At 62.8% G+C, this 57,014-nt stretch carries 51 protein-coding genes (1 of these 51 running past the window's edge); 11 read left to right on the plus strand and 40 right to left on the minus strand.

What is annotated here, in order from left to right:
- Positions 1-142: 142 nt before the first annotated feature.
- Genes J1G34_RS12505 through ureE form a run of 4 tightly spaced genes read right to left on the minus strand, consistent with a single transcriptional unit; the run spans position 143 to position 2,543 of the window.
- A complete protein-coding gene (locus J1G34_RS12505) occupies positions 143-715 on the minus strand; it encodes a HupE/UreJ family protein (protein WP_065883363.1) in 573 nt (190 codons plus the stop codon).
- 20 nt (positions 716-735) lie between these two features.
- Positions 736-1,350 carry an urease accessory protein UreG gene (gene ureG, locus J1G34_RS12510; protein ID WP_222994130.1) on the minus strand — a complete coding sequence of 205 codons (615 nt, stop codon included), beginning with the start codon at positions 1,348-1,350 and terminating at the stop codon, positions 736-738.
- Positions 1,351-1,371: 21 nt separating this feature from the next.
- A complete protein-coding gene (locus tag J1G34_RS12515; protein WP_122464167.1) occupies positions 1,372-2,046 on the minus strand; it encodes an urease accessory protein UreF in 675 nt (224 codons plus the stop codon).
- Complete coding sequence (ureE, locus tag J1G34_RS12520) at positions 2,043-2,543, minus strand: urease accessory protein UreE (RefSeq protein WP_065896742.1); 501 nt, start codon at positions 2,541-2,543, stop codon at positions 2,043-2,045. The genes J1G34_RS12515 and ureE overlap by 4 nt, the downstream gene beginning before the upstream one ends.
- Positions 2,544-2,892: 349 nt before the next feature.
- Between ureE and J1G34_RS12525 the strand changes: the two genes are divergently transcribed.
- Positions 2,893-3,390 carry a C40 family peptidase gene (locus tag J1G34_RS12525; RefSeq protein ID WP_122464169.1) on the plus strand — a complete coding sequence of 166 codons (498 nt, stop codon included), beginning with the start codon at positions 2,893-2,895 and terminating at the stop codon, positions 3,388-3,390.
- A gap of 5 nt (positions 3,391-3,395) precedes the next feature.
- On the opposite strand, the gene J1G34_RS12530 is transcribed toward J1G34_RS12525, so the two are convergent.
- Both J1G34_RS12530 and J1G34_RS12535 read right to left on the minus strand, forming a co-directional pair.
- Positions 3,396-4,028, minus strand: coding sequence for a TetR family transcriptional regulator (locus tag J1G34_RS12530; protein ID WP_065883368.1), 633 nt, complete (start codon positions 4,026-4,028; stop codon positions 3,396-3,398).
- A gap of 150 nt (positions 4,029-4,178) precedes the next feature.
- On the minus strand, positions 4,179-4,550 hold the full coding sequence (locus tag J1G34_RS12535; protein ID WP_065883373.1) for a hypothetical protein: 372 nt from the start codon (positions 4,548-4,550) through the stop codon (positions 4,179-4,181).
- A gap of 358 nt (positions 4,551-4,908) precedes the next feature.
- On the opposite strand from J1G34_RS12535, the gene J1G34_RS12540 reads away from it, so the two are divergent.
- On the plus strand, positions 4,909-6,975 hold the full coding sequence (locus tag J1G34_RS12540) for an AsmA family protein (protein ID WP_122561030.1): 2,067 nt from the start codon (positions 4,909-4,911) through the stop codon (positions 6,973-6,975).
- 131 nt (positions 6,976-7,106) lie between these two features.
- On the opposite strand, the gene J1G34_RS12545 is transcribed toward J1G34_RS12540, so the two are convergent.
- Entirely contained in the window at positions 7,107-7,637 is a 531-nt protein-coding gene (locus J1G34_RS12545) for a ferritin-like domain-containing protein (protein ID WP_065883376.1), read from the minus strand.
- Between the two features lie 97 nt (positions 7,638-7,734).
- Positions 7,735-8,625, minus strand: a complete 891-nt coding sequence (locus tag J1G34_RS12550; protein WP_130138400.1) for a DMT family transporter — start codon at positions 8,623-8,625, stop codon at positions 7,735-7,737.
- A 138-nt stretch (positions 8,626-8,763) separates the two neighbouring features.
- Here J1G34_RS12550 and J1G34_RS12555 point away from each other — a divergent pair, with 138 nt between their 5' ends.
- Positions 8,764-9,063, plus strand: coding sequence for a PsiF family protein (locus tag J1G34_RS12555; RefSeq protein ID WP_065883380.1), 300 nt, complete (start codon positions 8,764-8,766; stop codon positions 9,061-9,063).
- A 177-nt stretch (positions 9,064-9,240) separates the two neighbouring features.
- A complete protein-coding gene (locus J1G34_RS12560) occupies positions 9,241-10,254 on the plus strand; it encodes an AI-2E family transporter (protein WP_065883382.1) in 1,014 nt (337 codons plus the stop codon).
- Positions 10,255-10,378: 124 nt separating this feature from the next.
- Here the strand turns inward: J1G34_RS12560 and J1G34_RS12565 are convergent, their stop codons facing one another.
- Complete coding sequence (locus J1G34_RS12565) at positions 10,379-11,647, minus strand: Hsp70 family protein (protein ID WP_065883383.1); 1,269 nt, start codon at positions 11,645-11,647, stop codon at positions 10,379-10,381.
- Between the two features lie 238 nt (positions 11,648-11,885).
- On the opposite strand from J1G34_RS12565, the gene J1G34_RS12570 reads away from it, so the two are divergent.
- On the plus strand, positions 11,886-12,824 hold the full coding sequence (locus J1G34_RS12570) for a DnaJ C-terminal domain-containing protein (RefSeq protein ID WP_065894546.1): 939 nt from the start codon (positions 11,886-11,888) through the stop codon (positions 12,822-12,824).
- Positions 12,825-12,903: 79 nt separating this feature from the next.
- Entirely contained in the window at positions 12,904-18,945 is a 6,042-nt protein-coding gene (locus tag J1G34_RS12575; protein WP_222994131.1) for an NEL-type E3 ubiquitin ligase domain-containing protein, read from the plus strand.
- Positions 18,946-19,011: 66 nt separating this feature from the next.
- Here the strand turns inward: J1G34_RS12575 and ureC are convergent, their stop codons facing one another.
- The 24 genes from ureC to J1G34_RS12695 form a co-directional block, all read right to left on the minus strand.
- Complete coding sequence (gene ureC / locus J1G34_RS12580) at positions 19,012-20,712, minus strand: urease subunit alpha (protein ID WP_065896747.1); 1,701 nt, start codon at positions 20,710-20,712, stop codon at positions 19,012-19,014.
- A 118-nt stretch (positions 20,713-20,830) separates the two neighbouring features.
- Positions 20,831-21,136 (minus strand): urease subunit beta, encoded by a 306-nt coding sequence (locus J1G34_RS12585; RefSeq protein WP_065883391.1) that lies wholly within the window; start codon positions 21,134-21,136, stop codon positions 20,831-20,833.
- Positions 21,133-21,666 carry a GNAT family N-acetyltransferase gene (locus J1G34_RS12590; RefSeq protein ID WP_065883393.1) on the minus strand — a complete coding sequence of 178 codons (534 nt, stop codon included), beginning with the start codon at positions 21,664-21,666 and terminating at the stop codon, positions 21,133-21,135. Before J1G34_RS12590 ends, J1G34_RS12585 begins: the two co-directional genes overlap by 4 nt.
- Before the next feature lie 5 nt (positions 21,667-21,671).
- Positions 21,672-22,184, minus strand: coding sequence for a GNAT family N-acetyltransferase (locus J1G34_RS12595; RefSeq protein ID WP_222994132.1), 513 nt, complete (start codon positions 22,182-22,184; stop codon positions 21,672-21,674).
- A gap of 9 nt (positions 22,185-22,193) precedes the next feature.
- Positions 22,194-22,496, minus strand: coding sequence for an urease subunit gamma (ureA, locus tag J1G34_RS12600; RefSeq protein ID WP_003171437.1), 303 nt, complete (start codon positions 22,494-22,496; stop codon positions 22,194-22,196).
- A 158-nt stretch (positions 22,497-22,654) separates the two neighbouring features.
- Positions 22,655-23,494 (minus strand): urease accessory protein UreD, encoded by an 840-nt coding sequence (locus tag J1G34_RS12605; protein WP_065883396.1) that lies wholly within the window; start codon positions 23,492-23,494, stop codon positions 22,655-22,657.
- A gap of 31 nt (positions 23,495-23,525) precedes the next feature.
- Entirely contained in the window at positions 23,526-24,224 is a 699-nt protein-coding gene (urtE, locus tag J1G34_RS12610) for an urea ABC transporter ATP-binding subunit UrtE (protein WP_065894560.1), read from the minus strand.
- Positions 24,225-24,357: 133 nt separating this feature from the next.
- Positions 24,358-25,191: an urea ABC transporter ATP-binding protein UrtD gene (gene urtD / locus J1G34_RS12615; protein ID WP_163032567.1), complete on the minus strand. Its 834-nt coding sequence runs from the start codon at positions 25,189-25,191 to the stop codon at positions 24,358-24,360.
- On the minus strand, positions 25,188-26,255 hold the full coding sequence (gene urtC, locus J1G34_RS12620) for an urea ABC transporter permease subunit UrtC (RefSeq protein WP_065936039.1): 1,068 nt from the start codon (positions 26,253-26,255) through the stop codon (positions 25,188-25,190). The genes urtD and urtC overlap by 4 nt, the downstream gene beginning before the upstream one ends.
- A complete protein-coding gene (gene urtB / locus J1G34_RS12625) occupies positions 26,255-27,757 on the minus strand; it encodes an urea ABC transporter permease subunit UrtB (protein WP_065894563.1) in 1,503 nt (500 codons plus the stop codon). Before urtB ends, urtC begins: the two co-directional genes overlap by 1 nt.
- A gap of 138 nt (positions 27,758-27,895) precedes the next feature.
- Positions 27,896-29,161 carry an urea ABC transporter substrate-binding protein gene (gene urtA / locus J1G34_RS12630; RefSeq protein ID WP_065894564.1) on the minus strand — a complete coding sequence of 422 codons (1,266 nt, stop codon included), beginning with the start codon at positions 29,159-29,161 and terminating at the stop codon, positions 27,896-27,898.
- A gap of 183 nt (positions 29,162-29,344) precedes the next feature.
- On the minus strand, positions 29,345-30,355 hold the full coding sequence (locus J1G34_RS12635) for a FecCD family ABC transporter permease (RefSeq protein ID WP_222994133.1): 1,011 nt from the start codon (positions 30,353-30,355) through the stop codon (positions 29,345-29,347).
- Positions 30,352-31,299 carry an ABC transporter substrate-binding protein gene (locus J1G34_RS12640; RefSeq protein ID WP_065894567.1) on the minus strand — a complete coding sequence of 316 codons (948 nt, stop codon included), beginning with the start codon at positions 31,297-31,299 and terminating at the stop codon, positions 30,352-30,354. The genes J1G34_RS12635 and J1G34_RS12640 overlap by 4 nt, the downstream gene beginning before the upstream one ends.
- Positions 31,296-32,084 carry an ABC transporter ATP-binding protein gene (locus J1G34_RS12645; RefSeq protein ID WP_065894568.1) on the minus strand — a complete coding sequence of 263 codons (789 nt, stop codon included), beginning with the start codon at positions 32,082-32,084 and terminating at the stop codon, positions 31,296-31,298. The genes J1G34_RS12640 and J1G34_RS12645 overlap by 4 nt, the downstream gene beginning before the upstream one ends.
- Positions 32,084-34,192: a TonB-dependent receptor gene (locus tag J1G34_RS12650; protein ID WP_222994134.1), complete on the minus strand. Its 2,109-nt coding sequence runs from the start codon at positions 34,190-34,192 to the stop codon at positions 32,084-32,086. The genes J1G34_RS12645 and J1G34_RS12650 overlap by 1 nt, the downstream gene beginning before the upstream one ends.
- 158 nt (positions 34,193-34,350) lie before the next feature.
- Positions 34,351-35,730, minus strand: coding sequence for a PepSY-associated TM helix domain-containing protein (locus tag J1G34_RS12655; protein ID WP_222994135.1), 1,380 nt, complete (start codon positions 35,728-35,730; stop codon positions 34,351-34,353).
- 140 nt (positions 35,731-35,870) lie between these two features.
- Positions 35,871-37,931 carry a TonB-dependent copper receptor gene (locus tag J1G34_RS12660; protein ID WP_222994136.1) on the minus strand — a complete coding sequence of 687 codons (2,061 nt, stop codon included), beginning with the start codon at positions 37,929-37,931 and terminating at the stop codon, positions 35,871-35,873.
- Positions 37,932-38,024: 93 nt separating this feature from the next.
- Complete coding sequence (locus tag J1G34_RS12665; RefSeq protein WP_065895733.1) at positions 38,025-38,414, minus strand: DUF2946 domain-containing protein; 390 nt, start codon at positions 38,412-38,414, stop codon at positions 38,025-38,027.
- Positions 38,415-38,424: 10 nt separating this feature from the next.
- Positions 38,425-38,907: a copper chaperone PCu(A)C gene (locus J1G34_RS12670; RefSeq protein WP_065895732.1), complete on the minus strand. Its 483-nt coding sequence runs from the start codon at positions 38,905-38,907 to the stop codon at positions 38,425-38,427.
- A 47-nt stretch (positions 38,908-38,954) separates the two neighbouring features.
- Positions 38,955-39,347: a DUF2946 domain-containing protein gene (locus J1G34_RS12675; RefSeq protein ID WP_065894578.1), complete on the minus strand. Its 393-nt coding sequence runs from the start codon at positions 39,345-39,347 to the stop codon at positions 38,955-38,957.
- A 282-nt stretch (positions 39,348-39,629) separates the two neighbouring features.
- Positions 39,630-39,953 (minus strand): helix-turn-helix domain-containing transcriptional regulator, encoded by a 324-nt coding sequence (locus tag J1G34_RS12680; RefSeq protein ID WP_065883425.1) that lies wholly within the window; start codon positions 39,951-39,953, stop codon positions 39,630-39,632.
- Positions 39,954-39,958: 5 nt separating this feature from the next.
- A complete protein-coding gene (locus tag J1G34_RS12685) occupies positions 39,959-40,291 on the minus strand; it encodes a type II toxin-antitoxin system RelE/ParE family toxin (RefSeq protein WP_065936086.1) in 333 nt (110 codons plus the stop codon).
- A 56-nt stretch (positions 40,292-40,347) separates the two neighbouring features.
- Positions 40,348-41,073 (minus strand): cobalt-precorrin-6A reductase, encoded by a 726-nt coding sequence (locus J1G34_RS12690; RefSeq protein ID WP_065894582.1) that lies wholly within the window; start codon positions 41,071-41,073, stop codon positions 40,348-40,350.
- Positions 41,070-42,275, minus strand: coding sequence for a bifunctional cobalt-precorrin-7 (C(5))-methyltransferase/cobalt-precorrin-6B (C(15))-methyltransferase (locus tag J1G34_RS12695; protein ID WP_065894584.1), 1,206 nt, complete (start codon positions 42,273-42,275; stop codon positions 41,070-41,072). The genes J1G34_RS12690 and J1G34_RS12695 overlap by 4 nt, the downstream gene beginning before the upstream one ends.
- A gap of 38 nt (positions 42,276-42,313) precedes the next feature.
- Here J1G34_RS12695 and cobG point away from each other — a divergent pair, with 38 nt between their 5' ends.
- From cobG to J1G34_RS12720, 5 genes are all read left to right on the plus strand, one after another.
- A complete protein-coding gene (gene cobG, locus J1G34_RS12700; RefSeq protein WP_222994137.1) occupies positions 42,314-43,660 on the plus strand; it encodes a precorrin-3B synthase in 1,347 nt (448 codons plus the stop codon).
- Positions 43,653-44,279, plus strand: a complete 627-nt coding sequence (locus tag J1G34_RS12705; protein ID WP_065894588.1) for a precorrin-8X methylmutase — start codon at positions 43,653-43,655, stop codon at positions 44,277-44,279. Before cobG ends, J1G34_RS12705 begins: the two co-directional genes overlap by 8 nt.
- Entirely contained in the window at positions 44,279-45,010 is a 732-nt protein-coding gene (locus tag J1G34_RS12710) for a precorrin-2 C(20)-methyltransferase (protein ID WP_065883437.1), read from the plus strand. The genes J1G34_RS12705 and J1G34_RS12710 overlap by 1 nt, the downstream gene beginning before the upstream one ends.
- On the plus strand, positions 45,010-46,647 hold the full coding sequence (gene cobJ, locus J1G34_RS12715; protein ID WP_222994138.1) for a precorrin-3B C(17)-methyltransferase: 1,638 nt from the start codon (positions 45,010-45,012) through the stop codon (positions 46,645-46,647). Before J1G34_RS12710 ends, cobJ begins: the two co-directional genes overlap by 1 nt.
- Before the next feature lie 238 nt (positions 46,648-46,885).
- A complete protein-coding gene (locus J1G34_RS12720) occupies positions 46,886-47,665 on the plus strand; it encodes a hypothetical protein (protein WP_065894591.1) in 780 nt (259 codons plus the stop codon).
- On the opposite strand, the gene J1G34_RS12725 is transcribed toward J1G34_RS12720, so the two are convergent.
- The 7 genes from J1G34_RS12725 to J1G34_RS12755 form a co-directional block, all read right to left on the minus strand.
- On the minus strand, positions 47,662-48,258 hold the full coding sequence (locus J1G34_RS12725) for a MarC family protein (protein ID WP_065883442.1): 597 nt from the start codon (positions 48,256-48,258) through the stop codon (positions 47,662-47,664). The two genes, J1G34_RS12720 and J1G34_RS12725, sit on opposite strands and share 4 nt — an antisense overlap.
- Positions 48,259-48,435: 177 nt before the next feature.
- Entirely contained in the window at positions 48,436-51,207 is a 2,772-nt protein-coding gene (locus J1G34_RS12730; protein WP_065894592.1) for a hybrid sensor histidine kinase/response regulator, read from the minus strand.
- Positions 51,208-51,308: 101 nt separating this feature from the next.
- A complete protein-coding gene (gene purD, locus J1G34_RS12735; RefSeq protein ID WP_065883445.1) occupies positions 51,309-52,601 on the minus strand; it encodes a phosphoribosylamine--glycine ligase in 1,293 nt (430 codons plus the stop codon).
- A 134-nt stretch (positions 52,602-52,735) separates the two neighbouring features.
- On the minus strand, positions 52,736-54,343 hold the full coding sequence (gene purH / locus J1G34_RS12740) for a bifunctional phosphoribosylaminoimidazolecarboxamide formyltransferase/IMP cyclohydrolase (RefSeq protein WP_222994139.1): 1,608 nt from the start codon (positions 54,341-54,343) through the stop codon (positions 52,736-52,738).
- 81 nt (positions 54,344-54,424) lie between these two features.
- Entirely contained in the window at positions 54,425-54,745 is a 321-nt protein-coding gene (fis, locus tag J1G34_RS12745; protein ID WP_007250933.1) for a DNA-binding transcriptional regulator Fis, read from the minus strand.
- Entirely contained in the window at positions 54,742-55,755 is a 1,014-nt protein-coding gene (gene dusB / locus J1G34_RS12750) for a tRNA dihydrouridine synthase DusB (protein WP_065883448.1), read from the minus strand. The genes fis and dusB overlap by 4 nt, the downstream gene beginning before the upstream one ends.
- Before the next feature lie 185 nt (positions 55,756-55,940).
- Positions 55,941-57,014, minus strand: the 3' portion of a protein-coding gene (locus J1G34_RS12755) for a DUF3426 domain-containing protein (protein ID WP_065936090.1). It continues 174 nt past the right edge of the window; only the last 1,074 of its 1,248 coding nucleotides appear in the window; its start codon lies beyond the right edge, outside the window; the stop codon is at positions 55,941-55,943.

The raw sequence follows: 57,014 nt of genomic DNA on the forward strand, positions 1-57,014 counted from the left end.
GCGTTCGGCCAGCGTGGTTTAACGGGGCGCCTGAGATCAAGATCAAAAGCAGATCAAGAGCGACTCGCTTCGCATCGTGGTTACGGTTGAGCGCTACAGAGTTGTGTAGATGCCCCGATGAGGCCTTCAGCAGCGCTGAAGATCAGCCCGCCAACAACCAAACCCCGGTCGCCGCCGAAGCCGCCCCCGCCACCCGCACCAACGGTGCCGCCGCCGCAGGCAGGAAACGCACCACCGCGTAACCCGCCGCATGCAACGCAGCCGTCGCGCCGACAAACCCTGCCGCGTACGCCCAGGGGCTGGACATGTCCGGCAGCTCCAGGCCATGGGCCACGCCATGGAACAACGCAAACAACGCCGTTGCCCCCACCGCCACCCACAGCGGTGGCCGCACTGCCAGCGCTACCGCCAGGCCCAGCGCCAGCACCGATGCGGCGATCCCGCTTTCCAGCGCCGGCAGTTGCAGGCCTTCAAAACCGAGCATGCCACCGATCAACATGGTGCCGACGAAGGCACACGGCAGCGCCCAGCGTGCGTTGCCTTTTTGCTGCGCCGCCCACAGGCCGACCGCAACCATGGCCAGCAGGTGGTCGAGCCCGCCCAATGGGTGGCTGATACCGGCGACCAGGCCATTGTCGCCGTGGCCCGGGTGAGCGAAGGCGAGGGCGGGGGCCAGCAGCAGCGCGGCGGTGGCGAACAGTTTCTTGAGGTTCATAAACAGGCTCCGTAGGGGAATCAGGCAGCGGTCAGCAGGCCTTGAAGTTCGATAAAGGCGACGATTTCATCCAGGCCGACGCCGGTTTTCTGATTGCTGAACACAAAAGGTTTGCCATTGCGCATGCGTTGGGTGTCGCTGTTCATCAATTCCAGCGAGGCACCCACCAGCGGCGCGAGGTCGATCTTGTTGATCACCAGCAGGTCGGATTTGCAAATACCGGGCCCGCCCTTGCGCGGCAGCTTGTCGCCGGCGGACACATCGATCACGTAGATGGTGAGGTCCGACAGTTCGGGGCTGAACGTCGCCGACAGGTTGTCGCCGCCGGACTCCACCAGAATCAAGTCCAGGCCTGGAAACCGGCGGTTGAGCTGGTCCACCGCCTCCAGGTTGATCGAGGCATCTTCGCGGATCGCCGTGTGCGGGCAGCCGCCGGTTTCCACGCCGATGATGCGTTCCGGCGCCAGGGCCTGGTTGCGCACCAAAAAATCAGCGTCTTCGCGGGTGTAGATGTCGTTGGTAACCACCGCCAGGTTGTAGCGGTCGCGCAGCGCCAGGCACAGGGCCAGGGTCAGGGCGGTCTTGCCGGAGCCGACCGGGCCGCCGATGCCGACGCGCAGGGGTTGTGTGTTCATGGTGGGTTCTCCAAAAAAGCCTCAGGAACGGAACAGGCGGCTGTACTGGCGCTCGTGGGCCATGCACGCCAAAGACAGGCCAAACGCGGCGCTGCCAAGGTGATCGGGTTCTACGCGGCCAGCCTGGTGCTGGGCCTGCTGCAACAGCGGCAGCAGTTCGCTGGTCAGGCGCTGCGCGGCTTGCTGGCCCAGGGGCAGGGTTTTCATCAGCACCGCCAACTGGTTTTCCAGCCAGCTCCAGAGCCAGGCGGCGAGGGCGTCGTCGGGGCGGATGGCCCAGGCCCGTGCGGCCAGGGCCCAGCCAAGGGCCAGATGGGGTTCAGGCTGTTGGTCAAGGAAATCACGGGCGTCGGCGTCCAACTCGGGCAAGCCACTGAGCAGTTGTTGCAGCGAGTAACCCATCTGCCGGCTCTCCTGATACAGCTCGCGGGTTTCACGGCTGGCGCGGTGTTCTTCACACAACTGCGCCAGGCGCGGCCAGGCCTGCTCCGCGGCGGCGCGGCAGTGGGCGAGCAGCAACGGCGCTTCAAAACGCGCGAGGTTGAGCAGCAATTGGTCGCTGATCCAGCGTCGCGCGCTGGCCGCATCGTTGACGCGGCCGTTCTCCACCGCCATTTCCAGGCCCTGGGAGTAGCTGTAGCCGCCAATCGGCAATTGCGGACTGGCCAGGCGCAACAGCGCCCAGGCCGGGTTCATGGACGCACGCCGAACTGATGCAGTTTGGGCGCGTAATTGAAGTCTTCGTCACCATGGCGCGAGTGATGATGACCACCGCCATAGGCGCCGTGCTCGGGTTGGAAAGGCGCCTCGATGGGGTGCGCATCGGCGCCCAGCTGTTCCAGCATGGCCTTGAGCACATAGTCATCGAGCAGGCGCAGCCAGCCATCGCCGACCTGCAGGGCGACATGGCGATTGCCCAGGTGATAGGCCGCGCGGGTCAGTTCAAAGGCGTTGCGGCAGGTGACATGCAGCAGTTGTTCAGGGCGCGCGCAGACACGTACGACGCGTCCGTCCTCGGCTTGCAGGAATTCGCCATCGTGCAGCGGCGGCTGCCCACGCTCCAAAAACAAGCCGACGTCTTCACCGTCGGCACTGAAACAGCGCAGGCGGCTTTTGCTGCGGGCTTCGAAGTTCAGCAGCAGCTCGGCGGCCCAGAGGGCCTGGGGGGCGATTCGGCGGTGGATCACCAGCATCGGAGGGTTTCCAGCTATTAACGATAAAGGGGCTATAAAGGTGGTAGAGCAAGGGCCTTGCCAACCCTGCAGGCGCGTAGGAAATCCCTGTCAGCAGGGTGCGAGCGCTACACGGCAGGGCATTGGCAAAGGGTGAGCGTGTTGCAATTTGGTGCGCTTGAGCGGCGCTCGGCACCGGGAAGGGGCATTTTGCGTGGAGTAAGCCGATGAATTGCATGAAATGTCTTTCATACAGTTCTTCATCGGGCTTTAAGGAATAATCCTACAAGAGCCAGAGAATCGGCCTTCGTGAGCTTACGTGGTGGTTCTTTAAGATTCGCGCCGTGTTTAATCCGTCGCGATGTTCATCATGTTCAAGTCACTTATCTGTTCCGTCATTGTCGGTCTGTCTTGTCTTATTTCCTCAGCCTCGGCCACTCTTCAACAGCCGCCGACGTTTGTTTCCGCCCATGCACCGTCTTCGGTCGAAAACGTGATCGACCGCGCCCATCAACTGCTCGGTACACCCTACAAGTGGGGCGGTACGTCCACCGAGCAAGGGTTCGATTGCAGCAGTTTCCTGGTCTATCTGTTCAAGACCCAAGCCAATATCCAGCTGCCGCGCACCACGGCTGCGATGCACCGCTCAACGGCCGCGACCATCAAGCGCACGGCGTTGAAGCCGGGCGACGCGGTCTTTTTCAAAGGCAATGGGCAGGGGCGGGTCAGTCACGTCGGGCTGTATATCGGCGATGGCAAATTTATCCATTCACCGCGTACCGGCAAGAACGTGCGTATCGATTCGTTGAGCAATAGCTACTGGAACAGGAACTACACCACCGCCAAGCGCTTTCACAAGGCCGGCTGATCGTATTACTCAGTGCTGCCCAGGCCTTGCCAATGCTTGAGGCCGATAAAGATAAAGCGCAATTGCTGGGTGATCTTCGCCTGGGGCGTGAGGTGGGCAGGCAGGGCCTGGGCGGGAGGGTCGATGATGTCGGGCAGGGTGGCGAATACACTTTTGACGATCAGGTCGGCCATCACGTGCAAGCCGTCGGCGTCCAGGTGCTGCAGCTTGGGCATCAGCGTAAGGTCGGCTGCCAGGTCGCGGGTGATGTCTTCGCGCAGCGCGCCGATGGCTTGGCGCACGGCCAGGCAACCGCCGTATTGTTCGCGGGCCAGGAACAGGAATTGGGAACGGTTGGCCGAGACCACATCGAGAAAGATCCGCACGGACGCATCGATGATCCCGCCCATGACGAATTCGTTGTGGCGCACCAGGCGAATCGTGGCGCGGAATGTCTGGCCGACTTCACTGACCAACGCGAGCCCAAGCTGGTCCATGTCGGCAAAATGACGATAGAAGCCGGTGGGCACGATGCCCGCTGTCTTGGCCACTTCGCGCAGGCTCAGGCTGCCAAACCCACGGCCACACTCCATCAGATGGCGGGCAGCGTCCATCAAGGCGAGGCGAGTCTGTTGCTTCTGTTCGGCGCGGGGCAGCATGAGCGGATGGGCTTTGTCGGCGAGTACAACGACGCACTCTAGCAAAAGCGCTTTGCCGGCGTCGAACTTGACGGGGGCAGACGTGACGCGGTCTATAGAAAAGCAAAAGCCCGATCGGCAGATCGGGCTTTTTTCTGGGCCACCACGGGCTCAGCTCTGTGCTTGATGCAGTTCTTGCAGACGGTCGGCACCACCTTCAGCGATACCTTGGGTATAGGCACGGTCATTGGCTTGTTCAGCGCCGCCTTCTACCAGACCTTTTTCCTGCAGGCGGTCGTTGCCACCTTCAGTCAGGCCTTCGGTGTAGGCACGTTTGTTGGCCTGCTCCGAACCGTTTTCAGCGACAGCGCCTTTGGCGTAGTCACGGTTTTCATCTTCCTGCGAACCGCTGCGGGCCAGGGTCTGGCTCGACTGCACGGCCTGGGACTGGTTCTGTGGGGTGGCCTGTTCGGCGGCTGGCAGGGCAAAGGCACTGGAAGCCAGGACGGATAACAGGACGGTAGCAAGTACTTGGCGTTTCATGATGGTTGCTCCTCGGGAGGGCGATAAAGTGGGTACAGGGCTAATGCTACTCTTGATAAGTCGATATAAAAGTTCATAAACACAATGGTAATAATCAACAGAATTGATTGTTCTCACGGGAGGCTCTAGCTCGCGCCTCTCAAGCACGCGGTTTTGCACCGGAGTGGGTATTTTCGACACGCACCTGGGTAACAATGGTGCGTGGTTGATGAGCGGAAACGGTCTGATCGATCAGGAAAATCGCTTTTTTCGGCTAAATCGGCCGTTGCGTTAAACCCCCAGGCACTTTGCCAGTCGTAGTCCTATAAGCTGTTTCAAAGGCTGTTGCCCAGCCAGTCGTAATCAGGAGTTTTGTGCAATGACGCGCACTCGAAAAATCGTCGCCTGGTGCTGCGCCAGCTTCGTTCTGTTAATTGCCATCGCGGTATTGGTCCTGGTGTTTTTTGACTGGAACCGCATCAAACCGCCCCTTAATGCCAAGGTCTCCGAAGAGTTGCACCGCCCGTTCGCCATCAACGGCAACCTGGCGGTGGTGTGGCAGCGTGAGCCCGACGAGGGCGGCTGGCGGGCCTGGGTGCCCTGGCCCCACGTGATTGCCGAAGACCTGAGCCTGGGCAATCCCGATTGGTCCAAGCAACCGCAGATGGTCACGCTCAAGAAAGTCGAATTGCGTATTTCACCCTTGGCATTGCTGGCACAACGCGTGGTGATCCCGCGTATCGACCTCACCGAGCCGAGCGCCGACCTGCAGCGCCTGGCGGACGGCCGCGCCAACTGGACCTTCAAGTTCGACCCCAAGGACCCCGACGCCGAGCCTTCCAGCTGGGTGGTGGATATCGGCGCCATCGGCTTCGACAAAGGCCACGTCACCCTCGACGACCAGACCCTCAAGACCCGGCTCGATGTGATCATCGACCCGCTGGGCAAGCCGATCCCCTTCGGTGCAATCGTCGGCGATGCGGATGCCAAAAAAGCCCTGGAAAAAGGCTCGTCCCCCCAGGACTACGCGTTCGGCCTCAAGGTCAAAGGCCAGTATCACGGCCAGGCGCTCGCCGGCACCGGCAAGATCGGCGGCCTGCTCGCCCTGCAGGACGCGGCCAAGCCGTTCCCGCTGCAGGCCCAGGTCAAGATCGGCGACACCAGCATCGCCCTGGCCGGCACCCTGACCGACCCGCTGAACCTCGGTGCCCTGGACCTGCGCCTGAAGCTCGCCGGTGCCAGCCTGGGCAACCTCTACCCGCTGACCGGCGTGACGTTGCCCGATTCGCCGGCCTATTCAACCGACGGTCATCTGATCGCCAAGCTGCATGAAGCCAGCGGTGCGTCGTTCCGCTATGAAAACTTCAACGGCAAGATCGGCAACAGCGATATCCACGGCGACCTGGCCTACGTGGCCAGCCAGCCACGGCCCAAGCTCAGCGGCGCGCTGGTGTCCAATCAACTGCTGATGGACGACCTGGCGCCCTTGATCGGCGCCGACTCCAACGCCAAGCAGAAAGCCCGTGGCGGTGAAAGCAAGCAACCGGCAACCAAGGTGTTGCCGGTTGAAGAGTTCCGCACCGAGCGCTGGCGCGACATGGATGCCGACGTGGAATTCACCGGCAAACGCATCGTGCACAGCGCCGAGCTGCCGTTCACCGACCTCTATACGCACCTGGTGCTCAACGATGGTGAGCTGAGCCTTGAACCCCTGCGCTTCGGCGTGGCCGGCGGCAAGCTCGATGCGCAGATCCGCTTGAACGGCCGCACCACGCCAATGGAAGGCCGGGCGAAACTCACGGCGCGTAACTTCAAGCTCAAGCAGTTGTTCCCAAGCTTTGAGCCGATGAAAACCAGCTTCGGCGAACTCAACGGCGACGCCGATATTGCCGGGCGCGGCAACTCCGTGGCAGCGCTGCTGGGCACCTCCAACGGTGACCTGAAGATGCTGATCAACGACGGTGCGATCAGCCGTAGCCTGATGGAAATCGCTGGCCTCAACGTCGGCAACTACGTGGTGGGACGCCTGTTTGGCGACAAGGAAGTGAAGATCAACTGCGCTGCGGCGGACTTCGGCATCAAGACTGGCCTGGCGACGACCCGCTTGTTTGTGTTCGATACCGAGAACGCGATCATCTACGTCGATGGCACGGCGAATATGGCGACCGAGCAGTTGGACCTGACCATCACGCCGGAGTCCAAGGGCTTCCGCCTGTTTTCCCTGCGCTCACCGTTGTATGTGAACGGGCCGTTCATCAAGCCCAATGCCGGCGTCAAAGCTATCCCCCTGGCACTGCGTGGCGCGGGCATGGTCGCCCTGGGTGTGATCGCCGGCCCCGCGGCCGGATTGCTCGCCCTGGTCGCCCCAAGCGGCGGCGAGCCGAATGCGTGCGCACCGTTGCTGCAACAGATGAGAGAAGGCAAGGCGCCCAAGACTGTGAAATAACTGACTGCACCCGAAACCAAATGTGGGAGGGGGCTTGCCCCCGATAGCGGTTTATCAGCCGGAACATCGTTGGCTGAACCACTGCTATCGGGAGCAAGCCCCCTCCCACATGGGTAGTGCTGTGCGGCTGATTACAGGCCTTCTAGAATATCCGCCATGTCGTCGGCGTGTTCTTCCTCCTGGGCCAGGATGTCTTCGAAGATGCGACGGGTGGTCGGGTCTTTATCACCGATGTACTGAATGATTTCACGGTAGCTGTCTACCGCGATCCGCTCGGCCACCAGGTCTTCGTAGACCATTTCTTTCAGCGAGTTGCCCGCCACGTATTGCGCGTGGGAGTTCTTCGACAGCAGGTCGGGGTTGAATTCCGGCTCGCCGCCCAGCTGCACGATGCGCTCGGCAAGTTTATCGGCGTGTTCGGCTTCCTGGGTGGCGTGCTCCAGGAATTCATCGGCGGCGACGCTGGCTTTCAGGCCGCTGGCCATGAAGTAGTGACGCTTGTAGCGCAATACGCAGACCAGTTCGGTGGCCAGCGATGCGTTGAGCAGGCGGATAATTTCTTCGCGGTCGGCGTCATAGCCTTCGGTCACGGCACCGTTTTCGACGTTCTGGCGGGCGCGGCTGCGCAGGGTCGCAACGTCAGTCAAGTGTGCTTCAGTCATCTCAATCTCCTGGGGCTAATCCGGTTTTACGCCACGCTCTGCCGGCGTGATCGCTCCCAGTTGTGAGTCGCGAGAGAGGCGAAAAGTTTTATCGGATTTAACAGGATGTGTCACGACGAGGTCTGACCGGCGTGGTCCAGCGCTCCGACAGGACCACCCCACCCAAAGTCAGCAACCCTCCCACCAGGTGATAAAGCGCCAGCGCCTCCTTCAGCACCGCCGCCGCGATCAAAGCAGTAATCAGTGGAAGCAGGTTGAAAAACAACGTGGTACGGCTTGGCCCCAGGGTTTTGACCGAGTGCATCCACGCCAGCGGCGCCAGCATCGAAGCCAGCAGGCACGCATACAGCACCAGCGGGATATTCGCCCAGCCCAGGCCCGCCTTGGCGGAGAACAGGAACAGCGGTAACAGCACCACCACCGCCACCAGCACTTGCAGATACAACAGCACCAACGGCGGCAGGCGCAGTTGCCATTTTTTCAGCAAGGTGCTGTAGACCGCGTAGGCCAGGGTGGCGACCAGCATCATGGCGTCACCGAGGTTGATCCCGTGTTGCAGCAACGCGCCCAGGCTGCCGGATGACACCACCACCACAACCCCCGCGAACGACAGCACCGCGCCGGTCAGCGCGCCGAAGGTCAGGCGCTGGCCGAGGCTGATAATGGCGGCGGTCAGGGCCATCAGCGGCATCAGCGAGAGGATGATGCCCATGTTGGTGGCACTGGTCAGCGTGGCTGCGTAATAGGCCAGGCTTTGATACACGGCCATGCCCAGCACGCCGAGCATGAAAATCTTGCCCAGGTTCGGGCGGATCAGCGGCCAGTTGGCAATCACCGGCTTGAACATGAACGGAGTGAACAGCAGCGCCGCGAACAGCCAGCGATAAAAGCCGATTTCAGCCGGGAAAATCGAACCCACCGCCAGTTTGTTGACCACGGTGTTGCCGGCCCAGATAAGGATGGCCAGCAGGGGATACGCGTATTGCATCGAAAGCAAACCCAATGTGTTGAAGAGGTGGAAGCGATACCGTCGGACGACTATTCGCCGCCGGTGAAGTTGTAACAGGTTTTGACTACACTGCGTTGTAGGCCGTGCCCTTCGGTACGGTAACAGGGAGAAAACTCCATGAAGATGCTGCGTATTCCGCTGTTGATGATGGGCCTGCTGCTGTGTTCCCAGGGTTTTGCCGCCACCGCCCAGCAAAACAAAATGACCACCTGTAACGCCGAGGCCACCACCAAGACCCTCAAGGGCGATGAGCGCAAGGCTTTCATGAAGACCTGCCTGTCGGCCCCGGCGGCCAATGATGCCAAGACCCTGACCCCGCAGCAGCAAAAGATGAAAGACTGCAATGCGTCGGCGAAAACCCAAGCGTTGACCGGCGATGCGCGTAAAACATTCATGAGCACCTGCCTGAAGAAGTAATAGCCCCAGGCCATAGAAGGCTGCGACACTCGCACGCAGTCCCTTTGTAGGCGCGAGCTTGCTCGCGAAAAACGTGAACGATCAAACGGGCACCCTGACTAAACGCGGTGCCCTTTCGTTTTTCGCGAGCAAGCTCGCTCCTACAACATCCTTTAACGCCGTTCGTTTTGAGGCTGTATGCCAACGTTTTCTCAGCGTCATGTGTTGTTGCTGGCCAGCTACATCATCATTTTCGGCGGACTGCTGCTGGTGCTGCCGCTCAAATTGCTGCCCAGCCTGCTGGCCGGCCTGTTGGTCTATGAATTGGTCAACATGCTCACCCCCCAACTGCAACGGCTGATCGAAGGGCGGCGTGCGCGCTGGCTGGCGGTGGCCCTGCTCGGCACCTTGATCGTCAGCGTACTCGCGCTGATCTTCGCCGGCGCCATCAGCTTTCTGCTCCATGAAGCGGAAAACCCCGGCGCTTCGCTCGACAAATTCATGGGTGTGGTAGACCGCGCGCGCGGCCAGTTGCCGCCGTTTTTGGACGCCTACCTGCCCGCCAGCGCCGCCGAGTTTCGCGTGGCCATCGGCCAATGGCTGAGCAAGCACCTGAGCGAACTGCAACTGGTGGGCAAGGACGCCGCGCACATGTTCGTCACTTTGCTGATCGGCATGGTGCTGGGCGCGATCATCGCCCTGCAACGCGTGCCTGACCTGACCAAGCGCAAACCCCTGGCTGCGGCGTTGTTCGACCGCCTGCACCTGCTGGTCCAGGCGTTTCGCAATATCGTCTTCGCCCAGATCAAGATCGCCGCGCTCAATACCGCCTTCACCGCCGTGTTCCTCGCCGTGGTCCTGCCGCTGTGCGGCATCCACCTGCCGCTGACCAAAACCCTGATCGTACTGACCTTCCTGCTCGGCCTGCTGCCGGTGATCGGCAACCTGATGTCCAACACACTGATCACCATAGTCGCGTTGTCGTTGTCGATCTGGGTGGCGGTGGCGGCGCTGGGGTACCTGATCGTGATCCACAAGGTCGAGTACTTTCTCAACGCGCGGATTGTCGGCGGGCAGATCAGTGCCAAGTCGTGGGAATTGCTATTGGCGATGCTGGTGTTTGAGGCAGCGTTCGGCCTGCCGGGGGTGGTGGCGGGGCCGATTTACTATGCGTATCTCAAGAGTGAGTTGAAGCTCGGCGGGATGGTTTAAGGCTTGTGTTGCCTGGGCTGACGCTATCGGGGGCAAGCCCCCTCCCACATTTGAAGGTGTTCACACATCAAACTGTGGGAGGGGGCTTGCCCCCGATAGGCGCGCCGCGGTTTTGAGCTGGAAATCAGCTGCCGTAGCGCTTACTCGCCTCAATCGCCAAACCACTCCCAATACTGCCAAAGATATTACCTTCCACGTGCCGCGCATTCGGCAGCATCGCCGCAATGCTGTGGCGCAGCGCCGGGATGCCGCTGGAGCCACCGGTAAAGAACACCGTGTCCACCTGGGCCACGCTCACCGAGGCGTCATTGAGCAACTGCGTGACGCTGCCGCGCACGCGTTCGAGCAGGTTGTCGATGGATGACTCGAACAGCGCGCGGCTCAGGTCCACGCTCAGGCCCGCTTCGATACGGTCCAGTGGCACATGGCGGCTGTCGTCCTGGGTCAGCTGGATCTTGGTCTCTTCCACTTCCATGGCCAGCCAGTGCCCGGCGCGCTGTTCGATCAATTTGAACAGGCGGTCGATGCCGCCGGTGTCTTCGATGTCATAGCGCATGCTGCCCAGGGCCAGCTGGGATTTTTGCGAGTACACCGAGTTGATGGTGTGCCAGGTGGCCAGGTTCATGTGGTGGCTGGTGGGCATGTAGGCGCCGCTCTTCATGCGGCTGCCATAGCCGAACAGCGGCATCATGCCGGCCAGCGAGAGCTGTTTGTCGAAGTCGGTGCCGCCGATGTGCACGCCGCCGGTGGCCAGGATGTCGCTCTGGCGGTTGTCGTTGTGGCGACGATCCGGCGACAGGCGTACCAGGGAGAAGTCGGAGGTACCGCCGCCGATGTCGACAATCAGCACCAGCTCTTCTTTCTCGATGGTCGACTCGTAGTCGAACGCCGCCGCAATCGGTTCGTACTGGAACGAGATGTCCTTGAAACCGATCGCGCGCGCCACGTCGACCAGGGTGTTTTCCGCCTCCTGGTCGGCCATCGGGTCGTCATCGACGAAGAACACCGGACGGCCCAGCACCACTTCTTCGAACTCACGACCGGCGTTGGCTTCGGCGCGGCTCTTGAGCTGGCCGATAAACAGTGCCAGCAGGTCGGTGAACGGCATTGCGGTGCCGAGCACGCTGGTGTCGTGCTTGATCAGCTTAGAACCCAGCAGGCTCTTGAGCGAGCGCATCAGGCGGCCTTCGTAGTTCTCCAGGTATTCGTGCAACGCCAAGCGACCGTACACCGGACGACGCTCTTCAAAGTTGAAGAAGACCACCGACGGCAGGGTGATTTTGTCGTCCTCCAGCGCGATGAGCGTCTCCTCGCCGGGGCGTATCCAGCCGACGGTGGAGTTGGACGTGCCAAAGTCGATGCCGCAGGCACGGGCTGGAGATTCGTTTTTCATGTCTATCGGGTTCCGGTTGTAAAACGGCCGCGCAGTGTATGCCAGTCGACGCCGGATGCGTAGGCCGACCATCTGTTAAATACTGCTTGAAAGCGCGACATTTGCCCCCACATCTGGTGCATACGGCATGTGCCGAATGACACTGCGACGCACCCAAGGCCGCAAGACTCAACACGTGCAAACCAGCGCACCTTTTGGCCAGGCTGTGCGATCTCGATTTAAGGATGGTGAACCGTCGATGGATTTCAAAGATTACTACAAGATTCTGGGGGTCGAGCCAAGCGCCGATGACAAGGAAATCAAGGCCGCCTATCGCAAGCTCGCCCGCAAGTACCACCCGGACGTGAGCAAGGAGAAGGACGCCGAAGCCAAGTTCAAGGACGCGTCCGAAGCCTATGAAGCGCTCAAGAGCGCCGACAAGCGCGCCGAGTACGACGAACTGCGCAAATATGGCCAGCATGGCCAGCCGTTCCAGGGCCCGCCCGGTTGGCAGAGCCGTGGCGGCTTTGGCGGTGGCGCCGGCACTGAAGATTTCTCGGATTTCTTCAGCTCGATCTTCGGCTCGCGAGGCGACGCGTTTGGCGGCGGCCAGCGTCGGCCTGCCGGGCGCAAGGGCCAGGATGTGGAGATGCAGCTGTCGATCTCCCTTGAGGAAACCCTGTCCACCGAATCCAAGCAGATCAGCTTCCAGGTGCCGCAATACGATGCGTCCGGTCGGCACGTCAGCAACACGGTCAAGAGCCTGAACGTGAAGATCCCCGCCGGCGTGGCCGACGGCGAGCGTATCCGCCTCAAGGGGCAGGGGGCGCCGGGCATTGGCGGTGGGGCCAATGGCGATCTGTACCTGATTATCAAGTTCGCCGCCCATGCCCGGTTCGAGGTGGATGGCGAAAACCTGATCATCAACTTGCCGCTGGCGCCGTGGGAATTGGCCCTGGGCGCTGAAGTGGCGGTGCCGACCCTGACCGGCAGGATCAACCTCAAGGTGCCCGCCGGTAGCCAGAATGGCCAGCGCATGCGCGCCAAGGGCCACGGTCTGTTGAACAAGGCCGGGCAGCGCGGCTATCTGTTCGTGCAGCTCAAGGCGGTGATGCCTAAAACCAGCGATGAAGAGGTCAAGGCGCTGTGGCAGGCGTTGGCGGAAAAAGCCGCATTCAACCCACGCGAGCACTTCTGAACCGGTTAACTATGTAGGCTTTTCAACACGTGTCGTTCGATAGGCTGGGGGCTTTGCTCTCAACCAAGGACGACCCGCCATGCCGGATTCTCTGCCTCCCCCTTCCAGTGCCGAAGGGACCTTCAACGTCGACCTGCGCGGCGTTCACTACGACTTCCTCAAAGGCCGCGTGCCCGCCTGGTTCAACCAATCGGCTGCGCAGCGCCAGCAAGAACTCGCTGACCACGAAATGGAGCTGCCCAGCTGGTACTTGAGTGCCACGGCGCAGTCCAGAAGCGAGCTGGCGGCCAGCCATATTCGTTACCGCGACGCCTTGAACCGGGTCGAGAACACCCTGGGCACGATCAAGGACGTACTGGATTTCGCCGAGCAGCCGCTCAAAGATGCGATCAAGCAGCAATTCAACCTGGATCTGGATGTGCGCCAGGTGTACTTCGTGCGCAAGTACGCGCTTAAAGGCCGCGATGACTTTTATGGCTTTCTGGTCTTCGACCAGCAGAACGATGGGTCCCTGAGCTACGAGTACCGGGGTGTTTCCCTGCTCGAGGCGGCCCTGGCCAATTTCGAGGCCGACGAGGAACAACCGCTGCCGTGCAACGACTGCCAGCTCATTACCACGTGGAGTGGCTATGACGGCGAGGTGTTGTCCACCTTCCACGCCGTAAACGCCCAGGCGGTCAGCCTTGCGCCCCATGCGTTTGCCAGGCTCTGCCGCACCCTTGATCTGGGTGAGCAGTATCAGCAGCACCTCAAGGCGATTGTGCAGCCCGAGGACGGTGCCGAGCGTGACGCGCTGGAGAAGCAATTAGAGGAATATCACCGTCAGTCATTGGCCCTGGGCAGCGAAATCGCCCGGCGCCAATACATCGGCAGCCTCACCAATGGCCGCACGGGGTGGGGCATCAGCGACACGGCTTATCGCATGCTCCAGCAGGTGGTGGCCGATCCCGCCAGCGCCACGCTCGACGGCAAGCCGGTGGCGTTTGCGGCGTTGCAGGTGTTCGGCTGTACGCTGGTGGGCCCTGTGCTGATTGGCCCGAACCGCCTGGACAGCGAGCGGGTCGAGCGTCTGGTGGTGTATATCCCCAACGACCCCCAGCAGCCCGTCAAGGAATACGGCTCCAGCGCCGACTTTATGGTCGATCTGCGCACGCGCTTGCACAGTGCGTCCTATCGGCGGTTTTTCAGCAGTTTTGTGCCACAGCGTGCGCAAGGGGTGTTTTTCAAGCAGTTCGATGCCCTCTACAAACCCTCCAACGGCGCGGCCGCCGATTACCCGATCAAGCCGAGGGCGGCGCGGTTGCCGCTGGCGCAGATGGAGATCAGCGGCAATCTCTGGGAACAACTGCGCCAGGCCCAGGTGCGCAAGATCCTGGCCGATGGGCGGGCGGTGGCGGTGCCCACCGGCGATGAAGACCGCAAGGCGCGGCTTGAGCGCTTGTCGAGCTATCTGGATGCGGTCATCAGCGTGTACAACCTGGCGGCGTTCGTGGTGCCGGGCTTGGGGCCGATCATGCTGGCGGTGGGGGCCGCGCAAATGGCCAGCGAAGCCTTCGAGGGCATTGAAGCCTACGAGCAGGGCGACGTTAAATCGATGTGGGCGCATTTTTCCAGTGTGGCGCTCAATGCGGCGTTTATCGGCACCGGTTCCAAGGTCCTGCCGCAAGTGAAAGTGTCGAGCATGGTCGATAACCTCAGGCCCATCACTCAGCCCGATGGTCAGTCGCAACTATGGAACCCGGACATGGGGGCGTACAAAATCCCTGTGGACCTGGGCGCCGATGTCAAGCCGGATCGCCTCGGGCTTTACCAGCACAAGGGTGAGACGATCCTGCCCCATGAAGGCGACTATTACCGGGTCAAACAGGATGCCCGCACCGGCGACTACCGCATCCAGCACCCGAGCCGCCCCGAGGCCTATACGCCCCTGCTGGAGCATAACCATGCCGGTGCCTGGAGCCATGAAGTCGAAGAGCCGCTGACCTGGGACGCCCCCACCCTGATGCGGCGCCTGGGCCTCACGCGTGAACCCCTCAGTGCCGAGCGCCTGGAGCACGCCCGGGACGCCAGCGGTATCAGCGTAGACGCGTTGCGCGAGACCTTCGTCGAGCATCAGCCGGTGCCCGTGTTGCTCAACCAGAGCATCGAGCGTTTCAAGCTGCACCAGCAACTCACGACGTTCATCGAGCAATTGCGCAGCAGCGACCCGGCGGTCTACGCCAAGGCCGACATCGCCTTGCAAATGCACATTCTGCGACGGCGCGGCCTGCTGCCCCAGGAACCGCCCCTGCGGGTGCTCGACCGCCACGGCACGCTGTTGTGGGAAGACGATGCACGGCCATCGCCGGCCAAGCGCGTGGTGGTGCTCAGTGAGCAGCACATCGCCCGTGGCGAGTTGCTTGAAGAGGTGCTGAACACCCTGCAAGGCGTTGACCCCGCGCTCAAAGGCATTCCCGGCACTGGCGAGGATTCACTGCAGACCCGGGCCGGTCTGTTGCGCCAGGACATTGCCGGTGTGGTCGAGACCTTCAAGGGCGCGCTGCTCGAGGAGCGTTACAACGCCCTGAGCGCCGGTGATGATCCCGATGTGCGGCTCATCCGTGACAGCTACCCACACTTGCCCGAACCGGTGGCGGCGCAGTTGCTCAAGCACCTCGATACGCCGGCACTGGAGGCACTGCGCGACACGGGGCGGCTGCCGCCGGAAAGCGCCGAACTGGCGCAGTGGTGCGAGCAGGAAACCCGTGTGGCCAAAGCCTATGAAGGGCTGCACCTGGACACACTGGCGGACATCGACAGCCAGCGCCTGGCCCTGCGCACCCTTGAAACCTTGCCGGGATGGCCACGGGGGACGCGGGTGGAGCTGCGTCGGTATTCGGCTGCCGGTCCGCTGCTCGACGCCATCGGCTCGCCGGACTGGCCCCACACCAGGGTGCTGGTGCAGATGGACAACGGCCTGTTCCAGGCACCGGCTCCACGGGATTTCTACGCTGGCGCCTGGGATGCTTTGTCTGGTCCCGAGCGCCAGGGCCTGGGGTTCACCGATGCGCAGCAATTGAAGGCGGCGATTCAACACACTCCACTGCCGCGGGAGCCATTGCGTACGGTGCTGCTGGAGCACCCGGTGCGCAAGCCGGCTTACGATCCGGCCATGCGCCTGCTCGGGGGTGGTCGCGGCATCCTCCAGCGGGTGAGTGGGGCGCTGCGCTCTTCCAGCAGCCGTATGCAGGACCGCGTGAAGGCGCTTTACCCCTCGTTCGATGACGCAGAAGTGGCGCGATTTATCCAGGGTTTGGGCGATGACGCCGGGGGCAAACTGGACCAGCTCAAAGCGCAATACAAGCGCCTGGATGAGACGCTCAAAGAGTGGGTCAAGGTCAACGAGCAGCCCACGAGCAGCGAAGTGGCGCGTGCGCAGGACCCTGCCGTCAGCATCGCGAACACTATCAGGCGGTGCTGGCGCCGGGAGAGCGAGGCATCGCTGCACCTGTTCGGCACCGGCACGCTGGAGCTGCCAGCGGTGGACGCGGATTTCAGCCATGTCCAGACGCTGGAGCTGCACCGATTCGCCTGGTCTGACACGGCCCACAGGTTCCTGGCTGGCTTCGGCCAGTTGCGCGGCTTGAGGATCGACGATTGCGGGCTGACCGAGTTGCCGGAGGCGGTGGGTGACATGCGTCACCTCACCTCGTTGGACCTGAGCGGAAAATCTTCTCGATTCAACCGCGTAAACCGTGGGCGGATCAGCGGCAACCGGCTCCAGCTGACCCGTCAAAGTGCCGCAAAACTGAGTGCGATGGTCCAGCTTGAGGACCTCTCGCTGGCCAATAACCCCTTGGGCAGCGTGCCGGACTTCAGCGGCATGCGGGGGTTGAAAAAACTCAACCTGCGCAACACCGGCATTGATCAGTGGCCAGCCGGCCTCAGCAGTCAGGAAGGCCTGGAACGGGTCGATCTGAGCCAAAACCAACTGCGTGAGGTACCGGAGCAACATCTCAGGCCGGCACCCGACCGACTCGACAAGATCGCCAGGATCAATGGGGTGACCTTGCTGCGCGATAACGCATTCCCCGCCGAGTATTGGCGCGAGCTCGACAGCTATTGGCAGCGCTTGAGCGAGACCCGCCCAGACCTCATCAAGGGCGCCCTATCCGATGCATTCGACAGTGGTAATCCCGATGTCGAAAAATATCGGCGGGTGTACCCAGGTAAAAGCAGCCAGCAAGCCAGGGAGTTCCTCTGGCGGTCAGGCGCGGACGCGGGTGCGGAGCTGACCAGGCTGGAGCAGGAGTTCAACGTGCTGCAAAACCAGTTGAGTGCCTGGGTCTTTTCCGGGGGCGGTGAGCGTCAGCGCTACGTGCGGATGGGCGAACGGCAGGCCAACACGGCCGCGATGACCGACAGGTACACCGCGCAGCAACGTATCCTCGAATGCTGGCGACGCGAGAGCGCGCCGAAGTTGGCCAATGACGGCACGCCTATCGGCCTGGAGCTGGATTTGAGCGGCTTGAACCTGCCCAGCCTGCCGGATCTGGACGTGGACTTCAGCCATGTCGGCTCACTCAAATTGAACAACATGCACTTGAGCGCTTCACCCGAGGGGTTCCTCGCGCGCTATCGCCACCTGCGCTGGCTGGACATGTCGAACAACCAACTGCGCGAGTTGCCCCCGGCACTGGGGGACATGCACGGCCTGACGCGCTTGATGCTGCAAAAAAACCAGATCCGTCTGACTGCGCAAACGGCGCGTATCCTGTCTGAACGCACGACCCTGCGCGCGCTGCTGATGCATGACAACCCACTGAGTATCAGCCCGGACTTCAGCCGTATCACCGATCTGCGTACCCTCAGCCTGGCCAGAACCCAGATCGATACCTGGCCGGTCGGCTTGGCGGAACAACCGGCCCTGGACACCATCGACCTGCAAGACAACCAGATCACAAGCATTCCCGCCGCCGTGATTGCCCCCCCGGCGGAGCAGTTGGAGCAGATGACCCGGATCAACCGCGTGACCCGCGTGAACAACAACCCGTTATCCGCAGAGACCCAGCAGCGGGTGCTGGATTATGCTGCCCGGCTGCGGCAGGCAGGGCCATCCGGGGCGGGGGAAATCAATCTGTTGGTGGATTCCGCCAGGCAGGTTCGCGGTGGCCGGGTGATCACGGCCGCGCAAGAAACGCCGTTCCTGCGCTGGACCTCCAACCTGTCCGCGGAGCAAATCGCCGCCAGACGAACCCAGTGGTTTGCATTGCGCGACCAGCCGGGTGCCGATGGTTTGTTCAACAGTGTACTCGAGCGCCTCGATCTGGCTGGAGCTGACCGGGGGGAGCAGCAGCGTCGGGTCTGGGAAATGCTGGACGCGATCAGCGAAAACACCCCGCAATCGGCGCAGTTGCGCCAGGAACTGTTTGACCGCGCGGGGGAGCCGAGGTGTTGTGACCGTGCGGCGTTTACTTTCAGCAACCTGGAAGTGCGAGTGCTGGTCTACCGGGCTCGCGCACAGGCGCTCGGTGAGGCGCCGGGGCGCGCCTTGTCGCAGTTGTCCAGAGGCCTGTTCCGTCTGCATGAGATCGATAAAATCGCTTCGGCGGATATCCAGCGCAGTGAAGCCATCGTTAACGACCCGGCGGTGTCCCTGGCCGAAAAACAACCCCACAGAAGCCGACTGAATGAGGAAGTGGAAATCCGCCTGGCTTATCGTCATGGCCTCAAGGACCGTCTGCAATTGCCCGGGCAACCCGACCATGTCAGGTTCACCGGCATGGTGGGGGTCACTGCGCCAATGCTCGATGCGGCCTATGAAAAAGTCGTGGCGCTGAATAACTCGGCGCAGGAATTTCAGTCGCTGGTGTCCGAGGATTTCTGGCAGGACTATCTGGCCCATAAATATCGGCCGCAGTTCGAAGCACAGAGCCAGCCGCATCAGGAGGCGTTGGTCACGCTGACCGACCGCTTCAACGCGGGCGACCTCACCGAAGGCATGTACAAGCAAAAGGCCGACGATGAGCAGGCCAGGCTGGCGGTCAAGGAAGCGGCGTTGATCGAGACCTTGAGTCGCCAGGAATTGGCGGAGCATCCCTTGGACGGTGAATCGTCCGAGGAGGAAGCGACTGACCTGTAGCGGCCAGGAGGTCCTGCCTGCGCCCGCCACCTGGCGGGCACCGGCCTGCTGTGGATCAAAAAGCCGTTAAAACAGGAAGTAACGCTGCGCCATGGGCAATACCTCGGCGGGCTCGCACCACAGCAACACGCCGTCGGCCTTGACCTGGTAGGTCTGTGGGTCAACGTCGATGTGGGGCAAGTAGTCGTTGTGGATCAGGTCGGTTTTCTGCACGTTGCGACAGCCCTTGACCACGGCGATCTGCTTCTTCAGTCCCAGGGCCTCGGGCACTCCGGCGTCCTGTGCCGCCTGGCTGATAAAGGTCAGGCTGGTGGCGTGCAGCGAGCTGCCGAAGCTGGCGAACATGGGCCGGTAGTGTACCGGTTGCGGCGTAGGGATCGAGGCGTTGGCGTCGCCCATCAGGCTTGAGGCAATCGCGCCACCCTTGAGGATCAGGGTCGGCTTGATGCCGAAGAACGCCGGGCGCCAGAGCACCAGGTCCGCCCATTTGCCCACTTCGATGGACCCGACGATATGGCTGATACCGTGGGTGATCGCCGGGTTGATGGTGTATTTGGCGATGTAGCGCTTGGCGCGGAAGTTGTCGTTGCCGGGGCCGTCGCCGGGCAGGGCGCCGCGCTGTTTTTTCATCTTGTCGGCGGTCTGCCAGGTGCGCGTGATGACCTCACCGACACGGCCCATGGCCTGGCTGTCGGAACTGATCATCGAGAACGCGCCCAGATCATGCAGGATGTCTTCGGCGGCGATGGTCTCGCGGCGGATACGGCTTTCGGCGAAGGCCACGTCCTCGGCGATGCTTGGATCGAGGTGATGGCAGACCATCAGCATGTCCAGGTGTTCGTCGATGGTATTGCGCGTGAACGGCCGGGTCGGATTGGTGGAGCTGGGCAGTACGTTCGCAAAGCCGCAGGCCTTGATGATGTCCGGCGCATGGCCGCCACCGGCGCCTTCGGTGTGGTAGGTGTGAATGGTGCGGCCCTTGAGTGCGGCCAATGTGGTTTCAACGAAGCCGGACTCGTTCAGTGTGTCGCTGTGGATCGCCACCTGCACGTCGTATTCATCGGCCACGCTCAGGCAGTTGTCGATACTCGCGGGCGTGGTGCCCCAGTCTTCATGCAGCTTCAAACCAATGGCCCCGGCCTTGACCTGTTCGATCAGCGGCTCAGGCAGACTGGCGTTGCCCTTGCCGGTAAAACCGATGTTCATCGGGAACGAATCGCTGGCTTGCAGCATGCGCGCCAGGTGCCACGGGCCCGAGGTACAGGTGGTGGCATTGGTGCCGGTGGCCGGCCCGGTACCGCCGCCGATCATGGTGGTGACGCCGCTGGTGAGCGCCTCTTCGATCTGCTGCGGGCAGATGAAATGCACATGGGAGTCGATGCCGCCGGCGGTGAGGATCATGCCTTCGCCCGCGATCACTTCGGTGCTGGCGCCGATGGCCATGGTCACGCCGGGCTGGATATCCGGGTTGCCGGCTTTGCCGATCGCATGGATACGCCCGTTCTTGAGGCCGACATCAGCCTTGACGATGCCCCAGTGGTCGATAATCAGCGCGTTGGTAATCAGGGTGTCCACCACCTCATGGGCGAGCAACTGGCTCTGGCCCTGGCCGTCGCGGATGACCTTGCCGCCGCCGAATTTGACCTCTTCGCCGTAGACGGTGAAGTCCCGTTCCACTTCGACGAACAGCTCGGTGTCGGCCAGACGCACCTTGTCACCGACGGTGGGGCCGTACATGTCGGCGTAGGCTTGGCGGGTGATTTTCATGTGTGTGCCCTGAAGAATATGTGTTGAATGTGAAACCGCTATCGGGGGCAAGCCCCCTCCCACCTTTGAAGGTATTCACAGCTCCAAATGTGGGAGGGGGCTTGCCCCCGATGAGGCCCTAAAGGTCGCCCATGATCCGCCCGGCAAACCCGAATACCCGTCGCCCGCCGCTTAAATCCACCAGCTCGACCTCGCGACTCTGCCCCGGCTCGAACCGCACCGCCGTACCCGCCGGAATATTCAGGCGCATGCCGCGGCTTGCAGCGCGGTCAAACGCCAGCGCGTCATTGGTCTCGAAAAAATGGTAATGCGAACCCACCTGGATCGGCCGGTCGCCGCTGTTGGCCACGCTCAAGGTGACGGTGCGGCGCCCGACATTCAGTTCGATCTCGCCAGGCTGGATCTGATATTCACCAGGAATCATGCAGGTTGCCCCAGGGTCTTGAAGTAGATGGCGGTCGGGCTGTAGCGCCCGTCCGGGCTTTGGCAGTAGTCGGGCAGTTCGCCGACTTTGGTGTAGTGCAGGGACCGGTAGAAGGCCTCGGCACCGGAGCCGGCCTCGGTGTCCAGGTACAGCAGGCCGCGCTTGTGCTGGCGGGCGGCGAGTTCCAGGGTGTTCATCAATTGCTGGCCCAGGCCATGGCGGCGGGCACTGCTGTGCACCAGCAACTTTTGCACCTCGGCGCGGTTCAGGCCGTTGGCTTTCTGGCACAGCGCCAATTGCACGCTGGCGACCACTTGTTCTTCGCGCACCACTACCCACAGCAGCAGGCTGGCGTCTTCGATACCGGCTTGCACGCCGTTCAGGTACTCGCGGGCCTGGGTCTCATCGAAGTCGGCCATAAAGCCCACCGATGCGCCATGCTGCACTGCGTCCAGCAACAGCTCGATCAAGCCCAGGCGGTAATGGGCAAAACTTTCCGCATTGACGCGACGCAGGTGTGCAGCGCTCATCGATCTCACTCCTTGGGCGGTTTGGCGCCCGGATTCAGCGTCAGTTGCATAAAGGTCAGGTCCAGCCAGCGGCCGAACTTGATACCCACTTGGGGCATCTGCCCGGTGGTGATGAAACCCAGGCGTTCATGCAGGCGGATCGAGGCCTGATTGCCGCTTTCAATGGCCGCGACCATGACGTGCTTGCCGCAGATGCGGGCGCGCTCGATCAGGGCCAGCATCAGCTGCGGGCCGAGGCCATTGCCGCGCTGGTCATTGCGCACGTACACCGAGTGTTCGACGCTGTAGCGAAAGCCCTCGAAGGGACGCCAGTCGCCGAACGAGGCGTAGCCGGTGACTTCATCGTTTTCCACCGCCACCAGGATCGGGTACTGCTGCGCCTGGCGTGCGCTGAACCAGGCCTGGCGGTTGGCCAGGTCCACCGGTTGCTCGTTCCAGATCGCCGTGGTGTTGAGCACCGCGTCGTTGTAGATGGCGCGGATCGCCGGCAGGTCGTGTTCGGTTGCATCACGAATCATCGCTGCACCTTACGCAATGGGTTGATGAACGGTGACCAGCTTGGTGCCGTCCGGGAAGGTGGCCTCCACCTGGATATCCGGGATCATTTCCGGGATGCCTTCCATCACCTGTTCGCGGCTGAGCAGGGTGGTGCCGTAGTGCATCAGGTCGGCCACGGTGCGGCCGTCGCGGGCGCCTTCCATCAGGGCGGCGGAGATATAGGCGATGGTTTCCGGGTAGTTGAGCTTCACACCGCGCGCCAGTCGCCGTTCGGCGACCAGGCCTGCGGTGAAGATCAGCAGCTTGTCTTTTTCCCGTGGGGTCAGGTCCATGGTTCAGTCCGTAGTCAGGCAATTAAAAAGGCGAGCGCTAACTCCTGTAGGAGCGAGCTTGCTCGCGAAAAACCTGAGGACGCCGCGTGCCTTCAGGATGCCCGCGTTATCGTTAACGATCTTCGCGAGCAAGCTCGCTCCTACAAAAGGGCGCATCTTCATGTGCTCCAGATTCGTGGTGCGACTGCTTCGCGGCCCAGCAGCGCCGGGCGCAACAACCGCCATAAATCAATCAACCACCCCCGCGCCAGCAGCGCTTCACTGGCCAAACAACGCGCCACCAGCAACCCGGGCAATTGGGTCAAGTCGCCGCGCACCGCGTGTGGCAGTGAGCGGCAGTGTTCGAGCAATTGGGGATCGATCTCACCGGTCACCAGCAACGTGGCGAACACCGGTTGCCCGTCCAACCCGATGGGCGAATCCAGCAAGCCATCGGCGCCCACAATGCGCTGGCGCTCATGCCAGAGCAACTGGCCGTCGCGGCGGATATCCAGGTGCGATTGAAAGTGCCCGAGGTCGAAGCGCTCGCCGCTGGCGGGGCGTCCGAGGGCGACCACATCCCAGTAGAACAGCCGCGCATCGCCTTGCAGGTCGATGCGCGTGGTGAGCTCGGCCTGGGCCGCGCTGAACACGATGGTTTCCTGGGGCAGCCATTCCAGCGTCGCGCCGGCCTCGACGGTCAACTCGACGTGCTGAAATGCCGGGCCGCCGGCGCGGTACCACTTGGCTGCGCCGGGGCTGGTCAACTGCGCCCAGGCATCGGTGCCGACGTGGGCGCTGATGTCCAGGCGATCGCCACCGGCAATCCCGCCGGGCGGGTGCACGATGATGTGCTGGCATACCTCGGGACCTTCGGCATACAGGTGCTTTTGCACCCGCAGCGGGCCAAGGTGACGGCGCATGACCGGGCGCGTGGTGTCGCCGAAACGCGCATAGCCCAGTTCCAGCTCGGCGTGCCAGCTGGGGGTGAACAGGGCAGGGGAAACGGGCAGGTTCATGGCTGAGTGCTTATCGTCAGGAGGCTAGAGATTAGATGGTTACGAGACCGCGTACACCCTCGCTTTCCATATTTTCACCACGGCCCTGCTGCACGATTTCGCCGCGTGACATCACCAGGTACTGGTCGGCCAGTTCGGCGGCAAAATCATAGAACTGCTCCACCAGCAGGATCGCCATATCACCACGGGCGGCGAGTTGCTTGATGACGGCGCCGATTTCCTTGATCACTGATGGCTGGATACCTTCGGTGGGTTCGTCGAGGATCAACAGGCGCGGACGGCTGGCCAGGGCGCGGCCAATCGCCAACTGCTGCTGCTGACCACCGGACAAGTCGCCGCCGCGTCGATGCTTCATTTGCAGCAGTACCGGAAACAGTTCGTAGATGAACGCAGGCACTTCCCTGGCTTGCGCGCCTGGGAAGCGCGAAAGGCCCATCAGCAGGTTTTCTTCCACGGTCAGGCGCGCGAAAATCTCGCGTCCTTGCGGCACATAAGCGATCCCGGCATGCACACGCTGATGCGGCTTGAAACCGGTGATAGGTTTGCCTTCCCAGTTCACTGCGCCTTCCTTGGCAGGCAGCAGGCCCATCAGGCACTTGAGCAGGGTGGTCTTGCCCACGCCGTTGCGCCCGAGCAGGCAGGTGACTTCGCCGATCTTCACATCGAAGGACAGCCCGCGCAGGATGTGGCTACCGCCGTAGTATTGGTGCAGCTTGTTGACTTGCAGCATTCCAAAAACCTCCTCAATCCCCTGTAGGAGCGAGCTTGCTCGCGAAAAACCTGAGGGCACCGCGTGCATTCAGAATGCCCGCGCTATCGTTGACGATCTTCGCGAGCAAGCTCGCTCCTACAGGAAAACCACCTTAGCGACCGAGGTAAACCTCGATCACCCGCTCATTTTCCTGCACCTGTTCCAGCGACCCTTCGGCCAATACGCTGCCCTGGTGCAGCACGGTGACGTGGTCGGCAATCGAGCCGACAAAGCCCATGTCGTGCTCCACCACCATCAACGAATGCTTGCCGGCCAGGCGCTTGAACAGTTCGGCGGTGAATTCGGTTTCGGCGTCGGTCATGCCCGCCACCGGTTCATCCAGCAGCAACAGTTGCGGATCCTGCATCAGCAGCATGCCGATTTCGAGGAACTGCTTCTGGCCGTGGGACAGCAAACCGGCGGGCCGATGCACCGAGGCGGTGAGGCGGATAGTGTCGAGCACTTCGTCGATGCGGTCTTTCTGCTCGCCACTCAGGCGTGCGCGCAGGCTGGCCCACACCGACTTGTCGGTCTTCTGCGCCAGCTCCAGGTTTTCGAACACGCTCAACGCCTCGAACACGGTCGGCTTCTGGAACTTGCGACCGATGCCGGCCTGGGCGATCTGCACCTCGCTCATGCCGGTCAAGTCCAGGGTTTCGCCGAACCAGGCGTTGCCGTGGCTGGGCCGGGTCTTGCCGGTGATCACGTCCATCAGCGTGGTCTTGCCCGCGCCGTTGGGGCCGATGATGCAGCGCAGTTCACCGACGCCGATGTAGAGGTTGAGGTCGTTGAGCGCCTTGAAACCGTCGAAGCTGACGCTGATGTCTTCCAGGGTCAGGATGGTGCCGTGGCGCGTATTCAGGCCCTTGCCGGCCGCCTGGCCGATACCGATCGCATCACGGCCGCTGCCCGCATCGAAAATAGGTTCAAGCATGACGTTCCTCATTTCTTCAGCAGGCCGATGACGCCCTTGGGCAGGTACAGCGTGACGATGATGAACAGCGCCCCGAGGAAGAACAGCCAGTACTCAGGAAAGGCCACGGTGAACCAGCTCTTCATGCCGTTCACCACGCCCGCGCCGAGCAGTGGGCCGATCAGCGTGCCACGCCCGCCCAGCGCTACCCACACGGCGGCTTCGATGGAGTTGGTCGGCGACATTTCGCCGGGGTTGATGATGCCCACCTGCGGCACATACAGCGCGCCCGCCAAACCGCACAGCACCGCGCTCAGCACCCACACGAACAGCTTGAAGCCACGCGGGTCATAGCCGCAGAACATCAGGCGGTTTTCCGCGTCACGCAGTGCGGTGAGCACGCGGCCGAATTTGCTGCGGGCCAGGCGCCAGCCGATGTACAGGCTGGCCACCAGCAGCAGTACCGTGGCCACGAACAACACCGCCCGCGTGCCAGGTTCAGTGATGCCAAAGCCGAGGATGCTGCGGAAATTGGTAAAGCCGTTATTGCCGCCAAATCCGGTTTCATTGCGAAAGAACAACAGCATCCCGGCAAAGGTCAGGGCCTGGGTCATGATCGAGAAATACACGCCCTTGATCCGCGAGCGGAAAGCGAAAAAGCCGAACACCAGGGCCAGCAAGCCCGGCGCCAGGACCACCAGGCACAGCGCCCACCAGAAGTGTTGGGTGCCCACCCAGTACCAGGGCAATTCGGTCCACGACAGAAACGTCATGAACGCCGGCAACTCATCGCCCGATGCCTGGCGCATCAGGTACATGCCCATGGCATAACCACCGAGGGCGAAGAACAGGCCGTGGCCGAGGGACAACATGCCGGCGTAACCCCACACCAGGTCCAGCGCCAGTGCGACGATGGCATAGCAGAGAATCTTGCCGACCAGCGTCAAGGTATAGGCCGACACATGCAGCGGGTTTTCCGGCGACAGCAGCGAACCCAAGGGCAGAGCCAGCAGCAGCAACAGGATCACCGCGCCCACTGCAATCGTCACCTTGGGGCCGGCCTTTTGCGTGGCCGTTAGCATCAATGGCTGATTCATCAGTCGATCACCCGTCCTTTCAGTGCGAAGAGTCCCTGCGGGCGTTTCTGGATAAACAGAATGATCAGCGCAAGGATCAAAATCTTGCCGAGCACCGCGCCGATCTGCGGTTCCAGGATCTTGTTGGCGATCCCCAGGCCAAAGGCCGCCGTCACACTGCCGGCCAACTGGCCGACACCGCCCAACACCACCACCAGGAATGAGTCGATGATGTAGCTCTGGCCCAGGTCCGGGCCGACGTTGCCGACCTGGCTCAGCGCCACGCCGCCCAGCCCCGCGATGCCGGAGCCGAGGCCGAAGGCAAGCATGTCCACCCGTCCGGTTGGCACGCCGCAGCAGGCCGCCATGTTGCGGTTCTGGGTGACGGCACGCACGTTGAGGCCCAGGCGCGTCTTGTTCAGCAGCAGCCAGGTCAACACCACCACGAACAGGGCGAATGCAATGATCACGAGACGGTTGTACGGCAGCACCAGGTTGGGCAGCACTTGAATGCCGCCGGACAACCATTGTGGGTTGGACACTTCAACGTTCTGCGCACCGAACACCAGGCGCACCAACTGAATCAGCATCAGGCTGATACCCCAGGTCGCGAGCAGGGTTTCCAATGGCCGGCCATACAGGTGACGAATCACCGTGCGCTCCAGCGCCATGCCGATGGCGGCAGTGACGAAGAACGCCACCGGCAGTGCGATCAGCGGGTAGAACTCAATGGCCTGGGGCACGTAGCGCTGCATCAGCAACTGCACCACGTAGGTGGAATAGGCGCCGAGCATCAGCATCTCGCCGTGGGCCATATTGATCACGCCAAGCAGGCCGAAGGTGATCGCCAGGCCCAGGGCCGCGAGCAATAGAATCGAGCCCAGCGACATACCGCTGAAGGCCTGGCCGAGGATCTCACCGAACATCAACTTGCGTTTGACCTGGGCCAGGCTGGTTTCGGCGGCGGTGTGCACGGCGGCATCGGTTTCGACGCCGGGCGCGAGCAAGGCTTCCAGGCGCGTGCGGGCCAGCGGGTCGCCGGTGCTGCCGAGCAAGCGCACCGCGGCCAGGCGCACCACCGGGTCGGTGTCGACCAATTGCAGGTTGGCCAGGGCCAGGCTGAGGGCGCTGTGCACCTCCTCATCGGTTTCGGCGGCGACCTGCTGGTCGAGGAATTTCAGTTGCGCAGGCACTGCGCTTTTTTGCAGGGTACGCGCAGCACTCAAGCGCACCTTGGGGTCGGCGGCGAGCAATTGCTGGCTGGCTTGTACATTGTCGATCAGGCCGCGCAGGCGGTTGTTCAGGCGCACGGTTTTGGTTTCGCCGTTGAGCGTGAGCTGGCCTTGCTGCAGGGCGTCCACCAGCTCGATGCGCGCAGGATCGGGGTTGGCGGCCCACGCCTGGAGGAGTTTGGCTTGCTGCACCGGGTTGGCGGCAAGGAAGTCGTCGGCGTCGCTGGCGTGTGCGGCCAAAGGCAGCAACAGCAGCAATGCCAGGAAGCAGCGTTGGAGGGCAGTGGGCATACACAATGTCCTGATCATGCGGGGACAGTGTGGGAGGGGGTTTGCCCCCGATTGCAGTGTGTCAGTTGATGAATATAGGTCTGACACTCCGCTATCGGGGGCAAGCCCCCTCCCACATTTTTAGCCTGTGGTGGGGCTTCAGTTGCTCTTCACGGCGTAGTCTGGTTTTTTGTCATTGCCCGGAATGTACGGGCTCCACGGCTGGGCGCGGATCGGCGCTTCGGTCTGCCACACCACCGAGAACTGCCCGTCGGCCTGGATCTCGCCGATCATCACCGGCTTGTGCAGGTGGTGGTTGGTCTTGTCCATGGTCAGGGTGAAGCCCGACGGCGCGGCGAAGGTCTGGCCGGCCAGGGCTTCACGCACTTTGTCGACGTCGGTGGACTTGGCTTTCTCCGCCGCCTGGGCCCACATATGGATGCCCACATAGGTGGCTTCCATCGGGTCGTTGGTCACGGCTTTGTCCGCGCCCGGCAGGTTGTGTTTCTTGGCGTAGGCTTTCCAGTCGGCGACGAATTTCTGGTTCACCGGGTTCTCCACCGACTGGAAGTAGTTCCACGCCGCCAGGTTGCCCACCAGCGGCTTGGTGTCGATGCCGCGCAGTTCTTCTTCACCCACGGAGAATGCCACCACCGGTACATCGGTTGCCTTCAGGCCCTGGTTGGCCAGTTCCTTGTAGAACGGCACATTGGAGTCGCCATTCACGGTGGAAATCACTGCGGTCTTGCCGCCGGCGGAGAACTTCTTGATGTTGGCGACGATGGTCTGGTAATCGCTGTGGCCGAACGGGGTGTAGACCTCTTCGATGTCCTTGTCCGCCACGCCTTTGGCATGCAGGAACGAGCGCAGGATCTTGTTGGTGGTGCGCGGGTACACGTAGTCGGTGCCGAGCAGGAAGAAACGCTTGGCGCTGCCGCCTTCCTCGCTCATCAAATATTCAACCGCCGGGATCGCCTGCTGGTTGGGTGCCGCACCGGTATAGAACACGTTCGGCGACATTTCCTCGCCTTCGTATTGCACCGGGTAGAACAGCAGGCCATTGAGTTCTTCGAACACCGGCAATACCGATTTGCGCGACACCGAGGTCCAGCAGCCGAACACCACCGCGACCTTGTCCTGGGTCAGCAACTGCCGGCCTTTTTCCGCGAACAGCGGCCAGTTGGACGCCGGGTCCACCACCACCGGCTCAAGCATCTTGCCGTTCACACCGCCCTTGGCGTTGATCTCGTCGATGGTCATCAGCGCCATGTCTTTAAGCGAGGTTTCGGAGATCGCCATGGTCCCGGACAACGAGTGCAGGATGCCGACCTTGATGGTCTCGGCGGCCTGCACGGTCCAGGTCAAGCCCATGGCCGCAATGGATGCCGACAGGGTGAATGCCTTGATCAAACTGCGACGCTTCATAGTGCGATCTCCGTGAACTCAACAAGGGGGTGAGGGACAAGTTGAGCAGGGGATTGCAAGCGCTGTGCCGAGTCGCCAAACCCCATGAAATGCCTGGTTTGCCCGCGCTTTTGCAGGCGTGACGCACCAGAAAATGGCAGGCGCAAGTGTCGGTGCGTGGCGGTGCGCTACAACGGGGCGTGCTCAGCGCCTGCGCATCAAGCCGATAAAAAACAGACCGCCGATGGCCGCCGTTGCTACGCCAATCGGCAGGTCTTCGGGGGCGATCAGGGTGCGTGCCGCAACATCCACCCACACCAGGAACACACTGCCCAGCAGCACGCACACCGGCAGCAAGCGCCGGTGCTCGGCTCCTACCAGGCGCCGTGCGATGTGCGGCACCATCAGGCCGACAAAGCCGATGGAGCCGCTGATCGACACCAGCACGCCGGTCATCAGCGACGCGATCAAAAACACCTTGAGCCGCACGTTGCGTGCGTTCAGGCCCAGAGTCACGGCGGTCTGTTCGCCGGCCATCAGGGCATTGAGCGTGCGCGCCATGCCCGATAGCAGGGCCAACCCAAGCACCACCGTGGCGGCGGGAATCGCCAGCAGTTCCCAGCGCGCCAGCCCCAGGCCGCCGAGCATCCAGAACATCACCGCTGAGGCGGCGCGGTGGTCGCCCATGAACAGCAGCAGGTTGGCCACCGCCATCATCACGAATGACACCGCCACGCCGCACAGCAGCAGGCGATCACTTTCCAGGCGGCCATTGCGACTGGCCACGGCCAGCACCACCAGCATGCTCAGCAGCGCGCCGATGAAGGCCGCAATGGGCAGGGTCAGCAGGCCGATGACTTCGCCCACATGCAGCACCACGATCACCGCGCCGAGGGTGGCGCCGGAGGTCACGCCGAGCAAATGTGGGTCGGCCAACGGGTTACGCGTCACGGCCTGCAACACCGCGCCGATCAACGCCAGCCCGGCGCCCACCAGGGCACCGAGCAGCATGCGCGGCACGCGGATCAGCCAGACGATATGTTCCTGGCCCGCGCTCCAATCCACTTCACCGATGCCGCACGTCTTGTGCAGCAGGATCCGCCACACCACGTCCACGGGCACCCGCGCCGAGCCGAACCCCAGCGAGATCACGCAGGAGATCAGCAAAAACGCGCCCAGGGCACTCAGCAGCAAGGCGTAGCGACGGTCGATCATTCGCCGTGGAACCCCTTGGCCAGGGCTTGCACCGCCAGCACGTTGTCGATACCCGGCGTGGCCTGCACGTACGGGATCACGATAAAGCGCTGGTTCCTGATGGCGTCCACCGATTGCAGGGCCGGGTTATCGAGCAGAAATTGCTCTTTCTGTTTGGCCGTGATTTCGCTGTAGTCGACGATCACGATCACCTGCGGGTTGCGTTCCACCACGGTTTCCCAGTTGACCCGGGTCCAGCTGGCGTCGACGTTGTCGAGGATATTGCGCCCGCCAGCGGCGTCGATTAACGCGTGTGGCATGCCCAGGCGTCCTGACGTCATGGCGCGGTCTTCGCCGCTGTCGTAAAGAAACACCCGTGGCTTGTCGGCGGGCAGGTCTTTTTGTACCTCGGCCACCTGCGCCTGCATCTGGGCGATCAGCGCGTTGGCACGGTCTTGTACGTCGAAGATCTTGCCCAGGTTGCGCAGGTCGTTATAGGTGTCTTCGAGTGTGGCAGCGGGGCGCTTCATCACGAACGCACACGACTCGGTCAGCTCATACACGTTGATACCCAAGGGTTGCAGGGTGTGCGGCGTGAGGTCGCCGCCCACGCGCATGCCGTAGTCCCAACCGGCGAAGAAGAAATCCACGTTGGCATTGAGCAAGGTTTCCACTGATGGGTACTTGCTCGCCAGCTCCGGCAGGCCGTCGAGGATCGCGGCCATGTCCGGCGGCACTGACTTCCAGCCCGTCACGCCGCTGTAGCCGGCCATGTGTGGCTTGAGGCCCAGGGCGAGCATCATCTGGGTCATGTTGATGTCGTGGCTGACCGCGTGTTGCGGGGCTTGCTGGAAGGTCACGTCGCGGTTGCAGCTCTTGATGGTCAGCGGGTAGTGGGTGGCTTCGGCGAGCGCTTGGGCAGTGGCGAACATCAGGGCGAGAGACAGCAGGGCGCGCAGGATCATGGTTGGGTTATCCAGGTGATTCGGGGGTAGCCGGACAAGGGATGGGTGTCGATCAGGGCTTGGACGCCAAACACGTCGCGCAGCAACGCGGCGGTCAGCACTTCATGGGGCGTACCGCTGGCGACGATGCGCCCATGATGGATCACGTACAGGCGATCACAGAACGCGGCGGCCAGGTTCAGGTCGTGGATGCTCGCCAGGGTGCCGATGTTCAACTGCTTGACCAGCCTTAACAGCTCCAGCTGATAGCGCGGGTCGAGGTGGTTGGTCGGCTCATCGAGGATCAGCAGTTGCGGTTGCTGGGCCAGGGCGCGAGCCAGGATGACGCGCTGCTTTTCACCGCCCGAGAGGGTGGCGAACGCATGGTCTGCGAAACCCTGCATCCCCACCGACTGCAGTGCGTTGCGGATCAGTTGCTGGTCGTGCTGGGTGTCGCTGTCGAACAAACCCTTGTGGGGCGTGCGGCCCATGGCGACCACTTCATCCACGCGCAAGCCGAACGCGTCGGGGAATTCCTGCAGCACCACCGCGATGCGTCGCGCACACCACTTGGCGCTTTGCTTCCAGACGTTCTGGTGCTCAAGCATTACCTCGCCGCGCTCCGGCCGGGTGAATCGATAGGCGCAACGCAACAGGCTGGTCTTGCCGCTGCCGTTAGGCCCGATCAGGCCGACAAACTCCCCGGCAGCGACCTGCAGGCCGGCGTCACGCAGTTGGAACCGGTGAAGGCAGTGGTCGTGGCCGGGTGGAGTCCAGGCCAGGTCGGTGAGGGTGAGCGAGGTCATTAAAAGGTGTAGTCGGCAGTAATGAACATGGAACGAGGTACACCCAGAATCCACTGCTGCCCATCGTTGTACTGGCTGACTGCGTAAGTGCGATCGAACAGGTTGTTGAGTTGCAGGCCCAGTGTGGTGTTGCGCATGGCGTTCCACGACAGCGTTGCATCGACCACGGTGTAGCTCGGCAACTCGTTCTGGTTGGCCATGTCGGCATACCGTGCATCGACATAACGCACACCGGCACCGGCACGCACGTTGTCGGTCACGGCCTTGCTCAGCCACAGGTTGGCGGTGCGGCGCGGCACGTCCACTGGGCGGTTGCCGTCGCGCGACACCTGCACGCCGCCGACGTCCTGTTTGAAGTCGTCATACTGCGCTCGCACGATGGCGGCGTTGGCTTGCAACTGCCAGGCGTGAGGCAGTTGCAGGTCGAGGCTGGCCTCCAGGCCGTTGGAAGATTGTTGGCCGACTTGCTGTTTGAACCCCGGGACGCCCGGCACGTCCGTCAGAAGCTTATCCTTGACGATGTGGTAGGCCGCCAGGGTCCATTCACCCCGTGCGTCCCAGAATGCTTGCTTGATACCGACCTCGGTCTGCCTGGCGCTGGACAGGTCGAACTGCTGCTGGCTCGGGCTCAGGGAAATCAGCCCGCCGACGCCGTCGGTGCTGGTGGCGTACTGGCCGTAGACCGAAGTCTGCGGGGTGATCGCGTAGACCAGGCCGGCTTTCCAGTTATTGCCGGTGAGGGTTTTGTCGGATTGGCCACCGGTGCGCAGATCGTCGCGGTCGATGTGCGCGTAGTCGCGGCGGACGCCGGTGACCAGCGCGAGTTTATCCGTGAGTTGCAGGCGGTTTTCCGCGAAGCCGGCCACCGTCCTGGTGGTGGTGGCGAACACCGGTTTGAACGGGTCCTGGCTGGCAAATGGCGCAGGCGCCGGGTGATACAGGTCGACGGCTTGGCCGGTTTGCGCCACGTCATTAAACGGCGTGTTGCTCGCCAGGCGGAAGCGGATGCGGTTGTATTCCACGCCTGCCACGGTCTGGCTGTCGAGGCCGAACAGGGTGTGCTTGAAGGTGAAGGTCTGGCGGTCGCCCACCTGTTCCTGATCGTGCTTGATCCCGAAGTTGCCGCTGCGGGTCAGTTGGCCGTTGGTGAAGTTGTAGTTCTCGGCGTTCTGCCAGCGACGCTGGTTTTTCAGGTAGTACAGCTCGTTGGTGGCGCTGACGTTATCGCTCGGTTGCCACTCGCTGGTCAGGCGTGTCCACTGGTCGTTGTAGTGCTGGGTGTCGTTGCTGACGTTGTAGTTCTTGTCGCGCAGGCCCTTGTGCAACTGGCCGTTGATCAGGGGCGTGCCGAAGTAGTTTTGTGGGCGCTGGTCGCCGTAGTCACTGGCCAGGGTGAAGCTCAGGTTGTCGGCCGCCTGCCAGCGCAGGGCGCCGCTGATGAAGTCGCTGCTGGCGTCGCCACGGTCGATGAAACCGTTGCTGCGCAGGCGGTTGAGGTTCAGGCGGTAGCTCAGGGTATCGGTCAGTGAGCCGCCACTGTCCAGGGCTTGTTGCTGGCGGTCGTAGGAACCGTAGCCGAGGCGGATGCGGTTTTCGATCGCGCCCGCGAAAGGCTTTTTCGGGACCGTATTGACCACCGCGCCGGTAGCGCCTTCGCCGTACAGCACCGAGGCCGGGCCGCGCAGCACGTCCACCCGTTCCACCGCCCAGGTGTCCACCGGGAAGGTCGAGGTGCCCATGCCGGTGTACATGCGGTTACCGTCGTACAGTTGCATCACCGAGCTTTGGCCGGTAAAGCCACGGGCTTGCAGCGAGGTGCCACCGTCGCCCGGGGTGCCGGTGCGGGTGATGCCGGTGGCGCGGGAGATGGCGTCCTGCACGCTGGCGTCGCCACGTGCTCGGATCTGCGCGCCGGTCTGGCTTTCTACGCTGCCGGGAGTTTGCAGCGCCGTCAGGTTCAGGCGCGAACCGGCGGTAGTCGGCGTATTGAGCTCGACGCGTTCGTTATCGACTGCCGGTGCCGTGATGGCGCTCTCGGGCAGGGTCATGGCCTGGGCGTTGGTATGCAGGGCGAGCAGGCACAGGCCGCACGCTAGGGAGTTGTTCATCGGTCGATTCAATCGCTTCTTGAAGGGGGGCTCGCCGCAGGGCGCGGCGAGCAACGATAACGCAGAAAGTGTTATAAGTTAACACTTATTGGCTGCGCGACAACAGTCGCGCAAGGCTACACAAGCCCGCAGCGTCGGGCATCTCGCCTGTTTCATGCTTAACCTGAGGCAGATTCACCTTGGGCAAAAAAGCGTGACAGCACCAGGCGATCCAGCGCCCACACCAGAATCAACGATGCGCCCACCAACGGGAAAATGATCGCCAGCCCGAGCATGATCACCATCGCGGTTTTCCACTTCGGCACGTCATGACGCGGCGGCGGCACACCCAGCCCGCCCTGTGGCCGACGCTTCCACCAGATCACCACGCCACTCACCGCACTGAGCAGAATCATCAGGCAGATCACCAGCACGATCAGTTGATTGATCCAGCCGAACATCTTGCCTTCGTGCAACATCACGCCGGTCTCGGTGGCGCGTGCGACCAGGTTGTAATGCTCCCAACGCACATCGGCCAGGACCTTGCCGGTGTACTGGTCTACATGCAGGGTGGCGTCATTGCGCGGGTCGTTGGCGAACACCGCGACGGTGAATACCCCCGTGGCGGTGGTGGGGAAGGTGATGCTGTAGCCGGGCTCGACCCTGCGCGCATTGGCCAGGTCGACCACCTGTTGCAGGCGCACGGTCGGCGTGGCGGGGCCTGCATGCATGGCGCCGTGGTTCATGTGTTCGGCGTGGTCGCCGGACATCGGCATCGGCGTGTTTTCCAGGGCCCAGGGCACGGTCTGTTGGGTGGCCGTGTTGAGCACGCGTGCCTGCTGGTCGGACTGCGGCACGTTGTTCCACATCGCCGCCGGAAAAGTGTTCCACAGCGCGGCGTATTGCTTGCCCCAGAAGCCCGTCCAGGTCATGCCGCTGAGCAGCATCACCAGCAAAAACGCTGCGCCCCAGAAACCGGCGACGGCGTGCAGGTCGCGCCAGAACACGCGGCCACGGCGGTTGAGTCGGGGCCACAATATGCCGGCCGATGACTTGCCGCGCGGCCACCACAGGTACAGGCCTGACACCACGAGCATTACGCCCCAGCCGGCGGCGAGCTCTATCAGGCGATCACCGGTGGTGCCGATCATCAACTCGCCGTGCAGGGCGCGGGCGATGGCTTGCAGGTTGTATTTGGCGTCCTGCTCACCCAGGACGGTGCCGCGATACGGGTCGACGAATACGCTGATTTCGCGGCCCTGGTTATGCATCACAAACTGTGCGCTGCTGGTGGCATTGGCAGGCGGCAGGTACTTGCTGATCGCAGCCTGGGGGTAGGCGGCTCTGGCGCGTTGCAGCTGCTCGTCGGCGCTCAGCGCGTGTTCGGCGGCGGGAACGCTGAGCAGGTGGCCGTACAGCAACGGGTCGAGCTGGGGTTTGAACAGGTAGATGATGCCGGTCAGGGCCAGCAGCACCATGAAGGGGGCGACGAAGAGACCGGCGTAGAAGTGCCAGCGCCAGGCCAGGTTGTAGAAGGAAACTTTTTGTTGAGTGCTCATCAGGGCTCCGCAAGGCTTTTGATTTTTTGTGTCAGTTACACCGCTATCGGGGGCAAGCCCCCTCCCACATTGGATTGGGTTCACATAGTTGGATTTGGGAACCCGGTCAAGTGTGGGAGGGGGGCTTGCCCCCGATGCTGTTAGAAGCTCATATCCAACTTGGTCCAGAGCGTACGCCCCGGTTCCTTGATGGCCTGCGGGTCGCTTGCCGGGTAACCGAACCCGGCATTCCCCGCCAGGTTCAAATGCTCGGCGTATGCCTTGCCAAACAGGTTGTCGACCCCGCTGCTGACCTTGAAGTGCTTGTTGATGCGGTACGCGGCATTGAGCGAGAACACGCCAAAACCGCCGCTTGTGTCGTAGTCCTTGCCGACCACGTTGCCCTTGTTCGGGTCGATGCGGTTCTGCGCCGCGACCACGCGCCACAACGCGCCGGCACTCCAATCGTCCTGGCTGTAGGTCAGGCCCAGGCGCGCATCCAGCGGCGGCATCTGCGGCAGGGCTTTGCCGTCGCTGCTGTTCTTGCCCCAGGCGTAGGCCAGGCTGGCATCGGCTTTCCAGTGAGTGGTCAGCTTGTACGCCGCGCCCAGTTCACCGCCCATGATGCGTGCGTCGACATTGCGTGCCTGGGAGGTGGTGCCCATCATGCCGGGCCGGTAGTCGAACAGGATGAAGTCGCGCACCTGGCCGACATAAGCCGAGGCCCAGGCGTCAAGGTTGGCGGTTTTGTATTGCGCGCCAACATCCAGCTGGGTGGTCTTCTCCGGCTTAACGCCGTCGAAGGCATTCACCGAGCCGGCCGCGCCGGTGTTGGGGGAGAACAGTTCCCAGTAGTCCGGGAAGCGTTCAGCGTGACCCAGGCCCGCATAAACGGTAGTGGGCGTGTCCGCAAGATCATGCTCAAAGCGCACGAAGCCCGAGGGCAAGGTGTCTGCGCGGGTGGCGTCGGCGCTGGGGTTGGCACGGCTCATCATTGCCGAGCCGGTGCGTTGGCGAAAATCCCTGGCCGAGGCGCGGTCCAGGCGGGCGCCGGTGATCAGGCGGTCAGTGTCGGCGGCGTACCAGGTCAGTTCACCGAACACGCCGTAGTTGTGAAAGTTGGCGTCCTTGCTGCGCGGCAGGTCCTTGTAGGTGTCGATGCCCATGCTGCTGCGCGCGCGGTGTTCGTTGGTCTGTGCGTCCAGGCCGCCGATCAGTTGCACATCGGCCCAGCGCCAGGTCGCCTTGATCCGCCCACCGATGGTGCGCCGATCGACGTTGGAGGCCATGGGCCCGGCCATCATGCCGGTGCCCGAGGGGACGCGCAGGCTGTAGTTGTCCATGACGTGGTCGGCGTAGTTGTAGTAGACCTGGGCCTCGACCTTGTCCAGCACCTCGCCGATGTTGGATTTTTCCATGCGCAGGCCGAGGCTTTCGCGCAGGAACTGCGAGCCGTCCATGCCGCGCCCGGCATAGCGCGCTTCGCCATCGCCACGGCCGGCGGTGAGTTCCAGCAGGGTGTCGGCGTCGGGGGTGAAACCGACGGCCACATCGCCATTCCACTTGTCATAACGCGAGGCCACGCGGTCGTTGTTGCCGTCCTTGTAGTCGTCGGCATGGGCCTGGTTGCCGATCACCCGCACATAGCCCAACGGCCCTCCGGCAGCGGCATCGATGACCTTGTCGAAACGCCCGTTGGAGCCGGCCAGCACACTGGCATTGACCCGGGTACCCAGCTCGCCGAACTGCTCGGGCTCGCGCTCGAACAGGATCGTACCGGCTGACGCGCCGGGGCCCCAGAGCACGGTTTGCGGGCCTTTGATCACGGTGAGCTTGTCGTAGGTTTCCGGCGAGATATACGAGGTGGGCGCATCCATGCGGCCCGGGCAGGCGCCGAGCATCATGCCGCCGTTGGTAAGGATATTCAGGCGCGAACCGAACATGCCGCGCAACACCGGGTCACCGTTGGTGCCGCCGTTGCGCACCAGGGCGAAGCCGGGGATGGTCTTGAGGTAATCGCCGCCATCGCTGGCGGGCACCGGCTGGCGTGGATCTTTGGGGTTGGTGACAACGGTGAGCGGCGAGCTGGGGGCGATCGCAGTGACGACCGTGGGGCTCAGCTCGTGTTCATCAGCATGGGCGTGTGGCGCAAGCAGCGCGCCGCACAGAACGGCGAAAACCGGGGCAGCGCCCAATCGGGTGTCAGCAGAAAACCTGGACATGAAAAATTCCATCAATCAGTCGTAAACAACACGGCCAGCAGCCTGCGGCTGTCTGTTTGAAGTCGGCCGGGGTGAAGTAGCGCGGTGAAGGGCTTACGACGCGATGGGCGGCGCACGACTGCGCGCGCCGGGGAAGATGCTCTGCCGGGCATGACCCAGGCGCGGGGTGGGAATGAGCGCGTTGGCGGGCGGCGGGGTGCCGAGGGTGATGTAGGAGACGCTGCCGGGCAGGGCGGGGCAACTGAACAGCAGGCTGCAATAGCCGCATTTTTCCCAGAGGACATGATGTTCGTCGGGGGCTTTGCTCGGCTTGGGCTCGCCGTGGCACGCGGGCATGTCCATGGACATACCGGCGTGATGATTCATCGGCATCGCCTGGGAAATCAGCGGACCGATAAAGATCATCAACATGGCGAACAGGCTGACCCAACTGCCGCGCATCAAGCGGCGGCGTGGAGACAACCTGGCGCTGCGGGCGCCCATCGGGGGAGTCCTACTGGGCGTGCTTATGCTCGTGAGCGGTCATCGGCGGCGACTTCTGAACCGATACGTTCACCTCGACCTTGCCGGCTTTTTCAAACGTCAGGGTCAGTGGGAATTGCTTGCCATCGGCCAACAGGCTGCGGTCCTTGAGGCCCAGCAGCATCACGTGATAGGCCATCGGCGCGAACGTCAGTTCGCCCTTGGCCGGTACGGCAACGCTGGGCACTTGCTGCATCTTCATCAGGTCGCCCTGCATCACATGCTCGTGCAGCTCGGCTTTTTCGGCCACGCTGGTTTCAACGCCAAGCAGGCGATCCGGGGCAGTCCCGGTGTTATGAATAACAAAGTACGCGGCGACGGTGGGCGCATTCGGTGGCAACTCCTGGGACCAGGGGTCGCTGACCAACAGGTCACCGGCCTTGTAGTCCTCGGCATTGGCAGCACTGAACACCGGCAGCAGCAACGCCGCCAGAAGCAGGGAAGATTTGAGCATGGCAGTTCTCCGGAACGGTTCTGAACGCAGTTCACTTGCGAAGAAGATCAGACCGTTGGAGAAGCGCGGGGATTGAGGCTCGGCCATTGCCGGCGCGGGGCGGGATTGCGCAACACGCGCGGCGGCAGGCTTTGCAGCGCTTGCTGGCGCGTCACATACAACTGCGGCGCATGCCCCGGCAACGCCACCCACGGCGCCGAGCCCGAGCAACACCAGCAATGCTGCATGGCGGAGTGATCGTCCGGCGCTGCCGGGATTTCCAACTGGCCCAGGGCAATGGCCTGCAGGCTGGCGCCATTGGACGAACAGAACCCACCCAACAGCAGGCGCTTGACCGGGTCATCGGTCTGCTGCATCGCACTGGCCAGCGGCATGGCAAACGCATTGAACAGCACTGCAAGGCAGGCGATCCAGGCAATTGCAAAGCGTTGACGGGCCATGGCGGATAATCCGTAGGGTTAAACGATCAGGCGGGTATTTAGCCTGATCGGGGGAGATAAGTAAAAACGCGTGGTGTGGTTTGGTGTCGCAGTGTCGGGTTTGAGGATAGACGGGGAATTGAGTGGGTGCCGAACTTCAAGGCTGCGCAGGTCAACTGTGGGAGGGAGCTTGCTCCCGAGTGCGGAGGATCAGCCAGAAAATCAGTGACTGACGCACCGCTATCGGGGGCAAGCCCCCTCCCACATTGCCTGTAGCACCGCTGATGCTGGTTGTTGTACCAATTATGCAGCGGGAACTCCGTGCACCTGCATGTCGACACCTAAGGCTTTTCTGATCACTGCAAAAATCGCGGCGAGGTTATCCATGCTTGGGTTACCGCTGGCTGAGAGCATTCGGTGCAGGCTTTTACTCGGTTTGGCAGTTTCTTTCGCAAGTCCTTCAAAACCCACCGTGGCGTTGACCAAATCACGCAGAATCACGCGGGAAACTTCCGGCTCACCGTTGAGAAACAGCGTAGCGGCCTCGTCGAGAAGAGCTTGGGCAAATGCAGGGTCGCGCTGGGCACGTTCAGCGATGGTGTGCTTGTAGCTACGGGTTAACGCCATGCTGGTTACCTCTTTTGTTTCAATTTCTTGTGACGCTGATGCTCATTGATCAGCGACTTAACGACTTTTATATCGCGCTTTTGACTGGACTTGTCCCCGCCACCGAACAGGATGATTAATCGTAGGCCTTCCTGTATCAGATAGATTCTCAGGCCTGGCCCCCAATCGATGCGGTATTCACCGAACCCGTCGCACCACTTGATGTTGCTGGTGTTGCCCATTTCAAGTCGAACCAGAGCGGTCGTAACTCTGGTTGCCGCCGGCACACTCAAGGATGAAAACCACTCATCGAACGGGCTGGACAGGTTGTCACGTCGGTATTCTTCAATCTCGATCATTCGCCGTTCTGAAGGTAACAAATAGGTTACTTATCAAGCAAGCGAGAGATCCTGACTTATCGAATGAAATTTGCCAACGCGATGAGTGTTTCTTCAGGCGACAAGAGTTCACGGTCTACATGAGCCAACACCGGCCGCTTCAACACCAACACCGGCACCCCACATTCCCGCGCCACTTCCAGCTTCGGTTCGGTGGCGGTGCTGCCGCTGTTCTTGCTGATCAGCACATCAATCCGGCGTCGTTCGAATAACGCCCGCTCATCCTCGATCAGAAACGGCCCGCGTGCGCCGATCACTTCACAGCGCTCATTGCCCGGGTACACGTCCAGCGCGCGCAATGTCCAGAACTGGTCGGCGGGGATTTCATCGAGATGCTGCAAGGGTTCGCGACCCAAGGTGAACAGCGGGCGCTTGAAGGGCTTCAACGCTTGGATCAGCTCAGCCCAGTCAGACACTTCGCGCCAATCATCCCCGGCCTGCGGCTGCCACGCCGGACGTCGCAATGCCCAGCACGGCACAGCGCACAACCGTGCAGCCCGGGCCGCGTTGTGGCTGATCTGCGCTGCGTACGGATGGGTGGCATCGAGGATCAGGCTGATGCGTTCATCGCGAACAAACTGCGCCAACCCTTCAGCGCCTCCATAACCGCCGACGCGCACCTGGCAGGTCAGGTCGGTCGGCACGCGGCCCACGCCGGCCAAACTGTAGATATGCTCCGGCCCCAGGGTGCGGGCAATGGCCAGCGCTTCCGTCACGCCGCCCAGCAACAGAATCCTGTTCATAGCGGCTTGATCACTTCCAGCAGCGTGATCGGCAACGCCTGGCGCCAGGTGTCGAACTCGCCCAGTGGCTGCGCCTGGGCGACATGGATGCGGGTCAGTTCGCCGCCGTGCTCGGCGCGCCAGTTCATCAAGGTCATTTCGCTTTGCAGGGTCACGGCGTTGGCGACAAGGCGCCCGCCGGGGCGCAGGTGTTGCCAGCAGGTGTCGAGCACGCCGTCGCGGGTGACGCCGCCGCCGATGAAGATGGCGTCGGGTACCGGCAGGCCGTGCAACGCGTCCGGAGCTTTGCCGCGAATCAGGTGCAGGCCGGGCACGCCGAGGGCGTCGCGATTGTGTTCGATCAGGCCTTGGCGGCCCGGGTCGTGCTCGATCGCCAGGGCACGGCAGCTGGGGTGCGTGCGCATCCATTCGATGCCGATGGAACCGCTGCCCGCGCCCACATCCCACAGCAGTTCGCCGGGCATCGGGGCGAGGCGGGCGAGGGTCATGGCGCGCACATCGCGTTTGGTCAGTTGACCGTCGTGCTGGAACGCCGAGTCCGGCAGGCCTGCCAGGCGCGACAAGGGCGGCGTGTCGCTGCAGGCCAGGCAATCGATGGCGACCAGGTTCAGATCGGCAGTGCCGAGGTGATGCCAGTCTGCGGCCAGGCCGTCCAAGCGCCGCTCGTTCGCGCCGCCCAAGTGTTCAAACACCGTCAATCGGCTGGGCCCGAACCCTGCCTGCGTCAATAACGCGGCAATCAACGCAGGGCTGCCACCATCATTGCTCAGCACCAGCAAGCGCACACCGCTGGCCAGGTGCGCGTTGATTGCCGCGAAGGGGCGGGACACCACGGACACCGTCACCACGTCCTGCAACGGCCAGCCCAAACGCGCCGCCGCCAGGGACACCGACGACGGCGCCGGTATAACCAGCAGCTCATCCGCCGCAATCTGGCGCGCCAGACTGGCGCCGACGCCATAGAACATCGGGTCACCACTGGCCAATACGCACACAGGCTCCCCACGCCGTGACAACACCGGCTCCAGGGAAAACGGGCTCGGCCACGCCTGGCGCTCGCCACTGATACACAATGGCAACAGGTCCAACTGGCGTTGGCCGCCTATAATCCGCGTAGCGCGCAACAGGGCGTGCCGGGCATTCCTGCCCAGGCCCTTGAAGCCGTCTTCACCGATGCCTACAACCGTCAGCCAGGGCGACATAGCAATTCCTTGAACGACATCCGACGGGCAGGCTTTTCATGCCGCCGGACAAAGCAGGCATAATACCGCGCCTTTACCCGTCAACCGGTAGCCCCGTGAACCCAACGCCCGCTGTAAATACCTTGCGCCCCTCGGCCTGTCCGGGGTTGCTGCGTATTGTCCAGGCGTTGGACGGCGGTATCTGTCGGGTCAAACTGGCCGGTGGTTCGCTTACCGCGGCCCAGGCCAACGCCGTGGCGGATGCTGCCCAGGCGTACGCGGGCGGGGTGATCGAGGCGACCAACCGCGCCAACCTGCAGATTCGCGGGATCGGCGCCGAGCAGGACGCCTTGATCGCAATGCTGCTGGCGGCCGGCCTCGGCCCGAGCAACGCGGCCGGTGATGACGTGCGCAACCTGATGCTCAGCCCCAGCGCCGGCATCGATCCGCAGATGCTGTTCGACACCCGCCCGCTGGCCGCGCAGATTCTCGCCACGTTGGACAGTCATCCGCGTTTTCATCAGTTGTCGGCCAAGTTCGCCGTGCAGCTGGACGGCGGTGAAGCCCTGGCGATGCTCGAGCATCACCATGACCTGTGGCTGTCGGCGTTTGTGCGCGAGGGGCAAACGCTGCTGGCGTTCGGCCTGGCCGGCTGCCCCGGCCTGAATGCGCCCGTGGCGGCCGTGCCGCTGGACCAGGGCCATGCGCTGGTGGTGGCGGTGCTGGAGGCCTTTCTCGACCTGGCGACGCCCGAGCAAACGCGCATGCGTCATCTGGCTGTGGATAAGTTATTGAGCCGCCTGAGCCTGCCGCTGCTGTCGGCCCAGGGCTTCAAACGCCCGGCCGGTGGTGCGCTGCTGCACATCGGAAGTTATCCCCAGCCCCGGAAGAATCAGTTCTACGTAGCGGCAGTCGCGCCTCTGGGCCGTCTGGATTCGCAGATGCTCCAGGGCGCCGCGCAACTGGCCTGCGAGTACGGCGATGGCACGTTGCGCTTCACGCCCTGGCAAGGCGTGCTGCTGCCCAACATAGAACGCCCTGGCGCCGTCACCGACCGCTTGGGGCAACTGGGCTTTCTCTGTTCAATCGAGCAACCCCTTGCGCGCATGATTGCCTGCACCGGTTCCAGCGGTTGCGGCAAGGGCCTGGCCGATACCAAGGCCGACGCAGTGCAATTGGCCACCCTGCAACCCGGCGTGGAGGTGCACCTGTCCGGTTGCCCGCGCTCCTGCGCCGCCGCGCACACCGCGCCGGTCACCTTGCTGGCGGTGAGTCCCGGCCATTACGACCTCTATTTTCGCGACGCCGCCCATCCAGGTTTTGGCCGGCTGCACGCGCGCACTCTTTCCATTGAAGCGGCGGGCGCCCTGTTACGCGCTCGCCCACGGAGCAACATCGATGATTGATTACATCCGCGACGGTCAGGAGATCTATCGCAACTCCTTCGCCATTATTCGCGCGGAAGCCAACCTGGACCGCATCCCGGCCGATCTGGAAAAACTTGCGGTGCGGGTGATTCATGCCTGCGGCATGGTCGAGGCGATCGACGGCCTGCAATTCTCCGAAGGCGCAGGCAAGGCCGGGCGCGATGCGCTCGCGGCGGGCGCACCGATTTTATGCGATGCGCGGATGGTCTCCGAAGGCGTGACCCGCGCGCGCCTGCCGGCCAATAACGCGGTGATCTGCACCCTGCGTGATGACAGCGTGCCTGAGCTGGCGCGGGAGTTGGGCAACACCCGTTCCGCTGCCGCCCTGGAGCTGTGGCGCCCGCACCTGGCAGGCAGCGTGGTGGTGATCGGCAACGCGCCGACTGCCTTGTTCTACCTGCTGGAAATGCTCGACGCCGGCGCGCCGAAACCGGCGTTGATCCTCGGCTTCCCGGTGGGCTTTGTCGGCGCCGCCGAATCCAAGGCGATGCTTGCCGCCGACAGCCGTGGCGTGCCGTTCGTGATCATGCAGGGCCGTCTGGGCGGCAGTGCCATGGCCGCCGCCGCCGTCAATGCGCTCGCCACGGAGGTCGAATAATGCACCCACGCGGACGTCTGATCGGCCTGGGCGTGGGCCCCGGCGATCCGGAGCTGATCACCCTCAAGGCCCTGCGCCTGCTGCGCGAGTCGCCCGTGGTGGCGTACTTCGTGGCCAAGGGCAAGAAGGGCAATGCGTTCGGCATCATCGAGGACCATCTGGTGCCGCAACAAACCCTGATGCCCCTGGTGTACCCGGTGACCACCGAGGCGCTGCCGGCGCCGCTGTCCTATGAGCAAGTGATCAGCGACTTCTACGACACCGCCAGCGTCGATGTGGCGGCGCACCTGGATGCGGGTCGCGATGTGGCGGTGATCTGTGAAGGCGACCCGTTCTTCTACGGCTCCTATATGTACCTGCATGACCGCCTTGCCGAGCGCTATGAAGCGCAGGTCATCCCGGGCGTGTGTTCGATGCTGGGCGGCGCTTCGGTGTTGGGTGCGCCGCTGGTGTATCGCAACCAGAGCCTGTCGGTGCTGTCGGGGGTGTTGCCGCACGACGACCTCAAGCGCCGGCTGGCGGACGCTGACGCGGCGGTGATCATGAAGTTGGGGCGCAACTTCCACAAGGTGCGCCAAGTGTTGGAGGAACTCGGTCTGGCCGGGCGTGCGCTGTACGTGGAACGCGCCACCATGGCCAATCAGAAAATCGTGCCGCTGGACCAGGTGGAGCCGATGTCGTCACCGTATTTTTCCTTGATCATCGTGCCCGGTGAACGGTGGCAAGGTTGATGAGCCCGGCGATTGTCATTCTGGGCCAGGGCAGCCTGGCGACTGCGCGCAGGATCCAGCAGCTTTACCCGGCGGCGCAGATCCATGGCCTGACCGGTCGGGTCGACGGCGCGGACCAGGTCTACAGCGAATTCGGCGCCACACTGCGCCAGCTCTACCAACAGGGAACACCGCTGATTGCGCTGTGCGCCGCCGGCATCGTCATCCGTACCCTCGCGCCGCTGCTGCTCGAAAAAGGTGAGGAGCCGGCCGTGCTGGCCGTTGCCGAAGACGGCAGCGCCGTGGTGCCCCTGCTGGGCGGGCTGGGCGGTGTGAATGTGATGGCGCGGGAGATTGCCGCCGCGTTGGGGGTGGCGGCGGCGATCACCACCAGCGGCGAATTGCGCTTCGGCACCTGCCTGCTCAACCCGCCCAGGGGCTATGAGTTGGCGGACCTGGAGTTGGGCAAGCGCTTCGTCTCGGACCTGCTCGCCGGTGAAAGCGTGCGCATTGAAGGCGAAGCGCCCTGGCTGGCGCAGGCCAACTTGCCACAGGCCGCACAGGCGCGCCTGGCGATTCATGTGGGCAGTGCCGAGCGCGTGCCGGCCGCCAACGAATTAGTGATTTATCCGAAAACCGTCTGCGCCATCTGCAAGCCGGGCGCGCAGCTGGCCGCCCGTGTGCGCACCGCCTTGCATGAGGCGGGCGTTGCCGTGCAATCGCTGGCGTGCCTGCTTGCCAGCGACCTGCAGATGGCCGAAGCGTCGCTGCATGAGGCTGCGCTGGAACTGGGCGTACCGCTGCGGTTTGACAAAGTCGAGCCGCCGGCGGACATCATCCTCAGCGTCGCCGAACAGCCGTTGGACGTGTCACAGGTCGGTCGCCCACGCGGGCGCCTTGCCGTGATCGGGCTCGGCCCGGGCGCCGCTGAATTGATGGTGCCGGCGGTAAAGGCCGAGTTGGCGCGCTGCACTGACGTGCTGGGCTACGAAACCTACGTGCGCATGGCCGGGCCGTTCCGTGAAGATCAGGTGCAGCACTGCACGGACAACCGCGAAGAAATGCAGCGCGCCCGGCACGCCTTCGAGCTGGCCGCCCAAGGGCGCTCGGTGGTGGTGGTGTCGTCCGGCGACCCGGGTGTGTTCGCCATGGCCGCTGCGGTGATCGAGGCGTTGCATGAGTCCAGCGACCCGGCCTGGCACCAGGTCGACCTGCAAATCCTGCCGGGCGTCTCGGCGTCCCTGGCCACCGCTGCCCAGGCCGGGGCGCCGCTGGGGCATGACTTCTGTGTGATGTCGCTGTCGGATAACCTCAAGCCGTGGGCGATCATCGAAAAGCGCCTGGACCTCGCGTCCCAGGCCGACCTGGCCCTGGCGTTCTACAACCCGATTTCCCGTGCGCGGCCGTGGCAACTGGGGCGTGCGCTGGAGATCGTCGCCCAGCACCGCACCCCTGAAACGCCGGTGGTGCTGGGCCGCGATATCGGTCGCCCGGGCCAGACGCTGTGCGTCACCACCCTGGGGCAACTCACCCCGGACCAGGTGGACATGCGCACCATGGTGCTGATCGGCTCGTCCACCACCTGCACCTTTGCGCGTGCCGGTGGCGGTGAGTGGGTGTACACCCCGCGCTGGTACGGCGATAAACCCGCCGGCTGAAAACAGCTCGGCAGTGGCCCGAAAGCTCCGAATGACTCCAGGATTTTTCTGTTGTCGTTCGGGGCTTTTTCTTTTTTTCACGACGAAACCACGAGGCTCATCGTGCATGCCGCGTTATTGCGGGTCGGCGCGTTTTGCCGGGCCGCGCCAAGGGATGTTTGTTGCCTGGAAAGCCCGTCGGCGAGTGGACTAGTGTGGTTACAAGCCCCGAGTCGGGGTGTACGTGGAGAATTGGGAAATGGAGCGACACCACAGAAGGATCAACAGTACAAAACGGCGCAAGCTGATTGCCGCCTACAAATTGCCGGGCGCGCCGGGCACGCCCGCGACGTTACCGCTGGACACCGAAGATGACTGCAATGCGGCGGTGGTCAACAACGGTGTGATTTCCTTTGCCGAGGGGCTGTCCGGGCTTAACCGCGAATACATCCGTAAAAGCTACCTGCTGGCCAGCAGTTACGTGAGCGATGTATTGAAGGTGCATCGGGGCACCGAGGCCTGGTACGACGAATTTATCAAAGTGATGGTCAGCCTCGGCTGGCTGCCGGTGCGCAGCAGCTTCGAGCGCGTCTCGCGCGCGGGCAGGGGGCTGACGGTGCAACTGACGGCGCTGAATATCATCGGCGCAATGCTCGCCTCGATGTCCATGTCGGGGCCGTTGCTCAGCCTGCTGCCGAAACTGGCCGCCGATGCGCTGGAGACCTTGAAGCAACTGCCGGCATCTTTCGATTTGTTCAAACGCAACAGCAGCGTGCACCAGGGCGGTGACTTCGGCGTGGCGTCCTGCGCTGAAACCAATGGCGAAGTGATGATGGTCCTGGTGACCTACAGCAGCCATGGCGTGAGCAAGCAGGTGGGGTTGCCGTTCCTTGAATGGGACAGCTCATCGTTCGAGGCCTTCAGCGGGCAGACCTGCCTGGTGCTCAACACCTCGGTGGTCAATGAACAGACCCTGCAACTGATGCGCGACAGTGCGGGTGACAACGTGCAGTCGGCCATCGCCAAATACCGGATCTAGGTCACCAGATAGCCACGGACCCCGGTAAAGATAATTTGCGCGGCCAGGGCGCACACGAACAAGCCCATCAACCGGCTGACAATCTGCAAGCCCTGGTCGCCAAGAATGCGTTCGATCCGATTGGACAGGTACAGCACCACCCCCACCGTGAGACTGGCCAGGGCGATGCTGAGGATGGCGGTGAGCTTGTCGTCCCAATGGGGCTGGCTCACCCCCATTACCAGCAATGCACCGATGGTGCCGGGGCCGACCGTGAGCGGGATGGTCAGCGGTACGATGGTCACGTCCTGCTGCACGTTATCGGTTTGTACCGCCGACTTGCCTTGGGCCATGCCCAGGGCGGAGATAAACAGCACGCTGCCGGCGCCGATGCGGAACGCGTCCACGGTGATGCCGAACACACTGAAAATGACCCTCCCGAACAGGTACAGCAGCACGCTCGACACCAGCGTCGCCAACGCGACTTTCCAGGCCAGGCGCCGCCGCTCCTTGCTGGAATAGCCGCGGGTCAGGCTGATAAAGCAGGACAGCACGAAGAACGGGCTGTAGAGCACCAGCATCTTCAGGTAAACGCTGAATAACACGTGGAGCATGGGGGGACTCGCGGGCGGTGGAAGTGTGGAGGAGTCTATCAGGCGACGCGAATCAAATGTGGGAGGGGGCTTGCCCCCGATTGCGGAGTGTCAGCAGATACATCTGTGGCTGACCCACCGCTATCGGGGGCAAGTCGAATCGTCGCACCGCCCCTCCCACATTTGATTGGATTTCAATCAGGACGGCGCGTGTTCCGGGCGTTGCTGGCGCTGCACAACCCAGTAATCCACCAGCTCGCGCAGCTGTGACAGTTCCACCGGCTTGGCCATATGCCCGTCCATCCCCGCCTGGCGCGCGCGTTCTTTATGTTCCGAGAGAATATGCGCCGTTAGCGCCACCACCGGCGTGCGCACACGTTGGTGGCTGACCTCCCACGCGCGCAGCTGCTGGGTGGCGGAGAAACCATCGAGGATCGGCATTTCACAGTCCATCAGCACCAGGTCATAGCGCTGGGCTTTCATCGCCTCCAACGCTTCTTCGCCGTTGCTGGCGGTATCCGGGTTGAGGTTGAGCTTGCCGAGCATGCCGCGTATCACTTTGGTGGAGATACTGTTGTCCTCGGCCACCAGGATGCGGAAGTCGCTGGGCACGGTAATGGCTGCCGGCGCGGCGGGAGCGAGGCGAGGGTGGGGGGCGCCTTTGCTGCGCTGGGTCAGTTCGTCGGCCAGGGTGGTCTTGAGCGTATAACCGGCCACCGGCTTGGCGAGGATGCGCTTGATCCCGCAGTTGCGCGCGATGATCTTGCTCGGCGCGTTGCTGATGCCGGTGAGCATGATCAGCAGGATATCGTGGTTCAGGCTCGGGTCTTCCTTGATCTTGGCCGCCAGTTGCATGCCGGTCATGCCGGGCATGTTCTGGTCCAGCAACACCACGTCGAAGTAATCGCGCAGGTGCGCCTTGGTGCGCAGCAGGGCCAGGGCCTCTTTGCCCGAAGCCACGGCGCTGACGTTCAGGCCCCAGGCCGAGCATTGCTGCAGCAGCACCTTGCGGCAGGTGTCGTTGTCGTCCACCACCAGTACCCGTGCGTCCTTGAGCGGGCCGTCGAGATCGGAGGTCGGGTGCTCAAGGCGTTCGGGGTCCAACGGCAGGGTCAGCCACAGGGTGCTGCCCTGGTGGCTGCCGCTCTTGACGCCGAATTCGCCGTTCATCAACAGGATCAACTGGCGTGCGATCACCAGGCCCAGGTGGCCGCTCAAGCGTGTGGCCGAGAGAAAGTTCTTGCTGTGCAGTTCGCTGTGCATCAGGGCGTCGCGCTCGGCGGCGTCCATGGGCACGCCGCTGTCTTGCACGGCAATGCGCAGGCGTGGCTGGGTGCTGCGCTCGTCGAGGGCAACGACGATCAGCACTTCGCCCTCGTCGGTTTTATGCAGGGCGTTTTCCAGCAGGCTCAACAGCGCCTGGCGCAGGCGTGTCGGGTCACCGCTGATCACGCGCGGCACCTGGGGCTGGATAAAGCTGATCAGCTCGACATTCTGCTGCTCGGCCTTGGCGCGGAAGATGCTCAGGCAGTCGTCGATCAGCGCGTTGAGGTCGAACTGCACATCATCGAGTTCGATCTGCCCCGATTCGAGCTTGGAGATGTCGAGGATTTCGTTGATCAGCGTGAGCAATTCGTTGCCGGCGCTGTGAATGGTCTGCACGTAGTCGCGTTGTTTCACCGACAACGGCGTGCCCAGCAGCAACTCGGTCATGCCCAGCACGCCGTTCATGGGGGTGCGGATTTCGTGGCTGATCTTCGCCAGGAACTCGGCCTTGGCCGCGATTTCGGCATTGCTCGCGGCCAGGTCGCGGCTGAGGCTGAAGCGCGTTTCAACAATGGCGCGCTGGCGTTCGCCGAGGGCCAGGCTCATCAGCAGGCCGCTGATGCAGATGAAACTCAGCAGGGTGATGATCAGGCCTTGCGGTGCCAACAACGTGAGGCCGAGCAGGGCGGGAAGAATGATCAGCGTGCCGATGTTGAACACCACCATCCCCGCCACGAACAGGCGCGCCGGACGATAGCCCCGTTGCCAGTGATAGGCCGATACAAACAGCATGCTCAGGCCGGCCAGCGCCACCAGGGCATAGGTGATGATGTTCAGCGGCAGGGTGTTGACGAACAACAGCAGCAGGCCACACAGCACGATCACCAATATGTCGGCCATCAACAGTTTGTTCAGCGGGTGCGGGCCCAGCGGCATGAAGAAGCGGTAGGCAAACATCAGCCCGCACGGCGCGGTCAGCAGCAGGGCGAGGTAGGCGCCGGGGGTCTGGATCGCGTGCCAGTTGGGCAGCCACGGCCCCACCACGTTGAGCAACAGCGCCAGGCTGAGCATCAGCAAGAACTCACACGCGGCCAGCCACAGGCTGCTGCGCGAGCGGTGGTAGGCGAAGCGCGTGAGGTTATGCAGGATCAGCATCAGCAGGACGCCGAACAGCAAGCCGTAGACCAGCGTCTGGTTCTGGTTGGCGGCGGCGAGTACGGCGGGTTCCAGGGTGATATAGGGGCGCAGCTCGTGTTCCGACACCAGGCGCAGGTAAACCTCGAGCGGGCGCTGGCTCTGTGGCATCGGCAGCATGAAGTCACTGCTGGGCAGCGGTCGCTCGGCCTGGGGTTGGCGCGTGCCGGTGGTCTGCTGCTCCACCAGGCTGTTGCCGTCCAGCACATACAGGCTCAGGCTCGACAAGTCCGGGGCAAACACCCGCAGCACCTGTTCATGCTTGCCGGGTTGCAGCTTGAAGCGTACCCACAACGCACCGTCCGGCGGCGCGGCGGTAATCCGGTCCAGTTCGATGGGGCTGAATTGATTGGTGTAGCGCGAGGAACGGATGTCGCTCAGTTGCAGGTCGGCCTGATCATCGAGCAAGACTGCCCAACCACTGCCTTGCGCCGCGGCTTGAGCCGGGACCAGGCAGAGCAGGGTCAGCAGACTGACGGTAAAACCTAAGGCGATCCTGAGCCAGCGCACGGCGAAGTCCCTTCGTAGGTGAATGCACGGGTTAACTATGCGCGGGGCGGCATGAGTACGGCAAGGGCCAGAGGCCCTTACCTACCCGAACGGATAGCTACTCAGTGGTTCTCGCCGCGTTCACGGGCAATGGCGCGGTAACCGATATCAGTGCGGTAGAAGCAGCCTTTCCAGTCGATTTTCGCGGCCAACTTGTACGCTTGCTGCTGCGCGGCGTCGACGCTGGCGCCCATCGCGGTGGCGCACAGCACGCGGCCACCGGCGGTGACGACCTTGCCGTCCTGCAGCGCAGTGCCGGCATGAAACACTTTGCCTTCCAGCGCAGCCGCGGCGTCCAGGCCTTCAATCACATCGCCCTTGGCGTAATCGGCAGGGTAACCGCCGGCCGCGAGCACGATGCCGACGCTCGGGCGTGGGTCCCACTGTGCTTCGACCTTGTCCAGGGCCTGGGCCAGCGCGGCCTCCACCAGCAGCACCAGGCTCGATTGCAGGCGCAACATCACCGGTTGGGTTTCCGGGTCGCCGAAGCGGCAGTTGAACTCGATGACTTTCGGGTTGCCGGCTTTGTCGATCATCAGGCCGGCGTAGAGGAAACCGGTGTAGACGTTGCCTTCGTCGGCCATGCCGCGCACGGTCGGCCAGATCACCAGGTCCATGACGCGCTGGTGCACCTGGGCGGTGACCACCGGCGCCGGGGAATAAGCACCCATGCCGCCGGTGTTCGGGCCGCTGTCGCCGTTGCCGACGCGCTTGTGGTCCTGACTGGTGGCCATCGGCAAGACGTTCTTGCCGTCGACCATCACGATGAAGCTGGCTTCTTCGCCGTCGAGGAATTCCTCGATGACCACGCGCGAACCGGCATCACCAAAGGCGTTACCGGCGAGCATGTCGCGTACGGCGTCCTCGGCTTCCTGCAGGGTCATGGCGACGATCACGCCTTTACCGGCGGCCAGGCCGTCGGCCTTGATCACGATCGGCGCACCTTTTTCACGCAGGTAAGCCAGGGCCGGCTCTATCTCGGTGAAGTTCTGGTAGTCGGCGGTCGGGATCTTGTGGCGCGCCAGGAAGTCCTTGGTGAAGGCTTTCGAGCCTTCCAGTTGAGCGGCGCCGGCGGTCGGGCCGAAGCAATCCAGGCCACGGCTGCGGAACAGGTCGACGACGCCGGCAACCAATGGGACTTCCGGACCGACGATGGTCAGGGAGACGTTCTTTTCGGCAAAGTCCGCCAGTTGCTCAAGCGCCAGTACGTCGATGGCGACGTTTTCGCACTTGGCTTCAATGGCGGTACCGGCGTTGCCGGGCGCAACGAAGACTTTCTGTACACGGGGGTCCTGGGCAACTTTCCAGGCCAGGGCGTGTTCACGGCCACCGCTGCCAATGATCAAAACATTCATTTCAAAAACCTCAAATTCTGTGGGCTGATCGTTCCCACGCTCTGCGTGGGAATGCAGTCCGGGACGCTCTGCGTCCCAAGCGTGACGCGGAGCGTCACAAGAGGCATTCCCACGCGGAGCGTGGGAACGATCAATCAGTGGCGGAAGTGGCGCATGCCGGTGAAGACCATCGCAATGCCGGCTTCATCAGCGGCGGCGATCACTTCAGCATCACGCATCGAGCCACCCGGTTGGATCACGGCGGTCACGCCGGCTTTCGCGGCATTGTCCAGGCCATCACGGAACGGGAAGAACGCATCGGACGCCATCACCGAGCCCACCACCTGCAAGCCGGCGTGTTCAGCCTTGATCGCGGCGATACGCGCCGAGTTCACACGGCTCATCTGGCCGGCGCCGACACCGATGGTCTGGCGGTTCTTGGCGTAGACGATGGCGTTGGATTTGACGTACTTGGCCACTTTCCAGGCGAAGATCAGGTCGTTGATCTCTTGCTCGGTGGGCGCGCGTTTGGTCACGACTTTCAGGTCTTCGCTGCCGATCATGCCGATGTCGCGGCTCTGTACCAGCAGGCCGCCGTTGACGCGCTTGTAGTCCCAGGCAGCGGCGCGGTCAGCTGACCATTCACCGCAGGCCAGCAGGCGCACATTGGCTTTGGCCGCGACGATGGCGCGGGCCTCTTCGCTGACGCTTGGCGCGATGATCACTTCAACGAACTGGCGCTCGACGATCGCCTTGGCGGTCTCGGCGTCCAGTTCGCGGTTGAAGGCGATGATGCCGCCGAACGCCGATTCGGTGTCGGTGGCGTAGGCCAGTTCGTAGGCCTGGCGAATCCCGCCTTCAGCGTCCGGGCTCACCGCCACGCCGCACGGGTTGGCGTGCTTGACGATCACGCAGGCCGGCTTGACGAAGCTCTTCACGCATTCCAGCGCGGCGTCGGTGTCGGCCACGTTGTTGTAGGACAGCTCCTTGCCTTGCAGCTGGGTCGCAGTGGCAATGCCGACTTCGGCCGGTTTTGCCTCCACGTAGAACGCCGCGCTCTGGTGCGGGTTCTCGCCGTAGCGCATTTCCTGGGCCTTGATGAACTGGCTGTTGAAGGTGCGCGGGAACTGGCTGCGGCCTTCTGTGCTCAAGGTCTCGGCGGCCTGGTTCACGGTGCCCATGTAGTTGGCGATCATGCCGTCGTAGGCGGCGGTGTGTTCGAACGCCTTGAGCATCAGGTCGAAACGCTGGGCGTAGGTCAGGCCACCGGCCTTCAGGCTTTCCAGGACGTTGGCGTAGTCGCCGGCATTGACCACGATGGCCACGTCTTTATGGTTCTTGGCCGCCGAGCGGACCATGGTCGGGCCGCCGATATCGATGTTTTCGATGGCGGTCGGCAGGTCGCAGCCTGGCTTGTTGATGGTGGCTTCGAAGGGGTAGAGGTTGACGGCCACCAGGTCGATCGGCTTGATGCCGTGCTCGGTCATGATGGCGTCGTCGATACCGCGACGACCGAGGATGCCGCCGTGAATTTTCGGGTGCAGGGTTTTGACCCGACCGTCCATCATTTCCGCGAAACCGGTGTAGTCCGCGACTTCTACTGCGGCCACGCCGTTGTCCTGCAGCAGTTTGAAGGTCCCGCCCGTGGAGAGGATTTCCACGCCCAGGGCTTCCAGCTCCCGGGCAAATTCGAGGATCCCGGTCTTGTCGGAAACACTGATCAAGGCGCGGCGGATCGGCAGGCGGGTAGTCTGGTCGGTCATTTCAATTTCCATCAAAAGCAAAGGAGTCAGCAAAAAAGGCGACCGTTTTTACGCGGGCGCCTTTCTGGTTTGATTGAATGCTTACAGCAAATCGTACTGCTTGAGCTTTTTGCGCAAGGTCCCACGATTGAGGCCCAGCAGCTCACTGGCTTTGGTCTGGTTGCCCTTGACGTAGTTCATCACGCTTTCGAGCAGGGGCGCCTCGACTTCGGAGAGCACCAGGTTGTACACGTCCGTGACGGAAGCACCCTCGAGGTGGGCGAAATAATTGTGCAGCGCCTTCTCGACACTCCCGCGAAGGGTCTGGCCTTCTTCGCTCGGCGTGTTGAGGTGCTGTTTCAAATTGACGTTGTCGCTCACGGGTGCTGTTCCACTCACTAAAGTCTCGGTCATCAAGGTCATGCGGCCACCCCTTCTCCATCCCCTGTTGCCAGGCTCTTGTCACGTTCGGCGAAGAATTCACGAACGATGGCGACCTGTGCCTGCGTTTCATCCAAACGATTGAACTGAGCGCGCAATTCCTTGGCGCCCGGCAAGGTGGCGAGGTACCAGCCGACATGCTTGCGAGCAATACGTACGCCCATCACGTCCCCATAGAAGGCGTGCAGGGCGGCCAGATGCTCCAGCAGAATACGTTCCACCTCGGTCAGTCCCGGTGCCGGCAACACGTCGCCGGTACGCAGGAAATGCTCGATTTCACGGAAAATCCATGGCCGCCCCTGGGCGGCCCGGCCGATCAACAAGCCGTCGGCACCGGTGGCGTGCAGCACGCGCCGGGCTTTTTCGGCTGAATCGATATCGCCATTGGCAAACACCGGCATCGACACGGCCTGCTTGATCGCGGCAACCGTGTCGTACTCGGCTTCCCCGGTATAAAGGTCGGCGCGGGTGCGGCCATGCACCGCCAGCGCTGCAATACCCGCCTGTTCGGCGATCTTCGCCACCGTCAGGCCATTCTTGTTGTCCCGGTCCCAACCGGTACGAATCTTCAGGGTCACCGGCACATCGACTGCGGCGACAACGGCCTGCAGGATCTCGGCAACCAACTGCTCATCTTTCAACAGGGCGGAACCGGCGGCCTTGTTGCAGACCTTCTTGGCCGGGCAGCCCATGTTGATATCAATGATCTGCGCGCCCAGCTCCACATTGGCCCTGGCCGCATCCGCCAGCATCTGCGCATCTCCCCCGGCGATCTGCACCGAGCGCGGCTCGGGATCACCTTCGTGGATCATGCGCATCCGCGACTTGCGGGTGTTCCACAAACTCATGTCGCTGGTGACCATTTCAGAGACTACTAGACCCGCGCCCAAACGTTTGCAGAGCTGACGAAAGGGCTGGTCCGTGACGCCCGCCATCGGGGCGAGGATCAAGCCGTTGTGCAATGTATATGGGCCGATGCGTACCGCCGACATAGGACTTCCCTGTTGTGGGGCCGGATCATTAGAGTTCGAAAAAGGGTTGGCATGATACCCGCTCTCGATGACTGGATAAAGGCTGAATTGGATAAAATCTGAACAGTTATTTTTTTATCGCCATCGGTTTGGTTGACGCCGGTGCAGTCAATAATCCGTCGTCAAACCACGGTTGCGGCGTGGCTTCATTCGGGCGAATGGAAGGTCAGGCTGTAATTCACGGCTTTGTTGCCGGGGTCGAGGATGTCCAGGGAGATGTGGATCGGCACCTGCGACGGCATTTCGCTGACCCCGGCCAATTCGCCGCTGAGGTATTCGGCGGGCTTGAAGCGCCGACTGGCGATCAGGCCGCCGTTGAGGTCGGCAAAGCGCAGTTCCAGCAGCGGGAAGGGCTGGGAGAAGGTTGCGCGGTTGTAGATGATCGCATCCACCACCAGGGCCCCGGCGAACTCCGGGTGGCTGCGCACCACCAGGTTGCTGCTCTTGATATGGGCGATGTCGACCCGCGATGGCACGCTGCAGCCCAAGGACGGGCACAGTTGCTGGAACCACGGGCGGTAGGTGTCCTGGCGGGCCAGTTCGTCGAATTGGTAGGCGATGTACTGGCCTGCCAGGCCGGCGGCAGCCAGCAGTACCAGCACGATCCAGATCAGGCGGCGACCCCAGCCTGACGCGCGCTTGTGCGCATACAGGTGCAGCGGATCGTCTTCCAGCTCCTGGAACAGGTCGTCGTGGGCGCTGGAATCGGCGCGCACTCGCTTGCGCCGCGATTGCGCACGCTCGTCGACTGCGTTCGCCGCCGGGGTCAGGGGCGTGAACGGTGGGTCCGGATCATCGTCGTCGTGCGGGGCCTCGCGCAGTGGCGGCTCGTCGTCGATATCGTCGGTGTGAAAGGACATGGACGGTTCGGTGCGTGCACTCAGCGCAGGTTCCGCTTCGGCGGGCAGGTCGCGTTCCTGCGGCGGCTCGCTGAACAGACTGGCGGCCCATTTTTCTTCCTCGGCCTTGACCGTATGGCGACTGGCGCTGAGGGCGTCGTCCTTGTGCCGGCGGTCGGCCCCCGGCTGGCGCCTTTCTGCGCCGACGGGCTGGGTGTGCTGAATCTCGCGGCGCTCGAGTTTGGCCAGCTCTTCGTCCAGGTCCAGGTTGTCCAGGTCCAGTTCTTCGGCCGTCCACTGCTTCTGGCTGATGGCGCGTGGGGCTTCGGCGGCAGGCTCAAGCACCGGGGCGTGGTCGGGAGCATAGTCAGGAGCTTGGTC

Origin of the sequence: Pseudomonas sp. Wu6, from assembly GCF_019891515.1 — a bacterium.
In the GTDB taxonomy this organism is placed as follows: Bacteria; Pseudomonadota; Gammaproteobacteria; order Pseudomonadales; family Pseudomonadaceae; genus Aquipseudomonas; species Aquipseudomonas orientalis_A.

What these genes read in the sequence shown, in the direction of transcription:
- J1G34_RS12505 (WP_065883363.1), bottom strand. Translation starts at nt 715, where the DNA reads ATGAACCTCAAGAAACTGTTCGCCACCGCCGCGCTGCTGCTGGCCCCC.
- ureG (WP_222994130.1), bottom strand. Translation starts at nt 1,350, where the DNA reads ATGAACACACAACCCCTGCGCGTCGGCATCGGCGGCCCGGTCGGCTCC.
- J1G34_RS12515 (WP_122464167.1), bottom strand. Translation starts at nt 2,046, where the DNA reads ATGAACCCGGCCTGGGCGCTGTTGCGCCTGGCCAGTCCGCAATTGCCG.
- ureE (WP_065896742.1), bottom strand. Translation starts at nt 2,543, where the DNA reads ATGCTGGTGATCCACCGCCGAATCGCCCCCCAGGCCCTCTGGGCCGCC.
- J1G34_RS12525 (WP_122464169.1), top strand. Translation starts at nt 2,893, where the DNA reads ATGTTCAAGTCACTTATCTGTTCCGTCATTGTCGGTCTGTCTTGTCTT.
- J1G34_RS12530 (WP_065883368.1), bottom strand. Translation starts at nt 4,028, where the DNA reads ATGCTGCCCCGCGCCGAACAGAAGCAACAGACTCGCCTCGCCTTGATG.
- J1G34_RS12535 (WP_065883373.1), bottom strand. Translation starts at nt 4,550, where the DNA reads ATGAAACGCCAAGTACTTGCTACCGTCCTGTTATCCGTCCTGGCTTCC.
- J1G34_RS12540 (WP_122561030.1), top strand. Translation starts at nt 4,909, where the DNA reads ATGACGCGCACTCGAAAAATCGTCGCCTGGTGCTGCGCCAGCTTCGTT.
- J1G34_RS12545 (WP_065883376.1), bottom strand. Translation starts at nt 7,637, where the DNA reads ATGACTGAAGCACACTTGACTGACGTTGCGACCCTGCGCAGCCGCGCC.
- J1G34_RS12550 (WP_130138400.1), bottom strand. Translation starts at nt 8,625, where the DNA reads ATGCAATACGCGTATCCCCTGCTGGCCATCCTTATCTGGGCCGGCAAC.
- J1G34_RS12555 (WP_065883380.1), top strand. Translation starts at nt 8,764, where the DNA reads ATGAAGATGCTGCGTATTCCGCTGTTGATGATGGGCCTGCTGCTGTGT.
- J1G34_RS12560 (WP_065883382.1), top strand. Translation starts at nt 9,241, where the DNA reads ATGCCAACGTTTTCTCAGCGTCATGTGTTGTTGCTGGCCAGCTACATC.
- J1G34_RS12565 (WP_065883383.1), bottom strand. Translation starts at nt 11,647, where the DNA reads ATGAAAAACGAATCTCCAGCCCGTGCCTGCGGCATCGACTTTGGCACG.
- J1G34_RS12570 (WP_065894546.1), top strand. Translation starts at nt 11,886, where the DNA reads ATGGATTTCAAAGATTACTACAAGATTCTGGGGGTCGAGCCAAGCGCC.
- J1G34_RS12575 (WP_222994131.1), top strand. Translation starts at nt 12,904, where the DNA reads ATGCCGGATTCTCTGCCTCCCCCTTCCAGTGCCGAAGGGACCTTCAAC.
- ureC (WP_065896747.1), bottom strand. Translation starts at nt 20,712, where the DNA reads ATGAAAATCACCCGCCAAGCCTACGCCGACATGTACGGCCCCACCGTC.
- J1G34_RS12585 (WP_065883391.1), bottom strand. Translation starts at nt 21,136, where the DNA reads ATGATTCCTGGTGAATATCAGATCCAGCCTGGCGAGATCGAACTGAAT.
- J1G34_RS12590 (WP_065883393.1), bottom strand. Translation starts at nt 21,666, where the DNA reads ATGAGCGCTGCACACCTGCGTCGCGTCAATGCGGAAAGTTTTGCCCAT.
- J1G34_RS12595 (WP_222994132.1), bottom strand. Translation starts at nt 22,184, where the DNA reads ATGATTCGTGATGCAACCGAACACGACCTGCCGGCGATCCGCGCCATC.
- ureA (WP_003171437.1), bottom strand. Translation starts at nt 22,496, where the DNA reads ATGGACCTGACCCCACGGGAAAAAGACAAGCTGCTGATCTTCACCGCA.
- J1G34_RS12605 (WP_065883396.1), bottom strand. Translation starts at nt 23,494, where the DNA reads ATGAACCTGCCCGTTTCCCCTGCCCTGTTCACCCCCAGCTGGCACGCC.
- urtE (WP_065894560.1), bottom strand. Translation starts at nt 24,224, where the DNA reads ATGCTGCAAGTCAACAAGCTGCACCAATACTACGGCGGTAGCCACATC.
- urtD (WP_163032567.1), bottom strand. Translation starts at nt 25,191, where the DNA reads ATGAGGAACGTCATGCTTGAACCTATTTTCGATGCGGGCAGCGGCCGT.
- urtC (WP_065936039.1), bottom strand. Translation starts at nt 26,255, where the DNA reads ATGAATCAGCCATTGATGCTAACGGCCACGCAAAAGGCCGGCCCCAAG.
- urtB (WP_065894563.1), bottom strand. Translation starts at nt 27,757, where the DNA reads ATGCCCACTGCCCTCCAACGCTGCTTCCTGGCATTGCTGCTGTTGCTG.
- urtA (WP_065894564.1), bottom strand. Translation starts at nt 29,161, where the DNA reads ATGAAGCGTCGCAGTTTGATCAAGGCATTCACCCTGTCGGCATCCATT.
- J1G34_RS12635 (WP_222994133.1), bottom strand. Translation starts at nt 30,355, where the DNA reads ATGATCGACCGTCGCTACGCCTTGCTGCTGAGTGCCCTGGGCGCGTTT.
- J1G34_RS12640 (WP_065894567.1), bottom strand. Translation starts at nt 31,299, where the DNA reads ATGATCCTGCGCGCCCTGCTGTCTCTCGCCCTGATGTTCGCCACTGCC.
- J1G34_RS12645 (WP_065894568.1), bottom strand. Translation starts at nt 32,084, where the DNA reads ATGACCTCGCTCACCCTCACCGACCTGGCCTGGACTCCACCCGGCCAC.
- J1G34_RS12650 (WP_222994134.1), bottom strand. Translation starts at nt 34,192, where the DNA reads ATGAACAACTCCCTAGCGTGCGGCCTGTGCCTGCTCGCCCTGCATACC.
- J1G34_RS12655 (WP_222994135.1), bottom strand. Translation starts at nt 35,730, where the DNA reads ATGAGCACTCAACAAAAAGTTTCCTTCTACAACCTGGCCTGGCGCTGG.
- J1G34_RS12660 (WP_222994136.1), bottom strand. Translation starts at nt 37,931, where the DNA reads ATGTCCAGGTTTTCTGCTGACACCCGATTGGGCGCTGCCCCGGTTTTC.
- J1G34_RS12665 (WP_065895733.1), bottom strand. Translation starts at nt 38,414, where the DNA reads ATGGGCGCCCGCAGCGCCAGGTTGTCTCCACGCCGCCGCTTGATGCGC.
- J1G34_RS12670 (WP_065895732.1), bottom strand. Translation starts at nt 38,907, where the DNA reads ATGCTCAAATCTTCCCTGCTTCTGGCGGCGTTGCTGCTGCCGGTGTTC.
- J1G34_RS12675 (WP_065894578.1), bottom strand. Translation starts at nt 39,347, where the DNA reads ATGGCCCGTCAACGCTTTGCAATTGCCTGGATCGCCTGCCTTGCAGTG.
- J1G34_RS12680 (WP_065883425.1), bottom strand. Translation starts at nt 39,953, where the DNA reads ATGGCGTTAACCCGTAGCTACAAGCACACCATCGCTGAACGTGCCCAG.
- J1G34_RS12685 (WP_065936086.1), bottom strand. Translation starts at nt 40,291, where the DNA reads ATGATCGAGATTGAAGAATACCGACGTGACAACCTGTCCAGCCCGTTC.
- J1G34_RS12690 (WP_065894582.1), bottom strand. Translation starts at nt 41,073, where the DNA reads ATGAACAGGATTCTGTTGCTGGGCGGCGTGACGGAAGCGCTGGCCATT.
- J1G34_RS12695 (WP_065894584.1), bottom strand. Translation starts at nt 42,275, where the DNA reads ATGTCGCCCTGGCTGACGGTTGTAGGCATCGGTGAAGACGGCTTCAAG.
- cobG (WP_222994137.1), top strand. Translation starts at nt 42,314, where the DNA reads ATGCCGCCGGACAAAGCAGGCATAATACCGCGCCTTTACCCGTCAACC.
- J1G34_RS12705 (WP_065894588.1), top strand. Translation starts at nt 43,653, where the DNA reads ATGATTGATTACATCCGCGACGGTCAGGAGATCTATCGCAACTCCTTC.
- J1G34_RS12710 (WP_065883437.1), top strand. Translation starts at nt 44,279, where the DNA reads ATGCACCCACGCGGACGTCTGATCGGCCTGGGCGTGGGCCCCGGCGAT.
- cobJ (WP_222994138.1), top strand. Translation starts at nt 45,010, where the DNA reads ATGAGCCCGGCGATTGTCATTCTGGGCCAGGGCAGCCTGGCGACTGCG.
- J1G34_RS12720 (WP_065894591.1), top strand. Translation starts at nt 46,886, where the DNA reads ATGGAGCGACACCACAGAAGGATCAACAGTACAAAACGGCGCAAGCTG.
- J1G34_RS12725 (WP_065883442.1), bottom strand. Translation starts at nt 48,258, where the DNA reads ATGCTCCACGTGTTATTCAGCGTTTACCTGAAGATGCTGGTGCTCTAC.
- purD (WP_065883445.1), bottom strand. Translation starts at nt 52,601, where the DNA reads ATGAATGTTTTGATCATTGGCAGCGGTGGCCGTGAACACGCCCTGGCC.
- purH (WP_222994139.1), bottom strand. Translation starts at nt 54,343, where the DNA reads ATGACCGACCAGACTACCCGCCTGCCGATCCGCCGCGCCTTGATCAGT.
- fis (WP_007250933.1), bottom strand. Translation starts at nt 54,745, where the DNA reads ATGACCTTGATGACCGAGACTTTAGTGAGTGGAACAGCACCCGTGAGC.
- dusB (WP_065883448.1), bottom strand. Translation starts at nt 55,755, where the DNA reads ATGTCGGCGGTACGCATCGGCCCATATACATTGCACAACGGCTTGATC.